Below are 55199 nucleotides of genomic sequence, written 5' to 3' on the forward strand. Positions count from 1 at the left end.
AGCTCCTACAGGGGATCACCGCCAGGCACAAATCCCGGCAACACCCAAAAAACCTGGAGCTGCCGCAGGGGGAATTATCTAGAACATCGGTCGTGCCGCCGCAATCGCCACCAACACCAACCCGACAATCAGATTGATCCCCACCAACCGACGAATCCTTCCCAGTACCGCAGCCCCCGCCGGCCAATCCTGGGCCGTCACCGCCGTGCGCAACTCCGGCAACATCAACGCCTGGATCCGGATGAACAGCGCCGTCATCACCACATACAGCCCCATCATCACCTGCACGTAACGCGGTGCGCTTTCAAAACCTGTGTATTGCAGATGAATCATGCCGACGCCGCTGATCGGCAATAGCACCACCGCGACCCAGACCCAGCGAAAGAAACCTTGAAACACTTCCAGCCACAGCTTCAGCCGGGCAGGGCCCTCCAGTGCCTTCAAGGCCGCGGGGCGCAAGACCATCCAGGCGAAAAACATGCCGCCGACCCACACCAGTGCGGCGAGGACATGCAGGCTATAAATGAGGCTAAAAGGTGTCATCGGGTTACTCCGTTCTGCGCGGGATTCATTAGCGGGGTATGATAGCGACCGAACCGAACTACTGAAAATTTATCCAGCGTTTTTTGCGCCCGACAATCCATGATCAGCACCGAACTCAAAACCACGATCCAGGGCGCCTATTCGCGTTTTCTCGAAGCCAAGAGCCTCAAGCCGCGCTACGGCCAACGCCTGATGATCGCCGAAATCGCCAAGGTCCTCGGTGACATCGACACCGACGACGAAGGCCGGCGCAGTGGCGACCCCGCGATTGTCGCGGTGGAAGCCGGCACCGGTACCGGCAAGACCGTAGCCTACAGCCTGGCGGCCATCCCCACTGCCAAGGCGGCGGGCAAGCGCCTGGTGATCGCCACGGCCACCGTCGCCCTGCAGGAGCAGATCGTCTACAAGGATCTGCCCGACCTCATGCGCAACAGCGGGCTGAATTTCAGCTTTGCGCTGGCCAAGGGGCGTGGACGCTACATGTGCCTGTCCAAGCTCGACATGTTGCTCCAGGAAGGTCACGCACAAACCGCCACCGCCCAGCTGTTCGAAGAAGAAGGCTTCAAGATCGAGGTCGATGAGGCCAGCCAGAAGCTGTTCACCAGCATGATCGAGAAACTTGCCGGCAATAAGTGGGACGGTGACCGCGACAGCTGGTCCACCGCCCTGGAGGACGCCGACTGGGCGCGCCTGACCACCGATCACAGCCAGTGCACCAACCGCCATTGCCCGAACTTCGGCCAGTGCGCCTTCTACAAGGCCCGCGAAGGCATGGGCAAGGTCGATGTGATCGTCACCAACCACGACATGGTCCTGGCCGACCTGGCGCTGGGCGGCGGTGCCGTGCTGCCCGATCCGCGCGACACCATCTACGTGTTCGACGAAGGCCATCACCTGCCGGACAAGGCCATCGGCCACTTTGCCCATTACACGCGCCTGCGCTCCACCGCCGACTGGCTGGAAACCACCGCGAAGAACCTCACCAAGCTGCTGGCCCAACACCCGTTGCCCGGTGATCTGGGCAAGCTGATCGAACAGGTGCCGGAGCTGGCGCGGGAGATCAAGACCCAGCAACAGTTCATGTTCACCGCCTGTGAGCAGATCGCCGATTTCAAGCCCGGCGAAGATGTCGAGGGCCGCGAACGCCCACGCCACCGTTTCGTCGGCGGGGTGATTCCCGAGCACATGCGCGAAATGGGCGTCGAGCTGAAGAAGGGCTACGCGCGCCTGACCGACCTGTTTACCCGCCTCACTGAATTGCTCAAGGAAGGCATGGACGGCGAGGTCAATATCGGCATCGCCAGCAACCAGGCCGAGGAGTGGTATCCGTTGTTCGGCAGCCTGTTGTCGCGCTCATCCGGCAACTGGGAATTGTGGGTCGCGTTCACCGCTGAAGACCCGGAAGACAACCCGCCCATGGCCCGCTGGCTGACCCTGGCGGAAAGCGGCTCGCTTTTCGATATCGAAGTCAACGCAAGCCCGATCCTGGCGGCGGAAATGCTCCGGCGCAACCTGTGGAACGTGGCCTATGGCGCGCTGGTGACGTCGGCCACCTTGACCGCCCTGGGCACCTTCGACCGCTTCCGCATGCGCGCCGGCCTGCCGAAAAAGGCCGTGACCGCCGTGGTGCCGAGCCCGTTCCATCACGCCGACGCCGGTGTATTGCGGGTGCCGAACCTGAACGCCGATCCGCGGGATGCGGCGGCCCATACCGCCGCGATCATCCGTGACCTGCCAGACCTGGTCGAAGGGTCTCGGGGCACGCTGGTGCTGTTTTCCTCGCGCAAGCAGATGCAGGACGTGTTCGACGGCCTGGACCGCGACTGGCGCAAGCAGGTGTTCATTCAAGGCAACCTGTCGAAACAGGAAACCCTGAACAAGCACAAGGCGCGGGTCGATGGCGGTGATTCCAGCGTTCTGTTCGGCCTGGCGAGTTTTGCCGAAGGGGTCGACTTGCCCGGTGCCTACTGCGAGCACGTAGTGATCGCCAAGATTCCGTTCTCGGTGCCGGATGATCCGGTCGAAGCGGCGCTGGCCGAATGGATCGAGGCCCGTGGCGGCAATCCGTTCATGGAGATTTCCGTGCCGGACGCCTCGCTGAAACTGGTCCAGGCCTGCGGGCGCCTGCTGCGCACCGAAGAAGACCGCGGCACCATCACCTTGCTCGATCGGCGCCTGGTCACCCAGCGTTATGGCAAGGCGATCCTCAATGCGTTGCCTCCCTTCCGCCGTGAAATTTCCTGATAAACCGGTGGGCAGTTTTGCCCGCCGCGTTGTCTATCTCTCTACCATCGCTTTTCCATTGGCCCGCCCGGGTCGCTAGGGAGAATTCCGTTCTCATGATTCGCTGTTCGCTACCTGCCGTTCTTGCCCTGATGTTCGCCACGCCCTTGCTGGCGGCGCCCGCCGGGCAGCAGACGCTGTTCAATTTTGTGCGCCCCGCCGACGTGGTCCAGGTGGCGACCCAGGACGCCAGCCTGCCGCAGTCCAACGCCGAACAGACGCCCGAAGGCGAAGTGCTGCGCCGGGTCACCTTCAACCCTGTTGCGCGGCCAACGCTGCGCCTGTCGCCGCAGACCGGTGCCTGGGACTGGTCGCAGTCGGGCGTCATGAGCTTGCGGATCCAGAGCGCCATGAATTGGGCCGTGACCCTGTACGTGACCATTCAGAGCAACGACGGCAAGACGTTGGTCAGTCGCGTCGATCTTCCAGCCGGCCCGGCGCAGACCCTGTTGGTGCCATTGCAGCCGACTTCGCCGCTGAGCCAGGGCCTGAAGGCGGGTCCGCCGATGCCGATGACCGTCGACGGCCAGCGCATTTTGCTGGCCAGCAGTGCCGGTGAACTGGACCGCAGCCAGGTGGTGTCGGTCAGCCTGTCCATGGATCAACCGAAAGTCGCCCAGAGCATCCTGCTGGAGCGCTTTGGCGTGCAGGATGGCGAAGGTGTGACCCAAGCGGTCTATGGCGGGCTGGTGGACGCTTATGGCCAATCGACCCGGGCCAAATGGCCAGAAAAGGTCAGTAGCGACGAACAACTGAAAAGCGCCGCCGCCAAGGAACAACAGCAGCTGAAAACCTGGCTGGGTGAGCGCGAAAAGTCCTCCCTGGACACGTTCGGCGGCTGGACCAACGGGCCGACGTTCAAGGCCAGCGGTTTTTTCCGCACCGAGAAACGCGATGGACGCTGGTACCTGGTGACGCCGCAGGGGCATCCGTTCTATTCGCTGGGGGTCAACACCGTTGCGGCGGACGTCAACCAGACGTATGTCGCCGGTCGGGAATGGATGTTCGAATCCCTGCCCAAGGCGGATGAACCGCTGGCCAATCACTTCGGGGAAGGCGACAACCGCGGTGGTAATGGTGTCGATAAGGGGCGGGGTTTCAGTTCTGGAAAATGGTATGACTTCTATGGCGCCAATCTGCAGCGTCTGTACGGCGACCCTTGTGCACTGGGCAGCAATACCAAGGCCGGCGTTGCTGAAGCGGCCAAGGCCGATGCGGTAGAAGCAACGGCCGAGAAGGCTGCCGAGCCTGCCGTCGCACCCTCAACGGCCGAATCCGGAGTCGCCGAAGCGGCCAAGGCCGGCGCCGCCGATGCGACGGTGGCAAAAGCGGCTGAGCCACCACCTGCCGAACCCTGCAAAACGACCTTTGATGAGCAGCGCTGGACCGGCCACACCCTGGAGCGCCTGCAAGCCTGGGGGTTCAACACCCTCGGCAACTGGAGCGCACCGGCACTGGGTGACGCGCAGCGCATGCCGTACACCTTGCCATTGTCGATCGTCGGCGATTACGCGAGCATCAGCACTGGCAACGACTGGTGGGGCGGGATGCCCGACCCATTCGACCCGCGTTTCGCCATGGCGACCGAGCGCGCGGTGGCCATTGCTGCCCGCGACCACCGCGACGATCCATGGCTGATCGGTTACTTCGCCGACAACGAACTGGCCTGGGCCGGTCCCGGCGATGACCCGAAAGCCCGTTATGCGCTGGCCTATGGCACCTTGAAAATGACCACCGACGTGCCGGCCAAGCGCGCGTTCCTCAAGCAGTTGCGTGACAAATACCGCAACCAGGCGGGCTTGTCGAAAGCCTGGGGTATCGATCTGCCAGCCTGGGAACTGATGGAGGACCCGGGCTTCGTGCCGCCGCTGCCAAGCGCCGAGCACCCGGAAATCGAGGCCGACTTCAAATACTTCCAGAAGGTCTTCGCCGACACCTACTTCAAGACCATTTCCGATTCGCTGGAGTGGCACGCGCCGAACCAGCTCCTGCTTGGTGGCCGGTTTGCCATCAGCACCCCGGAAGCCGTTGAGGCCTGTGCGCAGTACTGCGACGTATTGAGTTTCAACATGTACACCTTGCAACCCCAGGACGGTTACGACTTCGCCAGGCTGCGCAGTCTGGACAAACCGGTATTGGTCACCGAGTTCAACTTCGGCTCGACCGACCGCGGCCCGTTCTGGGGCGGCGTGACGCAACTGGCGAAGGAAGAAGACCGTGGCCCGGCCTACGCGAATTTCCTGAAACAGGCGCTGGGCGAGCCGTCGATTGTTGGCGTGCACTGGTTCCAGTACCTCGACCAACCCGTGACCGGTCGCCTGCTGGATGGCGAAAATGGTCACTTTGGCCTGGTGGGGATAACCGATCTGCCGTTCCAGGGCTTTGTCGACACCGTGCGCAAGAGCAATCTGGCGACGGTCGATCAATTGGCCAAAGAGGCCCAGAAGGCCGCCGCCGAGGTCGACAAGGCGAACCACGACGCCGAGGGCGGGCGCAAGGCCGAAGCCGGCAAAGGCTCGGGGAAGGGCGCTGGTGGGCATTCCGGCCAAGGTCATTAAACGCCGGGATCGCAACCCTGTAGGAGCTGCCGAAGGCTGCGATCTTTTGATTTTAACCTGGGGGTTGAATTGACCGCCCAGCCCGCCCCTGTTCCCAAAACCCTCAAGGGCTGGAACAATGCGGCCCACTTTATAGAACGTTTCCGGGGAGTTGCGGGTGCAGATTCAGGGTCATTACGAGCTTAAGTTCGAGGCAGTGCGTGAAGCGTTCGCGGCGCTGTTCGACGATCCTCAGGAACGTGGCGCCGCGTTGTGCATCCGGGTCGGCGGCGAAACCGTCGTCGACTTGTGGGCCGGCACCGCAGACAAGGACGGAGCCGAAGCCTGGCACAGCGACACCATCGCCAACCTCTTCTCCTGCACCAAGACCTTCACCGCCGTCACCGCCCTGCAACTGGTGGCCGAAGGCAAGCTGCAACTGGATGCCCCGGTGGCCCGCTACTGGCCTGAATTCGCCGCCGCCGGCAAAGAATCGGTGACCCTGCGCCAACTGCTTTGCCATCAGGCCGGTCTGCCGGCGTTGCGCGAGTTACTGGCCCCTGAAGCGCTTTACGACTGGCAAACCATGGTCGACGCCCTGGCCGCCGAAGCACCATGGTGGACGCCGGGTGAGGGCCACGGTTATGCGGCCATCACCTATGGCTGGCTGGTCGGCGAGCTGCTGCGCCGTGCTGACGGTCGTGGCCCCGGTGAATCCATCGTGGCGCGGGTTGCCAAGCCTTTGGGCCTGGATTTTCACGTCGGCCTGGCCGATGAAGAGTTTCATCGCGTGGCGCACATTGCCCGCGGCAAGGGCAATGTCGGCGATGCCGCGGCCCAGCGCCTGCTGCAAGTGACCCTGCGCGAGCCAACGGCCATGACCACCCGTGCTTTTACCAATCCACCTTCGGTGCTGACCAGTACCAACAAACCTGAGTGGCGGCGCATGCAACAGCCGGCGGCCAATGGCCACGGCAATGCCCGCAGCCTGGCCGGGTTTTACGCCGGTTTGCTCGATGGCAGCCTGCTGGAAGGCGAATTGCTCGACGAGCTGACCCGCGAGCACAGCCTCGGCGAAGACAAGACACTGTTGACCCGAACCCGTTTCGGCCTGGGCTGCATGCTCGACCAACCGGATGTGCCCAATGCGACCTTCGGCCTGGGCGCGCGAGCCTTCGGGCATCCGGGTGCGGGTGGCTCTGTTGGTTTCGCTGACCCGGAACATGATGTGGCATTCGGTTTTGTGACAAATACCCTGGGGCCGTACGTCTTGATGGATCCGCGCGCACAAAAGCTTGTGCGGGTACTGGCCACTTGTCTGTAAATCACGCTCAAGGGTTCCGGAGCTGGAACCCGACGGCCTTTTCAGTTTCCAAGCGTCTGTTTATGCGGGCTGACCCGGCCTGATTTTATTACTTCATTTTTGTGGATATCCAATGTCAACCAAACCCACCCTCGCCTTGGCACTGTGCTTCGCTATTACCGGTTGCGCGCAGACTCCTAAAAATGATGCAGACGGCGGCAGTTGGTGGCCGTTCGGGTCTTCCGACAAAGTCGCGGCCAAAGAGCCGGCCAAAGAACCGGCCCCAGCTCCCTTGAAGCCCACCGCAGCCGCTGCGGTGACCAAGACTGACAGTTCCAGCCCTTGGTACTGGCCGTTCGGCTCCGAGGAAGTGCTCGACAAGAAACCAGAGGTAAAACCTGAGGCCAAGCCGGTCGAAGTCGCCAAGGCCGAGGCCGATGCGGGCGGCAAGTGGTGGTGGCCGTTCGGCGGCAAGGATCAAAGCACTGCCAAAGCCGTGCCGATGCCTGATCCGAAAGTCACCCAAGCCTGGCTTGACGACTACGAACCGCGTCTGCGTACAGCGATCAAGGACAGCAACCTGCAACTCGAACGCCGTGAAAACGTCCTGGTGGTCACCGCGCCGGTAGAAGGCTCGTTCAACCCGGACCGCCCGGCCATGCTGCTGCCGGTAACCCTCGGCCCGTTCACTCGCGTTGCGAAAATCCTTGAAGCCGATCCGAAGACTGCCGTGCTGGTACTCGGCCACAGTGACACCTCGGGCGCAGCGCCGGCTAACGTGAAGCTGAGCCAGGAACGTGCGCAGTCGGTGGCTGCGATCTTCCGCCTCAGCGGTCTACAGCGCGATCGTCTGATGCTGCGTGGCATGGGTGGTGAAGCCCCGCGTGCCGCTAACGACAGCAATGAAGGCCGTGCCTTGAACCGCCGCGTGGAACTGTTGGTAACGCCGCAAAACACCATGGTCGCCTTGCTGAGCAAGTACAACATGCCGGCCCCGGCGCCTGTGCGCATGGTCGCGGCCCAGGACATCAAGCCGGTTGCCAAGCCTGTGACGCCAGCACCTGCCGATGCGAAGAAAGCGGCTGCACCGGTGGCGAAGAAAGCGCCGGCCAAGAAAGCCGCCGCGAAGAAGACCCCGGCTAAAACGGCAACGCCCGCGAAGAAGACGACACCGGCCAAAGCCGCAGCCGACACTAAAAAAGTCGCCGCCGCCGATACTACAAAGAAGTAATTCGTCAACCATAAGGAATGCGCCATGACCAAGGCCCTGGCTGATATGCGCCGCGACTACACCCGTGATGGCCTGACCGAGGCGCAAGCCCCGGCCGAGCCGTTCGCGCTGTTCCACCAATGGTTTGCCGACGCGGTGAAAACCGAGCAGGCACCGGTGGAGGCCAATGCCATGACCTTGGCCACTGTCGACCAGGAGGGGCGGCCGCATTGCCGCATCCTGCTGCTCAAGGGCCTGGACGCCCAGGGCTTCACCTTCTTCACCAACTACGACAGCGCCAAAGGCCAGCAACTGGTGGCGAATCCATTCGCGGCCATGACGTTTTTCTGGCCGACCCTGGAGCGTCAGGTGCGGATTGAAGGTCGGGTGGTGAAAGTCACGCCAGAAGAATCCGATGCGTACTATCAGGTGCGCCCGCTGGGCAGTCGCCTCGGTGCCTGGGCTTCGCCGCAGAGCCGGGTGATTGCCGATCGGGGTGAGCTGGAGTCGCTGCTCAAGGATACCGAGCAACGTTTCAGCGATAGCCAACCCCACTGCCCTGAACACTGGGGCGGTTATCGCCTGCTGCCAGAACGCATCGAGTTCTGGCAGGGCCGTCCGAGCCGTCTGCACGACCGGCTCAACTATCGCCTGCAGGGTGCCAACTGGATTCTTGAACGCCTGGCACCTTAAGCAGTCTACCGCTCGGGATAAGCTGCCGCTGCGGCCTCAAGCCACTGCGGCAGGTCTCGACGCCTGATTTTCTGAGCCCGGGCGCTCGCCAACCGTTCGAGCATGAACGCTTTTTTCTGCTCGTCCTTGCCGGCCAGCGCCAACGCCAGGTCCCGGTCCATCCAGCGTCTGATGCGCACGTACAGCCACCCATGGAAGTACAGCCCGGCGACGGTAGTGACGACAATGATAAAGTAATCCATCTGGATCCCTGCTCAGTGGCGCTGTTCTGCGATCAGGCCGCGACTGTGTGGTGAGTGCGTGGACAGGCCTGTACGAAGCCTGAATCGAAACATTTTTATCCGGGCAAGGCCGTGACAGGCGTCTGGCTGCGGAGTTTAATGGTTACTTGTCCTTTGGAGTTGATGCTATGCGTAAGTCTGTTCTGCTGGTTGCTTCCTTTTCCACCATGGCGATGTTGCTCACTGGCTGCCAATCGAGCTTGACCGGTGACTCCTATTCCCGTGACGAAGCGCGTCGCGTGCAGACGATTCGCATGGGTACCATCGAAGCCCTGCGACCGGTGAAAATCGAAGGTACCAAGACGCCAATCGGCGGCGCGGCTGGTGCAGTGGTGGGCGGTGTCGGTGGTAGCGCCATCGGTGGTGGCCGTGGCAGCATTGTCGCAGCGGTCATCGGTGCCGTCGCAGGCGGCCTGGTAGGCTCGGCAGCCGAAGAAGGCCTGACCCGCACCCAGGGCGTGGAAATCACCGTGCGCGAAGACGACGGCAGCATGCGCGCCTACGTGCAACAGGTTCAGGAAAACGAAGTGTTCCGCGTTGGCGAGCGCGTGCGCATTGCCACGGTTGATGGCACCAGCCGCGTTTCCCACTAAGCGGGAATACGGGTAAAAGAAAACCCCGACCAGGTGACTGGATCGGGGTTTTTCTTTAGCACATGAATTGTTCTCTACGCGGTTTGCAGCACCGGCTTGCGACTCGCCGCCGCCGTTACGGCATAGCCAATCAATGCCGCCAGGATCGAACCGGTCAGGATCCCCATGCGGTCCATGCCTGCGTAGTCACTGACGCCCGGCTCAAAGGCCAGCGAACCGACGAACAGGCTCATGGTGAAGCCGATGCCGCAGAGAATCGCCACGCCCAGCACCTGGCCCCAATTGGCCCCCTGGGGCAGGGCGGCGATGCCGGTTTTCACCGCCAGCCAGGTCAGGCCGTACACGCCGACGGTCTTGCCCAGCAGCAGGCCGATCGCGATGCCCATTGGCACGGCGTGGGTGAAGCTTTCGGCGGTCACGCCACTGAGGGACAGGCCGGCGTTGGCGAAGGCGAACAGCGGCAGGATGCCGTAGGCCACCCATGGGTGCAGCGCGTGCTCCAGTGAAAGCAGGGGAGAGGGTTCGGCGTTTTTCGTGCGCAAGGGGATGCAGAATGCCAGGGTCACGCCGGCCAGCGTGGCATGCACTCCGCTCTTGAGCACGCAGACCCAGAGGATCAGGCCAATGATCATGTAGGGGCCGAGCTTGACCACGCCGAGCCGGTTCATCCCGATCAGCGCCGCGATGCAGGCGGCGGCCAGTGCCAGGGACAGGGTCGACAGTTCGCCGGAATAGAAAATCGCGATGATGACGATCGCGCCGAGGTCGTCGATGATCGCCAGGGTCATCAGGAACAACTTCAGCGACACCGGCACGCGTTTGCCCAGCAGCGCCAGTACGCCCAGCGCGAAGGCGATGTCGGTGGCGGTCGGGATCGCCCAGCCGTCCAGGGCCGGTGGATTGTCACGGTTGAGGAACCAGTAGATCAGCGCCGGGACCACCATGCCGCCAATGGCGGCCGCGCCGGGCAGGACGATCTGCGACGGTTTGGACAGCTGCCCGTCGAGGACCTCGCGCTTGACCTCCAGCCCGATCAGCAGGAAGAACAGCGCCATGAGCCCGTCGTTGATCCACAGCAGCAGCGGCTTGGCGATTTTCAGCGCGCCGACCTGGGCGACCACGGGGGTTTCCAGCAAGCCGTTGTAGAGCCACGACAATGGGGAGTTGTTGATGATCAGTGCGAGGATAGCCGCGGCGATCAATAACAGACCGCTGGCAGCTTCCAGCTGAAAGAAACGCGTGAACGTGCTACGCAGAGGCAAAGTCGCTCTCCATCGATAAAGTCAAAAGGTGGCACACCCTAACCCGTACCGTTAGTTGTTAAAACAAAAGTTATATTCTTTTTTGTTATATGTCGTTACAACGCGATTCTTCGGGCAAGGACCTGAGCCTAGCAGTTGCCGGATGTATTGGAACTCAGCTGTACCTGTGTTTGATGTAGGATTTTTCCTAAGCTTGCAGGTTGAGGCTTGTGACGGGGCCGCCTATTGCCTGATCCATCGAGATAACCACCATGAGCGACAACCGACAGTGGTCCCGCGAAGCCATCCGGATCATCGAAGCCGACTTCCAGCGCAGCGCCGACACTCACCTGATCCCCTTGTCGCTGCCAGGTTTTGCCGGCATCGAGTTGTACTTCAAGGATGAGTCGAGCCATCCCACCGGCAGCCTGAAACACCGCCTGGCGCGGTCGCTGTTCCTGTATGCGCTGTGCAATGGCTGGCTCAAGCCCGGTGCGCCGGTGATCGAGGCGTCCAGCGGCTCGACGGCGATTTCCGAGGCATACTTCGCGCGTTTGCTGGGGGTGCCGTTCATTGCCGTGGTGCCGGCCAGTACGTCGAGGGAAAAGATCGCACAAATCGCGTTCTATGGCGGGCAGACGCATCTGGTCGCGGATCCGACGCAGATCTACGCCGAGTCCGAACGCCTGGCGCGCGAGCACGACGGCCACTTCATCGACCAGTTCACCTACGCCGAGCGTGCGACCGACTGGCGTGCGAACAACAACATCGCCGAATCGATTTTCCAGCAGATGCGTTTCGAAAAGCACCCGGAGCCGAGCTGGCTGGTGTCCAGCCCCGGGACTGGGGGGACGACGGCGACCCTGGGGCGTTACGTACGTTATCGGCAGCACGCCACCCGCGTGTTGTGTGCCGATGCCGAGCGCTCGGTGTTTTTCGATTACTACCAGACCGGCGATGCCAGCCTGCGCCTGGATCACGGTTCGCGGGTCGAAGGCATTGGTCGGCCCCGGGTGGAAGCGTCATTCCTGCCCAAGGTCATCGATGCGATGGTCAAGGTGCCGGACGCATTGTCACTGGCAGCCATGCATTACCTGGCTGAACGTCTGGGGCGGCATGTCGGTGGATCGAGCGGGACCAACCTGATTGGCGCGTTGATGGCGGCGCAGCAGATGGCGGCGGCGGGGGAGAAGGGGTCGATCGTGGCGATTCTGTGCGACAGCGGCGAGCGCTATGCCACGACCTATTACGATCAGGCGTGGCTCAAGGCCGAGGGGTTTGAGCTGAGCGGGTTGATCGATGCGGTGGCCGCGACGGTCGAGCGCGGCGAGCCGCTACCGGCGAGCGTGTTGCGCGCCAATATCTGACCCCCCTGCACCTGTAGGAGCTGGCTTGCCAGCGAATGCGGTTCGTCATTCAACAGAAACGTTGGCTGATCCACCGCCTTCGCGAGCAAGCCCGCTCCCACAGGGGGTTGGCGTCAGGCTTCGAGGCCGAGAATATCCCGCGCCACCGCTTCGGCGATGCGAATGCCATCGACACCCGCCGACAAAATCCCGCCCGCATAACCCGCGCCTTCACCCGCCGGGAACAAGCCTTTCACGTTCAGGCTCTGCATCGACTCGTTACGCGTAATGCGCAGCGGCGACGAAGTACGGGTCTCGATCCCGGTCAACACCGCGTCATGCAGCGAGTAACCGCGAATCTGTTTCTCGAACGCCGGCAAGGCTTCACGAATCGCTTCGATGGCGAAGGCCGGCAAGGCCAGCGCCAGGTCGCCCAGGGCAACGCCCGGTTTGTAGGAGGGTTCGACGCTGCCCAGCGCGGTGGACGGCTTGCCGGCGATGAAGTCGCCGACCAGTTGCGCCGGTGCCTCGTAGTTGCTGCCACCGAGCACAAAGGCGTGGGATTCCAGGCGTTCCTGCAACTCGATACCGGCCAGCGGGCCGCCCGGATAATCGACTTCCGGGGTAATCCCGACGACGATCCCGGAGTTGGCGTTGCGCTCGTTACGCGAGTACTGGCTCATGCCATTGGTGACCACGCGGTTCGGCTCGGAGGTCGCCGCCACCACCGTACCGCCCGGGCACATGCAGAAGCTGTAGACCGAACGGCCGTTCTTGGCGTGGTGCACCAGTTTGTAGTCGGCGGCGCCGAGTTTCGGGTGGCCGGCGTACTTGCCCAGGCGCGCGCGGTCGATCAGCGACTGCGGGTGCTCGATACGGAAACCGACCGAGAATGGCTTGGCTTCCATGTACACGCCGCGGCCGTGGAGCATGCGGAAGGTGTCCCGGGCACTGTGGCCCAGGGCCAGGATCACGTGTTTGGAGTGGATCTGCTCGCCGCCATCGAGTTCGACGCCGACCAGTTGGCCGTCTTCGATCAGCACGTCGGTCACCCGTTGCTGGAAGCGCACTTCGCCGCCCATGGCGCGAATCTGCTCACGCATGTTTTCCACAACGCCCGTCAGACGGAACGTACCGATGTGCGGTTTGCTGACGTAGAGGATTTCTTCCGGGGCGCCGGCCTTGACGAATTCATTGAGGACTTTACGGCCGATGAACTTCGGGTCCTTGATCTGGCTGTAGAGCTTGCCGTCGGAGAAGGTCCCCGCGCCGCCCTCGCCGAATTGCACGTTGGACTCGGGGTTGAGCACGCTTTTACGCCACAGGCCCCAGGTGTCCTTGGTGCGCTGGCGCACTTCGGTGCCGCGTTCGAGGATGATCGGCTTGAAGCCCATCTGCGCCAGCAGCAGCCCGGCGAAGATCCCGCACGGTCCGAAGCCGACGACGACAGGGCGCACGCTCAGGTCGGCCGGCGCCTGGCCAACCATTTTGTAGCTGACATCCGGTGCCACGTTGACGTTACGGTCATCGGCGAACTTGTTCAGTACCGAGGCCTCATCGCGAACATCGAGGTCGATGGTGTAGATGAAGCACAGCTCGGAGGACTTTTTGCGCGCATCGTAGCTGCGCTTGAACAAGGTGAAATCGACCAGGTCATCGCTGGAGATGCCCAGGCGCTGCAGGATGGCAGGGCGCAGGTCTTCATCGGGATGGTCGATCGGCAGCTTGAGTTCGGTGATTCGTAACATGGCAGGATCCGGTTCGCGGGGCGCACAACTGCGCCAGGGCGTTTGAAACCGGCGATTATAAGCCCCAAAGGCGCAGGCCCGTGAGGCTAAAACGATCAGTCGTCGCGCGAACCGCCGAAATACCCGCAACCGCGCTGTACCTTGCCATCGATGCGCAGTTCGGCACTCATGTGCTGCAGGCTGCCCGTCATGCCGTCGATGCAGCGTTGTGGCGCGACCCACAGTTCGATGTGCTGGTTGTTGGCTTCGGTGCTGAGGTTGAAGCGGCCTTCGCCCAATTGCTCTTCGACGTAGGGCACGGCCAACGGCGGCTGGCCGGCGCGTTCCACGACCATGCCTTTGCCGGTGACGCTCACGCTCCACTCGGGGGCATGGCCGGCGGCGCGCAGGATCAGCGGCTTGAAATTTGGATCGGCGCAGGCGGTGGCGGAGCGCTCGACGCGGTACAGCGTTTCCACGTCGAGCTGATCTTCGCCGTTACCGGGAACGATGCGCCCACGCACGTCGGCAAACAGCTTGCCCTGGGCATCGGCGAGGCTCGCGGCCTGTTGCAGGACGCTGGTGCTGCCCGTGTCATTGACCAGGTAACGGCGTTGCTCGCCGCACGGCTGGAACAGCAGTTTGCCGTCGGCGGCGCTCAACTGGCCCTGCAGGCGGGTCTGCCCGACGTGGGAGGCACTTTCACGCTGGCCGTCGAACAACTGGCAGGCCGCGAACAGGGGGAGCAGGGCAACAAGGACTAAGGAACGGGCAGCACGCATCTTGGGGTCTCCTGACAAGTGCCGCCACGTTACTCAGCCTGACCGTTCATCACAACCCTGCATTACGCCGGGCTTTTTGTAGGAGCTGGCGCAGCCTGCGATCTTTTGATGTTGTTTGAGGCGATTGAAAATCAAAAGCCAGATCAAAAGATCGCAGCCTGCGGCAGCTCCTACCCCACGTGAAAGGTCTGGCCCGTCTGCAAGCCTTCGACGCTTTTGGCGTAGGCCAATGCCACATCCTCGGCAGGAACCGGCTTGTAGCCACGGAAATACGGGGCATAGCTGCCCATGGCTTCGACCAGGACGGTCGGGCTGATCGAGTTCACGCGTAAGCCGCGTGGCAACTCGATGGCGGCAGCGCGGACGAAACTGTCCAGCGCACCGTTGACCAGCGCAGCGGATGCGCCACTACGGATCGGGTCGTGGCTGAGTACGCCGGTGGTGAGTGTGAAGGATGCACCTTCATTGGCGAACTCACGGCCAATCAGCACCAGGTTGACCTGGCCCATCAGCTTGTCCTTGAGGCCCAGGGCAAAACTCTCTTCGCTCATTTCGGCCAGCGGTGCGAAGGTCACGTTACCGGCGGCGCACACCAGTGCATCGAATTTGCCGGTCTGTTCGAACAGTCGGCGAATCGACGTGCTGTCACTGATGTCCACCTGAAAATCACCGCTGCTGCGGCCAATGCGGACGATCTCGTGGCGCTGGGACAGCTCCTTGTCGACGGCCGAACCGATGGTGCCGCTGGCGCCAATCAAAAGAATTTTCATACTGGCTGATCCTCGTTGGATTGAGTAAGGCTTCAGTTTAGAGTGGTTTTTTCCGGCGATAAGCGCACTAATGGGCAACCTTTGGTTTTCAAATGGAAACAATCCATGAGCGAAATGGATGACCTGGCCGCCTTCGCGGTATTGATCGAAGCGGGCAGTTTTACCCTGGCGGCGCAGCAATTGGGTTGCAGCAAGGGCCAGTTGTCCAAGCGCATCAGCCAGTTGGAAGCGCAGTTTTGCGTGGTCCTGCTGCAGCGCACCACGCGGCGCTTGAGCCTGACAGCGGCGGGCGCGGCGTTGTTGCCCCAGGCCCAGGCGCTGGTGGTGCAAGTCGAGCGTGCGCGCCAGGCCCTGGCACGCCTGAAGGACGACATGGCGGGCCCGGTGCGGATGACGGTTCCGGTGTCGCTTGGGGAAACTTTCTTCGATGGCTTGTTGCTGGAGTTCTCCGCCCAGTATCCCGAGGTGCAGATCGAACTGGAGCTCAACAACAATTACCGTGACCTGTCCCGGGACGGCTTCGATCTGGCGATCCGCTCCGATGTGGCGATCGATCAGCGCCTGGTGGCGCGGCCGTTATTGGCGTGGCGGGAATTGACCTGCGCCAGCCCGGCCTATCTGGAGCAATACGGTGAACCGCAGACGCCTCAGGCGCTGGCCGAGCACCGCTGCCTGCTCAATAGCCACTACAGTGGCCGGGAGGAGTGGCTGTATCACCAGCAACACGAGCTGTTGCGGGTACGGGTTTCCGGGCCGTTTGCCAGCAACCATTACAACTTGTTGAAAAAAGCCGCCCTGGCTGGCGCCGGCATTGCCCGTTTACCGTCCTACGCGTTGCCCGAGGAATTGGCTGACGGGCGCTTGCGCTGGCTCCTGCGTTATTTTCAGACCCGGAGCATGCCGATGTACCTGGTGCACCCGTATCAGGGTGGGTTGCCCAGGCGCACGCAGGTGCTGGCGGATTATTTGATTGGCTGGTTCAAGCGCAGCGGCGAGGCGCTGGACAGGCTTTGAATCTTCACACGGACCCTGTAGGAGCTGGCTTGCCAGCGAAAGGGCATAACATTCAACGACGATGTTGACTGATACACCGCTATCACTGGCAAGCCAGCTCCTACAGGGTTCTGTGTTGTTGGCGGGATTGTGGCGGGCATAAAAAAACGGCCCGCGAGGGCCGTTTTCTGGTTACCCCGAAGGCTTAGCCACCGAGGTACGCATCACGCACTTTCGGATCGGTCAGCAGCGCTTCACCGGTGCCTGTCATCACTACCCGGCCGTTCTCCAGAACGTAGGCGCGGTCAGCGATTTTCAGGGCCTGGTTGGCGTTCTGCTCGACCAGGAACACCGTCACACCGTCCTTGCGCAGCTGTTCGATGATGTCGAAGATCTGCTGGATGATGATCGGGGCCAGGCCTAGCGAAGGCTCGTCGAGCAGCAGCAGCTTGGGCTTGCTCATCAGTGCGCGGCCGATGGCGAGCATTTGCTGTTCGCCGCCGGACATGGTGCCGCCACGCTGGCTGAAACGCTCTTTCAGGCGTGGGAAAAGTCCGAGGACCTTGTCCATCTGTTCCTGATAGTCGCCCTTGGCGGTGAAGAAACCACCCATGGAGAGGTTTTCTTCCACGGTCAGGCGGGAAAACACCCGACGACCTTCCGGCACCACGGCAATGCTCTTGCGCATGATCTGCGAAGAATCCTGGCCGACCAGTTCCTCACCCATGTAGCGGATGCTGCCGCTGTGGGCCCGAGGCGAACCGCACAGGGTCATCAGGAGTGTGGACTTGCCGGCACCGTTGGCGCCAATCAGGGTCACGATCTCGCCCTGGCGGACTTCGACGTTGACGCTGTGCAGGGCCTGGATCTTGCCGTAGAAGGTGGAAACGTTTTCGAACTGCAGCATTTACGCTTCCCCCAGGTAGGCTTTGATCACTTCAGGATTGTCGCGGATCTGTTCCGGCGTACCGTTGGCCAGGGGGGTGCCCTGGTTGATCACGACGATGTGGTCGGAAATGCTCATGACCAGTTTCATGTCGTGTTCGATCAGCAGCACAGTGACGTTGTGCTCCTCACGCAACATGCCTATCAGCGCCTTCAGGTCTTCGGTTTCCTTCGGGTTCAGGCCGGCGGCCGGTTCGTCGAGCATGAGGATCCGCGGACGGGTCATCATGCAGCGGGCGATTTCCAGGCGCCGTTGCTGACCGTAGGCCAGGGTACCGGCCGGACGGTTGGCGAACTCCTTGAGGTTGACCTTTTCCAGCCAGTACTCGGCGAACTCCATGGCCTCGCGTTCGCTCTTGCGGAACCCCGGGGTCTTGAACAGGCCGGACAGGAAGTTGGTGTTCAGGTGGCGATGCTGGGCGATCAAGAGGTTCTCGACCGCGGTCATGTCCTTGAACAACCGCACGTTCTGGAAGGTACGCACCACGCCCTTGAGGGCGATCTTGTGGCCCGGCAGGCCCTCGATCGGCTCGCCATCGAGCAGGATGCTGCCGCCGCTTGGCTTGTAGAAGCCGGTCAGGCAGTTGAACACGGTGGTCTTGCCGGCGCCGTTGGGGCCGATCAAGGCAACCACTTGTTTCTCTTTCACGCTCAAGGCAACGCCGTTGACCGCCAGCAAGCCGCCGAAGCGCATGCTCAGGTTTTCTACTTTAAGGATCTCGCGGCTCATTTGCGCAGCTCCATGTGAGGACGTTGCATGGGCAGCAGACCCTGAGGGCGCCAGATCATCATCAGTACCATCAAGGCACCGAACATCAACATGCGGTACTCACTGAACTCACGCATCATTTCCGGCAGCAGGATCATCACCACCGCCGCCAGGATCACACCCAGCTGCGAGCCCATGCCACCCAGCACCACGATGGCGAGGATGATCGCCGACTCGATGAAGGTGAACGACTCCGGTGTCACCAGGCCTTGGCGGGCAGCGAAGAAGCTACCGGCGAAACCGGCGAAGCTGGCACCCAGGGTGAACGCCGAGAGCTTGATGATGGTCGGGTTCAGACCCAGTGCACGGCAGGCGATTTCGTCTTCACGCAATGCTTCCCACGCGCGGCCAAGCGGCATGCGCAGCAAGCGGTTGATGACGAACAGCGCACCCAGGGCCAGCAACAGCGCAACCAGGTAGAGGAAGATCACCTTGTTGATCGAGTTGTATGCCAGGCCGAAATACTCGTGGAAGGTTTGCATGCCTTCCGCGGCTTTACGTTCGAAGGTCAGGCCGAAGAACGTCGGTTTCTCGATGTTGCTGATGCCGTTCGGACCGCCCGTGAGGCCGGTCAGGTTACGCAGGAACAGACGGATGATTTCACCGAAGCCCAGGGTCACGATCGCCAGGTAGTCACCGCGCAGACGCAGTACCGGGAAGCCGAGCAGGAAGCCGAAGGTGGCGGCCATCAGGCCGGCAATCGGCAGGCAGATCCAGAAGCTCAGGCCGTAGTAGTGCGACAGCAGCGCATAGCTGTAGGCGCCCACGGCGTAGAAGCCGACGTAACCGAGGTCGAGCAGGCCAGCCAGGCCAACCACGATGTTCAGGCCCAGGCCGAGCATCACGTAGATCAGCACCAGCGTCGCGATATCCACCGCGCCGCGAGAACCGAAGAACGGCCAGACCAGGGCGCCGGCGATCAAGGCAATGATGATCCAGCGCTGGGTGGTCGGCAGGGTCAGGAAGTTACTGGCCTTGGCCGGGATCAGCGGCATGCTTGGCGAGGAGCGCCAGGCCGAGCTGATCTGCTGGTCGAACAGCACGCGCAGGAACATCAGCACCGAACACACGGCGATGGTGATCAAGGTGGCGTCGCTGGTGCCATGAACTTCGAGGTTGATGCCGACGATGGTCAGCTTCAGGCCGAGTACCGGGTAGGCCACGGCCCATACCAGCAAGGCACTGAACAGTGCCTGTTTAAGATTCCTAGTCATACCTTCTCAACCTCCGGACGGCCCAGCAGGCCGGTTGGCCGGAACAACAACACCAAAACCAAGAGACCGAAAGCCACGACGTCCTTGTACTGGTCGCCGAAGACATCGGCGCCGAAGGCTTCCGCCACACCCAGTACCAGCCCGCCGAGCATGGCGCCCGGAATGCTGCCGATACCGCCCAGTACCGCCGCGGTGAAGGCCTTGAGGCCGACCAGGAAACCGGCGTTGGGGTTGATCACGCCGTATTGCATGCTCAGCAGCACGGCCGCGATGGCCGCCAGCGCAGCACCGATGACGAAGGTCAGGGCGATGATGTTGTTGGTGTTGATACCCAGCAGGTTGGCCATCTTGATGTCTTCGGCGCAGGCACGGCAGGCGCGACCCAGGCGAGAGCGGGAGATGAACAGCGTCAGGCCGAGCATGGCGACCAGGGTCACCACGAACACCACGATTTGCATGTAGGAAATCAGCACTTCATGTGCACCACCTGGCCCGAAGGTGAAGTTGCCCGGAATCAGGTTGGGGATGGATTTGTCCTTGGAGTCTTGCGCCAGCAGAACCGTGTTCTGCAGGAAGATCGACATGCCGATGGCGGAAATCAGCGGGATCAGACGGTTGCTGCCGCGCAACGGGCGGTAGGCGATCCGTTCGATGCTGTAGCCGTAGGCACTGGTGACGACGATGGTCGCCAGGAAAGCGGCGGTCATCAACAGCGGAACACTGTCGAGTCCCAGCATGGCCAGCCCGGCGATGGCGATGAACGCCACGTAGGAGCCGATCATGTACACCTCGCCGTGGGCGAAGTTGATCATTCCAATGATGCCGTAAACCATCGTATAGCCGATGGCGATCAGGGCATACGTGCTGCCAATGGTCAGGCCATTAACCAGCTGTTGGAAGAAGTGATAGATGTCAGGCATTACAGCGCTCCTAAAAACCTGATACGCATTTCACTGGTGGAGTCATTTTCCCGCCCGGGCCCCGTGGATCTGCATCCACTTCGAATCCGGGGTTTGCCAGCGAACCGCTGATGACGGTTTTGAGATTTTCAGGTGGGGAGACTGGCGGATCACGCCAGCGCGGCCCAGGTACGTTCGTAAAACAAAGCCCACGGCACGCCGTGGGCTTTATTGGCAGTCAGTCAGGCAAGACCTTACTGAGGCTTGGCTTCAGTTTTTGGTTTGCCGAAGTGCCACTCGTAGACCACGAATTTGAAGTCTTTCAGGTCACCTTTCTCGTCGAAGGCCAGGTCGCCAGTTGGAGTCTTGAAGGTACCCGCGTGGATGGCTTCAGCCACTTTGGTCGCGTCTTCGGACTTGGCGGCCTTGATGCCGTCGGCGATCACGGTCACAGCCGAGTAGGCCGGGAACACGAACGGACCGCTCGGGTCTTCTTTCTTGGCCTTGAACGCATCAGCCAGGGCAACGTTGGCCGGATCCTGGTCGAAGGATTTCGGCAGGGTCACCAGCAGGCCTTCGGAAGCGTCCTTGGCGATCTGCGAGATGGAGTCGTTACCCACGCCTTCCGGACCCATGAACTTGGCTTTCAGGCCTTTTTCCTGGGCTTGACGCAGGATCAGGCCCAGCTCCGGGTGGTAGCCGCCGTAGTAGACGAAGTCGACGTTGGCTTGCTTGAGCTTGGCGATGATCGAGGAGAAGTCCTTGTCGCCGGCGTTGACGCCTTCGAACACGGCAACCTTGGTGCCTTTCTTCTCGAGGGTCTGTTTAACGGCGGTGGCGATGCCTTCACCGTATTGCTGTTTGTCGTGCAGGACGGCAACGATTTTCGGTTTGACGAAATCGGCGATGTAGTTACCGGCGGCAGGGCCTTGGGCGCTGTCCAGGCCGATGGTGCGGAACACCATTTTGTAACCACGAGCGGTGATGTCCGGGCTGGTGGCAGCCGGGGTGATCATGATCACGCCTTCGTCTTCGTAGATGTCCGAAGCCGGTTGGGTGGAGCTGGAGCACAGGTGACCGACCACGAACTTGACGCCGTCGTTGACGACTTTGTTCGCGACCGCTACCGCTTGTTTTGGATCACAGGCGTCATCGTATTCGACGGCTTCGAGCTTCTTGCCGTCTACGCCGCCTTTGGCGTTGATCTGTTCAATGGCCATTTTGGCGCCGCTGAACTGCATGTCGCCGTATTGGGCTACAGGACCGGTCTTGGGGCCGGCGATGCCGATCTTGATGGTGTCAGCTGCGAACGAATGGCTGGCAACCCCGGCCAGAACCATAGCGGCAAACAGTTTGGAAATCTGCTTAGTAGCCTTAGTCATAGTGCTCCACTCTTACTGTTGTAATTTTTATAGTCCTGGCGCCGTTGGCAGCAGAACCGGGTCAGATATCTACGACATCCCCCGGAAAAGCCCCCCGGCAACTGTACCGGTACAGTGTAGAGCGCCGATTGTCAGCCTGGGAAGCTGGCGCCAGGGGGCAAAACTTGGGGGTGTCGCTTTTTTGAAAGAAAAAGTCAGAATTGCGGCGGGGTTTTGACGGGCTTATAGCCAGATTCCGTGCATTCCTTGGCTTTCCTGCGCTTTTCATTCGGTCACTCAAATTGCATCTGGGTTTTTCTGCCTGACCACCGACGTTATCATTGCGTCGATTTCTTTTCCGGACCGGACCCATGACTGAAGAACCTAGCACCCTCTATGCCAAACTGCTCGGAGAAACCGCATCTATTTCCTGGAAGGAACTGGAGCCGTTCTTCGCCAAGGGTGCCCTATTGTGGGTCGACCCGAGCCTCGATTTGATCGCCGCAGCCGAAGCTGTAGCCACTGATGAAGGCGAGAAAGTGGCTGCCTGGCTGGCCGAAGACAAGGTCGCCAAGCTGTCTGAAACGCGGGCGCTGGATCTTTTCGAACGGGATCCGCAGCTGTGGGCTGTGGTGGTTTCGCCGTGGATCCTGATCCAGGAAAGAGCGCAGGCCTGAGTGCGTGCACCATGGTGGTGCCATCGCTGAGCCAAGGAAAGTGTGTAGCCGAGTAGCGTGATGGCAGGTTGCCGTAGAGAAAGGCCACGCTTCACGGTGACGTAAACGTAACGGGAACAGTTAGTAAGACAGCTGAACGGCTGACCAATTGTTTCTGGATGTTGAAAGGCCGTTGAATTCGAGATCGTTTTCGCTGACAAGCCAGCTCCTGCAGGAATTGATGTCGAACACCTATTTCGTGAACGACACCGAATCTGTAGGAGCTGGCTTGCCAGCGATCGGAGCGACTCGGTATCACGCCTCGATCAGTAACTCTTGCCTGTGTGGTTATTCAACGAAATCACCTTGGTCTTGCCAATCCGGTGACGATAGATCTCACGCAGGTACTTGATCGCTTTCTTCACGCAATCGCGTGACAGCCGGATGTCGTTGATCGAGACGAACTTGTCCTTGTCGTTGATCAGCTCGCGATACTTCTTCTCGTACATCGGCTTGATCGCGTACCAGTTGGTATCGAGGATTTTCGCCGGGTTCTCGAACTCGTTGAGCAGGTCGTCGATCAGGTCTTCATCGAAGTGCTCGTTGATGATGAAGTCCAGGACCGAGTTGTCCAGGGTGTCGTCGAAGCGGTACGGCGTACGGGCAAAGCAGCGCTTGATGAACGCCACGATCAAGGTCAGGAAATCGTCCGACAGGCACGGGCTCTTGGCGATCAGGGTGGTCAGCGACAGGTTGGCCGAGGCGCCGATCACCAACGCATAGCGCTTGAGCGTGGTGTTGGGGAACAGACTGTTGAGGTGGGTCTTCAAGCGGTTCAGGTCCATGTAGGACAGCTTGTAGTCCTTGGGCAGGGAAACGATCGACACCACCGATGAGCAGTTCTTGAAGAAGTGCAGATCGTGCAGGGCGGCCGCGTCATACCCCGAATTCTTGTACTGCTCCAGCGCCGCGCGATAGCGCTTGGACTCGATGGGCAGCAGGCTGATGCCTTCGATGGCCTGGGTGACCTTGTTGAAGTGCGGCAGGTCGATGGAGCGGAAGAACAGGTCGTCGATGTTCAGGCGCTGCGGTTCTTTGTCGAAGACCTTGAACTTGTCGCTGCTCGGCGGCGGGGTTTCCGGCACCACGGATTCGGCATAGGCAATGGCCACCGGGCCGGCGAGACTCATGAACAGGTCGTTGGCGTCCAGGCGAATGGTTTCGCCGATGTCGATGCCGGCACGGCGGAAATAGTTCTGGTCGTAGTCGGTGGTGACCGCCTGAGCCGTCAGAATGTTGAAGATCTGCTGCGAGATGTACTGGTTGGCATGCTTTTCCATCGCGTTGACGTCGATGTTCTGGATGTTGCCGTCATCGCTTTCTTCGGCATAACGCATGATGTCGTTGGAGATCAGCATCATCGCGTTCCATGGGCGGATACGACCCATGACGCTGGCTTCACTGCTGTCTTCGTTGGCGAAGTTGTAGGAGAAGTCCCATTCTTCCGACAGGTACTTGCACAGCAGGCGGCCGGCGTTGATGTGCAGCGCCTCGGACATTTCACTGCGGTGATCGGATATGTTTGGCAGTACGCAGATGCCGCTGGTGAAGATCGGTTCGAAGACGAAGGAATGACCGCTTTTGCTGTCGTGCTCGTCCATCGGCCGGGTGTCGAACGTCTTGTTCATGTACGAGTGTTGCTGGGCCAGGCCGAATTCCGAAGCCATGCCCGAACCGGTACCGCCACCGGCACTGAAGATCGAGAAATACAGGCGCGACTGGTTGGCCTTGATGCCACAGCTGTCGATCAGGTACGAGTGGATCATCTTCCAGTCGGGGCTGGAGAAACGCTGGGTGTCCTTGTTCAGGATGATCTTGGCCAGGTACTGGCCGAGAATCGGCGCGTTACCGGCACCACCGGCATGGACTTCCGACAGGTCCATGATTTTCATTTTGCTGTAGTCGCGCAGGAAACCGCTCTTTTCGCCTTTGCGCGAGAAGCGGATACGCCCGGCGATGTCCTTGTCCAGGTCGCCCAGCATCACCAGCGGTTCGACCAGGAACACCGGTTTGGTGGCCTTGTTCGACCCCAGGCGCAAATTGTTGCGAATCCACTGTGCCGGGCTATAGCCTTTTTCCGCATAGCGCTTGTCCGGCGACAGGCGATCTTCGTTGTTGAATTCGTTGAGGTAGAACTTGCGGGCGTTGTAGACCAGTTCCGCGACATCCAGCGCGATGTTCGAACCGCAGCGGCCCAGGCCAATCAGGCACACCGACGGGAATTCCTGATCGTTGTGCTGTTCGTTGTCACCTTCCAGATGCGCTGGGCGCGGGAACACCATGTCGCGCAGGCCGTCGAGGTTGTCGAGGATGCGATCGGTGTTGGTTTCGGTGAAGTACAGGTATTGCTGGGTCGCCAGCGGGCGCGACGGCGTCAATGGCTTCGACGGTGCGGGGCTGTTCGCCGCCGGGCTCAGCGTCAGGTCGGAAAGCGCAGGGGCTGGATTGTTTTTAGAAGTCATCGTTCGCCATGTACCTGGGCTGGTGGGTCGGGCAACCTGTTGTCGTCGACCATCACGGAATGAGAACTCGCGTCTTTTATCAGCGCGAATTGTCCCGGGCGGCGCAGCCAGTTGGCGCGTCGCCCGGCGGAATCCTTTCCTGAGTCTTGATAAATCGGCCAGTATTCGCTGTTCTTTAATCAAAAGGAGGCAAAATGATGTCAACGCTACCGTCCCTGGGTTTTGCCGGAATCGGCCTGATGGGCTTGCCGATGTGCCAGCGTTTGCTCGCCGCGGGTTACCCGCTGACGGTGTGGAACCGCAATCCGGCCAAGTGCGCAGCGCTGGTCGAGGCCGGGGCACGCCAGGTCGCCACACCTGCCGAGTTGTGCCAGCACGCCGAGGTGGTGATGTTGTGCCTGGCGGATACCTCAGTGGTCCGCGAGGTGGTTTTCGGCGAGTCGGGCATTGCCGAGGGGGCGAAAAAGGGTCAGCTGCTGGTGGATTTTTCCAGTCTGGAGCCCACGGCGACCCGGGAAATGGCGACAGAACTCGGCAAGACCGGCATGGGTTGGCTGGATGCGCCGGTGTCCGGTGGGGTGGTGGGGGCCGAAGCCGGCAGCCTGGCGATCATGGTCGGCGGCAGCGCGGCAGACCTTGAGCGGGTCAAACCGGTTTTGCAGAGGCTCGGCCAGCGGGTGACGCACATGGGCGCGGTGGGAGCAGGGCAGGTGACCAAGGCCTGCAACCAGATGATCGTTGCCTGCAATGCGCTGGTCATCGCCGAAGTGGTGGCCCTGGCGGAGCGCTCCGGGGTCGATGCCAGCCTGATCGCCGAGGCACTGGCCGGCGGGTTTGCCGATTCGAGGCCCTTGCAGTTCCTTGCACCGCAAATGACACAGAGCCGTTTCGAACCGGTCAAATGGCACGTGCGGACCTTGCTCAAGGATCTGGATTCAGCGGTGAAGTTTTCCGCGAACAAGGTTCGGCGACGCCGATCAGCGGCCTGGCCGCGCAATTGATGCGCCTGCATGGGGCCCAGGGTTTCCTCGAGAAAGACCCCTCTACATTAGTGCAGATGTACCGTGCACAAGACTCAGGGGCGTGACGCTGTACGATTGCTTGCGCTGGTTGATTTCGTTCAGCACGGGCCGCAGTTCCGCCAGCGGTACCGGGCGACTGAGCAGGTAACCCTGGACGAAGTCGCAGCCGTGGCGCTCGAGAAACTGGTACTGCTCGAAGGTTTCGACGCCTTCGGTGACCACCTCCAGATGCAGGGTGTGGGCCATGACGATAATGGCCTGGACGATCTCCATGTCCTGGGTGGCGATTGGAATGTCCTGGATGAATGATCGGTCGATCTTCAGCGTGTTCAGCGGCAAGCGCTTGAGGTAAGCCAGGGATGAGTAACCGGTGCCGAAGTCATCGATCGACAGCGACACGCCGAGGGCGCGTACCTGGCGCAGAGACACCAGCGTATCGGCGATGCTGCCCATCAGCGCATTCTCGGTGACCTCCAGTTCCAGTCGGTGGGGCTCGACCCCGGCGTTGCGCAACGCGAGTGAGATTTCGTCGCTCAGTTCTTCGCGCGCCAGGGTCAGGGGCGAGCAATTGATGGCGATCTTCAGGTTCGCGCAACCCTGGTGCGACAGCTCGCCCAAGTCCTCGCAGGCCTTGCGCAGCACCCAGTTGTCCAGTTCGGTGATCAGGCCATTGGCCTCTGCGATGCCAATGAAGCGGTCCGGCGCAAGAAATCCATGGACCGGGTGCTGCCAGCGGATCAAGGCTTCGAGTTTGCTGACCTGGCCGGTTTTCAGGTCATAGATCGGTTGGTAATAGAGCATCAGGCCGGTGTCTTCGCGCAGGGCGTGGCGCAGTTCTTCTTCCAGTTGCAGTTCCAGCATGGCGCGCGCCTTGAGGTTGGCACTGAAGAAATTCAGCCCATTGCGGCCACTGTCCTTGGATTGATACAGCGCCAGGTCGGCGTTTTTCAGCAGTTCTTCGCAGGTCTTGCCGTCCTCGGGGAACACGCTGATGCCGATGCTGGTGGTCATGACCATGCGCCGCCCGGACAGCTCGATGGGTTCCTTCAGTTTCTGCATGATGCGCTGGGCCATCTGGCGCGCTTCATCACGGTCATGCAGGTCGATGAGGATGCAGAATTCGTCGCCACCAAAGCGTGCCACCACATCTTCATGGGTGCGCACCGAGCTCTTGATGTGCCGGGCGAGCACCTTGAGCAGTTCATCGCCGGCATCGTGGCCGAGGCTGTCGTTGATGCGCTTGAAATGATCGATGTCGAGGAACAGGACGGCGAGCATGCCGCCTGCCTGGGTGCGCTCCAGGAGCTTCTCGGCGAACAGCTGGTTGAACCCGCGACGGTTGACCAGGTTGGTCAGGGCGTCGTAGTGCGCCACCTGTTGCAGGGACATGCGCGCCTGGTCCAGTTGGCTGAGCAGCGAGTTGACCCGCAGCAGGTCGCGGTCCTTGTGCTGCAGCTTCTTGTCCGCCAGCGCCGCGCTGATGCAACTGCCGATGATCAGCAGGGTCATGACGGCGACCGTCAGGCCCAGTTGCAGATGGTTGTTTTCACCCGGCTGGGGCAGCAGGCTACCGTTTGGCAGGACCAGGGAGAAGGCGGCCATGCCGGTGAAATGCAGGGTGAAGATGCCTGCTCCCAGCACCAGGCTGCCGCCGCATTTGAGCAACTGATTGAACAATCCCTCACCCGTGCGCAGATAGCTGGCCAGCAGCAACGCCGCCAGACTGGCGCCGATGGCGATCATGATCGAAAGGATGAACAGCCCGGGATGGTAATAAGCCGTCGCTTGCGTACGCATGGCGGCCATGCCCACGTAATGCATGGTGGCGATGCCCAGGCCGATGATGATCGACGCCTTGCAGCATTGCCGGAAATTCAGTGCAGGCAGGCTGAGGGTGTGCATCGCCAGCCATGACGCACACAGGGCGATCAACAGGGACACAAGGGTGATGGGCAAATGGTACTGCACGTCGATCGGCGCCTGGAACGCCAGCATGCCAATGAAGTGCATGGCCCAGATTCCGCCGGCCAGGCATCCGGCGCCGATCCAGCGCCAAAGGCGTTGGGACGCTGGTTTTTGCGCCTGGGCAACCCGTTCGGCCATATCCAGTGTGGCAAAACTGCCAGCGCAGGCGACCAGAAAAGCCAGCAGCACCAGGAAAGGGTCATGTGCGCAATGGAGTATGACCTGTCCGCTGTCTGCCAGCTCTGTGGTGAAATGCAGACCAAGCCACTCCATAGCGTGCCCCGTGGTTGTCTCCCTGCCGGCAATCAACGCTGGCGAATGTGTTGGAGTATAGAAGCCGTGCATCGAACGCAAGGAATAGTGGCACATTGTCTCCCAATGATTTTGGAATGGGCTTTAGTGCATTTGGAAATAAAATGTCGCATGGGCCGCGTCGGTGCCCATGGGCGGGTATCAGCTTTACGAATAATTACAGACAGTGCCGGCCAGCCTGACTAGATTGCAGGTTCCGGGTGGCAGGCAAGCCCCCATAACAATAAAAAAGAGACGGACCCATGCAGAACTCGACCCAAGCGGCGAATGCCTGGCGCATTCTGTTCCTGCTGTTCCTGGCCAACCTGTTCAACTTCTTCGACCGCACCATCCCCGCCATCATCATCGAACCGATCCGCATGGAGTGGCACCTCAGCGACTTTCAACTGGGGATCATCGGTACGGCATTCACCATCGTCTACGCGATCGCCGGCCTGCCGCTGGGGCGAATGGCCGATACCGGCTCGCGCAGCAAGTTGATGGGCTGGGGCCTGGCGGCATGGAGCGGCCTGACCGCAGTCAACGGCATGGTCGGCAGCTTCTGGAGTTTCCTGATCGTGCGCATGGGCGTCGGCATCGGCGAAGCCAGTTACGCGCCAGCCGCCAATTCGTTGATCGGCGACCTGTTTCCGGCGCATCGCCGGGCGCGGGCCATGGGCATATTCATGCTCGGGCTGCCGTTGGGTCTGCTACTGGCGTTCTTCACTATCGGCGCGATGGTCAAGGCCTTCGACAGCTGGCGCGCCCCGTTCTTCATTGCCGCGGTACCGGGGCTGATCCTGGCGATCTTCATGTTTTTCATCAAGGAACCGAAACGTGGCGCGGCCGAAAGCGTGCAGGTGTCCCAGGAGAAGATCGACCGGCCGATCCGCCGGGTGCTGGCGGTGCCGACCTTCCTGTGGCTGGTGATGGCGGGACTCTGTTTCAACTTCGCGACTTATGCCTGCAACTCGTTCCTGGTGCCGATGCTGCAGCGGTATTTCCTGATGCCGTTGCAGGAGGCCGCGGTGGCGACGGGGGTGATCGTCGGTGTAACCGGGTTGTTCGGCCTGACATTGGGCGGCTGGGTGGCGGACAAGATCCATCAGCGGGTTGCCAACGGTCGTCTGCTGTTCGCCGCATTCAGCCTGATCATTTCAACCCTGTGCACGGCGTGGGCGCTGCATTCGGGGCGGATCGAGATCGGCGTGTTCGTGGCCGTCTTCAGCCTGGGCTGGTTGTTTGCCTATAACTTCTATACCTGCGTTTACACGGCGATCCAGGACGTGGTCGAGCCGCGGCTGCGGGCCACCGCCATGGCCTTGTTCTTTGCCGGGCTGTACCTGTTGGGCGGTGGGTTGGGGCCAGTGGTGGTCGGCGCCTTGTCCGATCACTTTGCCCACACGGCGATGCTCGCGGCGGGTGCCGGGCAGATGACCGAGGCGTTCAAGGCGGTGGGCCTGCATGACGCGATGTACCTGATCCCGGTAGCGCTGTTCTTCACCATGGTGTTCCTGGTGTTGGCTTCGCGGTGTTTTGTGCGCGATGCCAAGCGGATGAAGGATGGGTTGGGTAGCGTAGTCGAGCCTGAGGGGGCCGCGGCGACTGCTTAATCGCTTTCGCGAGCAAGCCCGCTCCCACAGGGGGATTGCATTCCAGATGTGGGAGCGGGCTTGCTCGCGAAGAGGTAATAAGTAGCACTACAAAACTCAAGCAAACAAAAAAGGCCCGCATCGCTGCGGGCCTTTTTGTTCAAGCGGTGAAGCAGGGGACTTAACCCGCCACCAACACCCGGATCGCTTCCAGTCGCAGCGCAGCCTTGTCGAGCATGGCCAGGCCTTGTTCGCGTTGCTTGCGCAGCGCAACCAGTTCGCTGTCACGTACGGTCGGGTTGACCGCTTGCAACGCGGTCAGGCGTGCCAGTTCCTCGTCGGTGTCGGCGGCCAGGCGACGTTGCGCCTCTGCCACGCGTTCGGCGTGACGTGGGTAGATCTTGTCTTCGCCGGCGTTGATGCGAGGCGTCAGCTGATCGCGCTGGGCCTGGATGAACTTGTTGGCGCTGGCGCGCGGTACGCTTTCGAGTTGATCGTTCAAGGTCTCGAACGACACCCGGGCCGACAGGTCATTGCCATTGGTGTCGAGCAGGCAGCGCAGGGCGGCCGGCGGCAGGTAGCGGCCCAGTTGCAGCGAACGCGGGGCAACCACTTCGCTGACGTAGAGCAGTTCCAGCAACACGGTGCCGGGTTTCAGCGCCTTGTTCTTGATCAGCGCCACGGCGGTGTTGCCCATGGAGCCGGACAACACCAGGTCCATGCCACCCTGGACCATCGGGTGTTCCCAGGTGATGAACTGCATGTCTTCGCGAGACAGCGCCTGGTTGCGGTCGTAGGTGATGGTCACGCCTTCGTCGTCGCCCAGCGGGAAGCTGGCGTCGAGCATTTTTTCGCTCGGCTTGAGGATCAGGGCGTTTTCCGAATGGTCTTCGCTGTCGATACCGAATGCATCGAACAGGGTTTCCATGTAGATCGGCAGGGCGAACTGGTCGTCCTGCTCGAGAATGGCCTCGACCAGCGCTTCACCTTCGCCGGCACCGCCGGAATTGAGCTCCAGCAAGCGGTCGCGGCCGGTGTGCAGCTCGGCTTCCAGGCGCTCGCGCTCGGTGCGGGCTTCGTCGATCAGCGCTTGCCATTCGCCATCGTCGGCTTCTTCGAGCAACGGCAGCAGGCGCGGGCCGAACTGATGTTGCAGGGCGTTGCCGGTCGGGCAGGTGTTGAGGAAAGCGTTCAGGGCTTCGTGGTACCACTGGAACAGGCGCTCTTGCGGGCTGGTTTCCAGGTACGGCACGTGCAGTTCGATGGTGTGCTTCTGGCCGATCCGGTCCAGACGACCGATACGTTGTTCCAGCAGGTCCGGGTGGGACGGCAGATCGAACAGCACCAGGTGGTGGGAGAACTGGAAGTTGCGGCCTTCACTGCCGATTTCCGAGCAGATCAGCACTTGCGCGCCAAACTCTTCGTCGGCGAAGTAGGCGGCGGCGCGGTCACGCTCGAGGATGTTCATACCCTCGTGGAACACCGTGGCCGGAATGCCTGAACGCACGCGCAGGGCGTCTTCCAGGTCCATGGCGGTTTCGGCGTGGGCGCAGATCACCAGCACCTTGGTGCGCTTGAGCATTTTAAGCTGGTCGATCAGCCACTCGACGCGCGGGTCGAATTTCCACCAGCGCTCTTCTTCGTTGGCGTCCGGCTGGGCCTGGAAGCTGACTTCCGGGTACAGCTCGGCGTGATCGCCCAGCGGCAGTTCGAGGTATTCGTCCGGGCACGGTAGCGGGTAAGGATGCAGTTTGCGCTCCGGGAACCCCTGGACCGCGGCCCGGGTATTGCGGAACAGCACGCGGCCGGTGCCGTGGCGGTCCAGCAGTTCGCGCACCAGGCGGGCGCTGGCTTCGGTGTCGCCATCGTTGACGGCGGTCAGCAAGGCTTCGCCTTCGTTGCCGAGGAAGCCGTGAATGGTTTCATGGGCTTGCGGCGACAGGCGACCTTTTTCCAGCAGCTCCTGAACGGCCTCGGCCACCGGGCGATAGTTTTCGCTCTCGGCGCGGAAGGCAGCCAGGTCATGGAAGCGGTTCGGGTCGAGCAGGCGCAGACGCGCGAAGTGACTGTCCTGGCCCAGCTGTTCCGGGGTGGCGGTCAACAGCAAGACGCCCGGGATGGTTTCAGCCAGCTGCTCGACCAGCGAGTATTCCGGGCTGACCTGGTCTTCGTGCCACACCAGGTGGTGGGCTTCGTCGACCACCAGCAGGTCCCAGCCGGCCGCGAACAGCGCATCCTGGGCTTTCTCGTCATCCACCAGCCATTCCAGGGCCACCAGCGCGAGCTGGGTGTCTTCGAACGGGTTGGAGGCATCGCTTTCGATGAAGCGTTCTTCGTCGAACAGCGCGACCTGCAGGTTGAAGCGTCGGCGCATTTCTACCAGCCACTGGTGCTGGAGGTTTTCCGGCACCAGGATCAGCACGCGATTGGCGCGGCCCGAAAGCAGTTGGCGATGGATCACCAGACCGGCTTCGATGGTTTTGCCCAGGCCCACTTCGTCGGCCAGCAGAACCCGAGGCGCAATGCGGTCGGCCACTTCGCGGGCGATGTGCAGCTGGTGCGCGATCGGTTGCGCACGCACGCCACCCAGACCCCACAGCGACGACTGCAGTTGGCGGCTGGTGTGTTCGAGAGTGTGATAACGCAGGGCGAACCAGGCCAGGGGGTCGATCTGCCCGGCGAACAGACGGTCGCTGGCGAGACGGAACTGGATGAAGTTCGACAGTTGGGTTTCCGGCAGGGTGACCACTTCGTTCTGCGCGTCGAGGCCGTGATAGACCAGCAGGCCATCGACGTCGTCGACTTCGCGTACGGTCAGTTTCCAGCCTTCGAAGTGAGTGATGGTGTCACCCGGCGAAAACCGCACACGGGTGAGGGGCGCATTCCGTAGCGCGTACTGGCGAGTGTCGCCAGTGGCCGGGTAGAGCACGGTCAGCAAGCGGCCGTCCTGTGCCAGAACGGTGCCCAAACCCAGCTCCGCTTCGCTGTCACTGATCCAGCGTTGCCCCGGTTGATACTGCTGCGCCATGCTGCCTGACTCCCACCTTGAAAAAGCGGGCTATCTTAACGGAATCAGGTCTCCAGACCAAAGGATTACCTGTGTGGGAACTGCCTTGGGCTGCGATCTTTTGATCTTGCCAGGCTGAAGAAATCGTAGCCTGCGAACGTTCCCACCGTGCCAATCGACTCACAGTTTGCGACCGATGGCTCAAGTCGCCGTCACAGCGGCCGACAGCCTGCTGACAGGAGACTGATAATATGCTGCCACCGATGCTCCCCTTGAGTGCCGTGCCGATCACTTCCCAGCACGACCCGGTTCGCCCGCGCCCGGACATCGCGCCCGTCGTGCCGGTGCAGGAAAGCGCCAGCGACAGCACCATCGACCTGCAAAACCGCGATCCGGAAGAGGCCGCGCTGCTGCTGCGCGAAGAACAGCGGCGCAAGCAGGAGCAGCAACGCCGCCGCCGTGAAGCCGACGAGGACCCCGAAGCGCACCTGGCGATCCCGGGTGACGAACTCAATGCCGACAACACCGTGCCGGTGGCTCCGTTGATGGAAGACCAGCCTCGTCAGGGCCTGTGGGTCGATATCGAGATTTGAGCCCGTGACTGGTCAGCGCCGTCGCCAGACCGCATTATTGGCACATTCCTGCCAAGCGATGCACTGACACCATGAGCCAAGACGACAAGCTGATCGACCTGAATGCCGAACGCGCCAAGCGTGTCCATGACCTTAACGACAAGCGCCTGAACGAAGTGCGCCAGGCGTTCGAGCAGGCCATGCCATTGGGCAAGGCGAAGAAAAAGCCGAAGAACAAACCGAAAAAGCGTTGAGTCTTCCTGCATCGATTGATGCAGGTCAGTTTTCCCCCGCCTTCCAGGCCCGGTCCTGGGCAACATTGATCCCGGTCAATATTTTCTCCTGCCCGATTGGTTACCTTGGCCCCATCGCAACAGGGCAACTGCAGGAGACGCGTCATGTTTTTCGATAACGTGGTGATCGCCGGAGTGCTGACCGTCAGCCTCATGGTTGTATTTTTTGCAGGGTTCGGATTTTTTATCTGGAAAGACTCGCACAAGCGCAAAGAGCCGTAGGTCTTTCTGGATGCAATGAGCACGCAAGGCATTTTGGGCAACTTCGGTTGCCCTTTTTTTTGCCCTGAACAATCTACTGGCATGCACCAATCCCCTGTAGGAGCGAGCTTGCTCGCGATGGAGTGTCAGTCGACACCTTCGTAGCTGACACACCTTCGCGAGCAAGCTCGCTCCTACAGTGATGTGCGGTGTTGCTAAAATTCGGCAATAAAAAAGGCGCGGTCCTCACGGAGCGCGCCTTTTTTCGTTCGGTTGCCTGTCAGCTGCCGAGTGCCTTCGACGCCAGCCAGAACAAGCCGGCCGACAGCGCCACGGTGGCTGGCAGGGTCAGGACCCAGGCCAGCAGGATGGTCTTGACGGTGCCGCCTTGCAGGCCGCTTTTGTTGGCGACCATGGTACCGGCAACGCCCGAGGACAGGACGTGGGTGGTGGACACCGGCAGGCTGAAGATGTTGGCCATGCCGATCAGGCTCGCGGTGGTGATCTGCGCCGACATGCCCTGGGAATAGGTCATGCCTTGCTTGCCGATCTTCTCGCCGATGGTCAGTACCACGCGTTTCCAGCCGACCATGGTGCCCAGGCCCAGGGCCAGGGCGACCGCCAGGATCACCCAGAACGGAGCGTATTCAGTGGTCGTGGTCAGGTCTTTGCGCAGCTTGTCCAGGTCAGCCTTTTCCCGCGGGGCCAAGGTTGGCAGTTTGCTGACTTTCTTCGCCGTGTCGTCCAGGCAGAGCAGGTAGCGACGCACTTCGATGCGGCTTTCCGGCGGCAGCGAGTGGTAGTCGGCTACACCCTTGAGGGTGCCAAGCAGGGCATTGATGGTCGGTTCGGTCTGTTGCGGGTTGCAGCGGAATTTCTCCGGCAGATCGCCTTCGACGCTTTTGCCCAGGGCCAGGAATTCGCCCAGGGTTTCGGCGTTGCGCTGGTAGAACTGGTTCAGGTGCAAGGTGGCGTCGCGGGTACGTTCGATCTGGTAGGTGGTGCTGTTCAGATCAAGTACGAACTGCGCCGGCACGATGCCGATCAGCACCAGCATGATCAGGCCGATACCTTTCTGACCATCGTTGGAACCGTGCACGAAGCTCACGGCCATGGCCGAGATCACCAGCACCAGGCGGTTCCAGAATGGCGGGTGTTTCTTGTCGTCGATCTTGCGACGCTGCTCAGGCGTCTTGTGCATCTTCGACAGCGGGCGCCACCATTTCAGACCGATCAGAATCAGCGCAGCGATCAGGAAGCCTGCCATTGGCGAGAACACCAGCGACATACCGATATCAATCGCCTTCTGCCAGTTCACGCCATCGGCCAACGCAATATCGTTGATCAGGGCGTTGGCCAGGCCTACGCCGAGGATCGAACCGATCAGCGTATGGGAGCTGGAGGCAGGGATACCGAAGTACCAGGTGCCCAGGTTCCAGGCGATGGCTGCGGCGAGCAACGAGAACACCATGGCCAGTCCGTGACCGGTGTTCACATTGATCAGCAGCTCCACCGGCAGCAGGTGGACAATGGCATACGCCACGCCAACGCCGCCCAGCAAAACGCCGAGGAAGTTGAACACACCGGAAAAGAACACCGCCAGATGAGGCGGCATGGCTTTGGTGTAGATAACAGTGGCTACCGCGTTAGCGGTGTCATGAAATCCGTTGATGAACTCGAAGGCGAGGACAAAAGTCAGGGCGAGCAGGAGGCTCACAAGCACCCAAGCATCCAGTCCGCTGAATAAATCGATCATGAAGGTTTTCTGACCCGGTCATAAGGGGGCGCGATTATGCCAGAAAAGACTGGAAATCGATGCACTTGCTGCTCATCGGTAACATTCTTCAACGAATTATTTTGCTTTGGGGCCTGAATTTCCTGCGCTTTTGCGGGTCTTGCAAGTACTTGAATTTCTTTGGAAAGCCCGCAGGCACAGGGGTTCGCCACGCCTGGAGGGACCTTGCGCGCGCTTGTATGAAATTTCTGAAAATAGTGTCAGATACGAGCCTTCAGCCTTATCAGGTCGGCAAGGCGGCCGCTGCCCGCTCGTGGCGGGCGCAAAAAGGCAACATCAGTACATCCCGCTTTTAACGGATGCAATGCAGACCCCGGCAGGTATTAAAAGCCCAGGACGTCACGGCTCCTCGGCTTTCAGTTCCTTTTCCATTTTTTCCAGTTCCTGCTTGAAAACCTGATCCTGAACGGTGGCGCGTTTGCGCCATGGTTTGCGTTCCGGTTCGGGCTGGGCGGCGTAGGTGGTGACTTCCCCGCCGTAAACTTCCTTGTAACGTTGTTCCTGGCGCTCAAGTTCCGCGCGCAGTTCGTCTTTTGTCACGGTGCTACCTGATTGAGTTGAGGTGAATTCTGGTGAAACGCGCTGCACTCGATGTATTGACCGCACTCGTCAAAAGCAAAAAGCCCTTACAGGCATCATTTTTGCGACAGTGTGCTCATTACTTCCATGTTGCAGGCGGCCACGGCACCAGAGATATATAGCTGACGTAGCATCAGTTCCTGTTTCAGCGAGCGCGTTGGCGCCATGCGGATGCAGTCGGCGTCATGGGCTTGCTGAGGAGAGCGGCGATGGAACATCGCGCCACCGGTAGCGGGATCGGCTAATAAAAAACCGATTGGCTACTGAATTACATTATAGCGAGCGATTGACAGAACACTATCACGATAGAGTTAAAAGTGGATCTTGATGTGTGATTGTTTTCTACCCATAACCCGTTAGTGGCAACTTGGGCACTGGATGATGCCATTGTACGGCGATGCCTTTTTGGCGCCATTAAGTCGCACAACTTAAGACCATTACATTGCGCCTTGAAGTCGGCAGATGCGCCCGCGCAAAAAAACATGGATTGCGATTATCGATCGATGGTTCGATAATCGCCCAATCTTGTCGACCCGGGCTTGTGTACCCTACAGCCAGTCGCCTGTAATGGATCGACGATCCGTCTGGGAAAAGGACCTAGTATGAACGATCAACTGCGCAACTCCTTCGCTTCGGTGGCACCGCCGATCGTTGCTTCCCCCGCCAAGCGGATCCAGGCCCTGACCGGCGACCCGGACTTCATGACCTCGCTGGCGCGTGGACTGGCCGTGGTGCAGGCGTTCCAGGAGCGCAAGCGGCACCTGACCATTGCCCAGATCAGCCACCGGACGGAAATTCCCCGCGCCGCCGTGCGCCGTTGCCTGCATACGTTGATCAAGCTCGGTTACGCCACCACCGATGGCCGCACCTATTCGCTGCTGCCCAAAGTGCTGACCTTGGGCCACGCCTATGTGTCCTCGACGCCGCTGGCGGTTTCTGCACAGCCGTACCTGGACCGCATGAGCGAGCAACTCCACGAGGCCTGCAACATGGCCACGCTTGAAGGCGATGACATCTTGTACATCGCCCGCTCGGCAACCACCCAACGCCTGATATCGGTCGACCTGTCGGTGGGTGGGCGCTTGCCGGCCTATTGCACGTCGATGGGCAGGATCCTGCTCGCCGCCCTCGATGACACGTCATTGCACGAGTATCTCGACCACGCCGACCTGCAAGCCAAGACCAGTCGAACCCTCCATACCCCCGAGGCATTGCTCGAATGCCTGCAGGAGGTGCGACAACAAGGGTGGTGCATCGTCGACCAGGAACTGGAGCAGGGGCTGCGTTCGATCGCGGTGCCGGTGTACGACGCTTCCGGCCAGGTGGTCGCGGCGCTCAACGTCAGTACCCACGCCGGGCGGGTCAGCCGCAGCGAGCTTGAACAACGTTTCCTGCCGGGCCTTTTGAGTGCCAGCCGCGACCTCAGCACCCAGCTGTTTACCTAAGCTGTTCGATAATCGCACAGACTCGCGTCTGGCGAATTGACGCTCTTTCCCTTGGCTCATTAATGTCGCGGCAGCGTCATCCGGCGCTGTCGATCTCGATCCGGCACCGGACGACGACCCCATAATAATGAGAAGAGGCACCCCATGCGCACATTCCCCGACTGTCGCCGTTCTCCCCGGTTTTTGTGCCGGAACCCGATCGCCTGATCCTGACACCCCCTTTACCGTGACAGCCCTGTTAAAGGCTGGCACCTGTTCGACTGCGTTTTGCGTGGAAAAAAATAATGAACCAGCCCCAGTCTGCTGTAGGTAACTGCCTCGACGTGCAGTCCTTCATCAATGCCCAACCCATTTCGCGTTATCAGTGGCGCGTGGTGATCCTGTGTTTCCTGATTGTCTTCCTCGATGGCCTCGATACCGCGGCCATGGGCTTCATCGCGCCCGCGCTGTCCCAGGATTGGGGCATCGACCGGGCCAGCCTCGGCCCGGTGATGAGTGCGGCGCTGATCGGCATGGTCTTCGGCGCACTGGGTTCCGGTCCGCTGGCTGACCGCTTTGGGCGCAAGGTCGTTCTGGTCGGGGCGGTGCTGCTGTTCGGTGCCTTCAGCCTGGCTTCGGCCTACAGTACCAACGTCGACCAGTTGCTGGTGTTGCGTTTCCTGACCGGTCTCGGCTTGGGCGCGGGCATGCCGAACGCAACCACGCTGCTGTCGGAATACACCCCGGAGCGCAAGAAGTCCCTGCTGGTGACCAGCATGTTCTGCGGCTTCAACCTGGGCATGGCCGGGGGTGGATTCATTTCGGCGAAGCTGATTCCGGCCTTCGGCTGGCACAGTCTGCTGCTGATCGGCGGGATCCTGCCGTTGATCCTCGCTGTCGTATTGCTGGTCTGGCTGCCGGAGTCGGCGCGTTTCCTCGTGGTGCGTAATCGCGGCACCGACAAGGTACGCAAGACCCTGGCACCCATCGACCCGACGGTGGTGGGCCAGGCCTCGAGCTTCAGCGTGCCGGAACAGAAAACCGTGAAGGCGCGCAACGTGTTTGCGGTGATCTTCTCCGGCACCTACAGCGTCGGCACCTTGCTGTTGTGGCTGACCTACTTCATGGGCCTGGTGATCGTCTACCTGCTGACCAGTTGGCTGCCGACGCTGATGCGTGACAGTGGCGCGAGCATGGAGCAGGCCGCGTTCATCGGCGCGTTGTTCCAGTTCGGCGGGGTGTTGAGCGCGGTGGGCGTAGGATGGGCGATGGACCGCTTCAATCCGCACAAGGTCATCGGCATTTTCTACCTGCTGGCCGGGGTATTTGCCTACGCGGTAGGGCAGAGCCTGGGCAACATCACAATCCTGGCGACCCTGGTGCTGGTGGCCGGTATGTGTGTCAACGGCGCGCAATCGGCGATGCCGTCGCTGGCCGCGCGGTTTTATCCGACTCAAGGGCGAGCCACCGGGGTTTCGTGGATGCTCGGGATTGGCCGCTTCGGCGCGATCCTCGGTGCATGGATGGGCGCGACGCTGCTGGGGCTGGGCTGGAATTTCGAGCAGGTGCTGACGGCATTGGTGATTCCGGCGGCATTGGCAACGGCGGCGGTGCTGATCAAGGGGTTGGTCAGTCATGCAGATGCCACCTGATCATGCCTTTGTAGGAGCTGCCGCAGGCTGCGATCTTTTGCAGGCGACAAAACGATAGCCAGACAACAATGTGTTCGATAAACGAACACTCAGTCGATTATCGAATTGTTTGGCCTGTGCCATGGGCTTAATCTTTAACCATTGCGGCGCTGCGCATCGGCGCCTTTTTTACTACGTCGAAATAACAAACGGGAGCTCGCTCTGCGTGATCTCGAAGCCCGGAGAAGCATGATGCGTGAAGTTTATATCTGCGACGCGATTCGCACCCCCATCGGCCGTTTCGGCGGCGGCCTGTCGGCAGTTCGCGCCGACGACCTGGCCGCGGTGCCGATCAAGGCGCTGATGGAGCGCAACCCTTCGGTGGACTGGACGGCGGTGGACGAAGTGTTCCTCGGCTGCGCCAACCAGGCCGGTGAGGACAACCGCAACGTGGCGCGTATGGCGCTGCTGCTGGCGGGGCTGCCGGAAACCATTCCGGGCGTGACCCTCAATCGCCTGTGCGCTTCGGGCATGGACGCCATCGGCACCGCGTTCCGCGCCATCGCCAGTGGCGAAATGGAGCTGGCGATTGCCGGTGGCGTCGAGTCGATGTCCCGCGCGCCATTCGTGATGGGCAAGGCTGATGCCGCGTTCTCGCGCAACATGAAGCTGGAAGACACCACCATCGGCTGGCGCTTCATCAACCCGTTGATGAAAGCCCAGTACGGTGTGGATGCGATGCCGCAAACCGCCGACAACGTCGCCGACGATTACCAGGTGTCCCGCGCCGATCAGGACGCGTTCGCCTTGCGCAGCCAGCAACGCACCGCCGCCGCGCAAGCCGCGGGCTTCTTCGCCGAAGAAATCGTCGAAGTACGCATTGCCCACAAGAAGGGTGAAATCGTGGTCAGCCAGGACGAACATCCGCGCGCCGACACCACCCTCGAAGCCCTGACCAAACTCAAGCCGGTCAACGGCCCGGACAAAACCGTCACCGCCGGCAACGCTTCGGGCGTCAACGACGGTGCCGCCGCCTTGATCCTGGCTTCGGCCGAAGCGGTGAAAAAACACGGCCTGACCGCCCGCGCCAAAGTGCTGGGCATGGCCAGCGCCGGTGTTGCGCCACGGGTGATGGGCATCGGTCCGGTGCCCGCCGTGCGTAAACTGATTGAACGCCTGGGTGTGGCCGTCAGCGATTTCGACGTGATCGAACTCAACGAAGCCTTCGCCAGCCAGGGCCTGGCGGTACTGCGTGAACTGGGAATCGCCGACGACGCGGCCCAGGTCAACCCGAACGGTGGCGCCATTGCCTTGGGCCATCCGCTGGGCATGAGCGGTGCGCGCCTGGTACTGACCGCATTGCATCAGTTGGAAAAAACCGGTGGCAGGAAAGGCCTGGCGACCATGTGCGTCGGTGTCGGCCAGGGTCTGGCCCTGGCGATCGAGCGCGTCTGACGCGCTCTGCCACTAACAAGAAATCGAGGAATGCTTCATGACTGACAAGCCTGGTTACCGTCGCCCGCAGGAAGGCACTCAGCCTGAGTACCTGCATCCGACCTACCAATCCACCAACCTGCGCTCGCCGTCCAAGCCATTGGTGTTTTTGCCGCATTCGTTGTCGGAAATCACCGGTCCGACCATTGGTGCCGAGCGCGTCAATGAGAAGGATAACGACCTGACCGCCCAGCATGAAGGCGAACCACAGGGCGAACGCATCATCATTCACGGCCGTGTGCTGGATGAGAACGGCCTGCCGGTGCCGGGGATCCTGGTGGAGATCTGGCAGGCCAACGCCGCCGGTCGCTACAACCATGCCCGTGACCTGCACGACGCGCCGTTGGACCCGAACTTCACCGGCACCGGCCGCACCGTGACCGACGCCGATGGCTGGTACCAGTTCCAGACCATCAAGCCCGGCGCGTATCCGTGGGGTAACCACCACAACGCCTGGCGCCCGGCGCACATCCATTTCTCGCTGTTCGGACCGAGCATCCTGACGCGCCTGGTCACCCAGATGTATTTCCCGGGCGACCCGCTGCTGGCGTACGACCCGATCTACAACTGCGTGCCCGATACCCGCGCCAAAGAGCGTTTGATCGCCTCGTTCGATCTGGAAAAAACCATCCCTTCCTATGCCCTCGGTTATCGCTGGGACATCGTCTTGCGCGGCCGCGACGCCACGCCGATGGAGAAATAAGATGACGCTGAATGCGACCACGTCCCACACCGTCGGGCCGTACTACCACATCGGACTGACCTGGCTGAACCGCGAAGACCTGACCGTCGAGCAAACCCTGGGCGAGCGCGTGGCGATCACCGGGCAGGTGGTCGATGGCAACGGCGATGTCGTCAACGACGCGATGCTGGAAGTCTGGCAGGCCAACGCCGCCGGCAAATACGACCACCCCGAAGACGACCAGGACAAACCCCTGGACCCGAACTTCGAGGGCTTTGGCCGGGTGCCGGTGGATGCCGAAGGGCGTTTCCGGTTCACCACCATCAAGCCGGGTACGGTCGAAGGCCTCAAGGGCACGACCCAGGCACCGCATCTGGTGGTGCTGGTGTTTGCCCGTGGCCTGGTGAAGCACTTGCTGACGCGGATCTACTTCGATGGCGAGCCGGCTAACGTCGCCGATCCGTTGCTCGAATGCGTGCCGGCAGAACGTCGCGGCACCTTGCTGGCGAAGCAGGATGCGTCGGGTGTGTACCAGTGGAACGTTGTTCTGCAGGGCACCGACGCCGAGACGGTGTTCTTCGATTATTAAGTGAACACCGCATCCCCTGTAGGAGCTGGCTTGCCAGCGATGGTCGTTAACGATGACGCGTATCCATTGGTTTACCGTGTCGCTCTTGCGTCCATCGCTGGCAAGCCAGCTCCTACAGGGGGTTGATGCATTTGTGGAACGGGACTGTTGCAAAGTATGTCTAGACTCTCACAGTCCCCATTGAGTAAAAAACAATGACATCGATCACCGCTACAGAACCTCTGTACACCGGCGAAGAACGCAACAAGCGGATCTTCGCCATTGTCGGCGCTTCGTCCGGCAACCTCGTCGAATGGTTCGACTTCTATGTCTATGCCTTCTGTGCGATCTACTTCGCGCCTGCCTTTTTTCCCTCCGACAACCCCACCGTGCAGTTGGTCAACACCGCGGGCGTATTTGCCGCCGGGTTCCTGATGCGCCCGATTGGCGGCTGGATCTTCGGCCGGGTCGCGGACAAGCACGGGCGCAAGAATTCGATGCTGATATCGATTCTGATGATGTGCTTCGGCTCGCTGCTCATCGCCTGCCTGCCGACCTACAAGGACATCGGTGTCTGGGCGCCGATCATGCTGTTGTTCGCGCGCTTGCTCCAGGGCCTGTCGGTGGGTGGCGAATATGGCACCACCGCCACCTACATGAGCGAAGTCGCCCTCAAGGGCCAGCGCGGTTTTTTCGCCTCGTTCCAGTACGTCACGCTGATCGGCGGGCAGTTGCTGGCGGTGTCGCTGGTGGTGGTCCTGCAGCAGTTCCTCAGTGAGGATGAATTGCGTGCCTACGGCTGGCGGATTCCGTTCGTGGTCGGTGCGATGGCGGCGCTGGTTTCGCTTTATCTGCGCCGTTCGCTGAAAGAAACCACCAGCAAGGAAATGCGCGAAAACAAGGACGCCGGCAGCATCCGCGCGCTGTTCCGCGACCATAAAGCCGCGTTCATCACGGTGCTCGGTTACACCGCCGGTGGCTCGCTGATTTTCTACACCTTCACCACGTACATGCAGAAATACCTGGTGAACACCGCCGGCATGCACGCCAAGACCGCCAGTTACATCATGACCGGCGCACTGTTCCTTTATATGTGCATGCAGCCGTTCTTCGGCATGCTCGCCGACAAGATCGGCCGACGTAACTCGATGCTGTGGTTCGGCGCCTTGGGTACTTTGTGCACCGTGCCGATCCTGCTGAGCCTGAAAAGCGTCAGCAGTCCGTTCCTGGCCTTTGTGCTGATTACCGTGGCACTGGCGATCGTCAGTTTCTACACCTCGATCAGCGGCCTGGTAAAAGCCGAAATGTTCCCGCCCGAAGTGCGCGCACTGGGCGTCGGCCTGGCGTACGCGGTGGCGAATGCGATCTTCGGCGGTTCGGCGGAGTATGTTGCCTTGAGCCTTAAAGCGGTCGGGATGGAAAACTCCTTCTACTGGTACGTGACGGTGATGATGGCAATCGCGTTCCTGTTCAGCCTGCGCCTGCCCAAGCAAGCCAAGTATCTGCATCACGACCTTTGATCCATACCCGCGGGCCCGAGCGGCCCGCGCCTGCAGGGATTGTTTATGAACGAGCGACCGGGCAATCAATTGTTCGATGCCTATTTCACTGCCCGCGACATGCGTGAAGTGTTCTGCGATCAGGGCCGGGTCCAGGCCATGCTCGATTTCGAAGCGGCCCTGGCCCGTGCCGAAGCGCGGGTTGGCCTGATTCCGCACACGGCGGTGGCGCCGATCGAAGCGGCCTGCCAGGCCGGGCATTACGATTTTGCGGCCCTGGGCGAGGCGATTGCCACGGCAGGTAATTCTGCGATTCCGTTGGTCAAGGCGCTGGGCAAACAGATCGCGGCGAGCGATGCCGAAGCCGAGCGCTACGTGCATCTGGGCGCTACCAGTCAGGATGTGATGGACAGCGGCCTGGTGCTGCAATTGCGCCGGGCGCTGGAATTGATCGACAGCGATCTGGCGCAACTGGGCCAGACTCTCGCTACCCAGGCCCAGCGTTATGTGGCCACGCCACTGGCCGGGCGTACCTGGTTGCAGCACGCGACACCCGTCACCCTCGGCATGAAAATCGCCGGTTGGCTGGGAGCAGTTACCCGCAGTCGCCAGCGTCTGCTGGAACTCAAGCCCCGTCTGCTGGTGCTGCAATTTGGTGGCGCTTCCGGGACCCTCGCGGCCTTGGGTGATCAGGCGATGCCGGTTGCCCAGGCGTTGGCCGAAGAGCTGCAACTGACGCTGCCCGACCAGCCCTGGCACACCCAGCGCGATCGCCTGGTGGAGTTCGGCTCGGTACTCGGCTTGATCGCCGGCAGCCTGGGCAAACTCGGTCGCGACATCAGCCTGTTGATGCAGACCGAAGCCGCTGAGGTGTTCGAGCCTTCGGCACCGGGCAAGGGCGGGTCCTCGACTATGCCGCATAAACGCAATCCTGTCGGTGCGGCGGTGTTGATTGGTGCGGCAACTCGCGTTCCGGGCCTGCTGTCGACCCTGTTCAGCGCCATGCCGCAAGAGCACGAGCGCAGCCTGGGCCTTTGGCACGCCGAATGGGAAACCCTGCCGGAGATCTGCTGCCTGGTGTCCGGCAGCCTCAAGCAAGCACTGCTGGTCACCGGTGGGCTGGAAGTGGACGCCGCCCGCATGGCGCGCAACCTCGACCTGACCCAGGGCCTGGTGCTCGCCGAAGCGGTGAGCATCGTCCTTGCGCAACGGGTTGGCCGCGACACTGCGCATCACCTGTTGGAGCAATGCTGCAAACGTGCCGTGGCCGAGCAACGTCATCTGCGCGCGGTACTCGGCGACGAACCGCAAGTGACCGCCGAGCTGTCGGCGGCTGAACTCGATCATCTGCTGGACCCCGCCCACTACCTCGGTCAGGCCCGTACCTGGGTCGAGCGAGCGGTGGCTGAACATTCTGCATTGACTGCGTGAAGGAGACTGCTGTGGCTTTCGTACAACTCGCCGATGGCGAACTGCACTACCAAATTCAAGGGCCGCAACTCGACGGACCGGTCGATGCGCCGGTGCTGGTGCTGTCCAACTCGCTGGGTACTGACCTGCACATGTGGGACGCGCAAATTGCCGCGTTCAGCGAGCATTTTCGCGTGCTGCGTTTCGACACCCGCGGCCATGGCAAGTCCTTGGTGACGCCGGGACTGTACAGCATCGAGCAACTGGGCCGCGACGTACTGGCGCTGCTGGATGCGCTGCACATCGAGCGCGCGCATTTCTGTGGACTGTCCATGGGCGGGCTGATCGGCCAGTGGCTGGGCATCAATGCCGGCGAACGCCTGAACAAGCTGGTGGTGTGTAACACCGCGGCGAAAATCGGCGATCCGTCGGTGTGGAACCCACGCATCGAAACCGTGCTGCGCGATGGCCAGGCGGCGATGGTCGCCCTGCGCGATGCGTCGATTGCGCGCTGGTTCACCCCGGACTTCTCAGCGGCCAACCCGGCCGCGGCCAAGCAGATCACCGACATGCTGGCGGCCACTTCGCCTGAAGGTTACGCGGCCAACTGCGCAGCGGTGCGTGATGCCGACTTCCGCGATCAATTGTCTTCGATCAAGGCACCGCTGTTGGTGGTTGCCGGGACTGAAGATGCAGTGACGCCGCCCTCCGGTGGACACTTCATCCAGGAGCACGTGCAGGGCGCCGAGTACGCCGAGTTCTACGCCGCGCACTTGTCCAACGTCCAGGCCGGCGCTGCGTTCAGCGAGCGGGTACTGGCGTTCTTGTTGGCTCATTGAAGGGGATTGTTGTGGACGAGAAGCAACGTTACGACGAGGGCATGAATGTCCGTCGCGCGGTACTGGGCGACGCCCATGTCGACCGCAGCCTGACCACCCTGACCGAGTTCAACTCGGAGTTCCAGGAAATGATCACCCGCCACGCCTGGGGTGACATCTGGACCCGTCCGGGCCTGCCGCGTCACACCCGCAGCCTGATCACCATCGCCATGCTGATCGGCATGAACCGCGAGGGTGAACTCAAACTGCACCTGCGCGCCGCCGCCAACAACGGCGTGAGCCGTGGCGAGATCAAGGAAGTGATCATGCAGAGCGCGATCTACTGCGGCATTCCCGCCGCCAACGCGACGTTCCACCTGGCCGAGTCGGTGTGGGATGAGTTGGGGACTGAATCGCGGGATTAAATGTGTCGCAGGTCTTGAAGATACCGAAGATCTAGTGTGGGAGCGGGCTTGCTCGCGAATGCGGTGTTTCAGTCGACATCATTGCTGGCTGACCGTCCGCTTTCGCGAGCAAGCCCGCTCCCACATTTGTTTTGTGTTTACAACAGGCTGATCGGATAGCTGACGATCACGCGGTTTTCATCGAACTCATTGTTGCTGTAGTCGCGACGCATGGTCGAGTTGCGCCATTTCACGTTCAGGTCTTTCAGCGCACCGCTTTGCACGGTGTAGCCCAGTTCACTTTCACGCCCCCATTCCTTGCCATCGGTGATCGTCCCCGTGTGCACGTTGTCGCCGCTGATGTAGCGGTTCATCAGGGTCAACCCCGGCACGCCAAGGGCGACGAAGTTGTAGTCGTGGCGCACCTGCCAGGATTTTTCCCGGGCGTTGTCGTAGCTGGAGTTGTAGCTGTCGTTGGCCAGGGTTCCGCCGCTGGTGCCGTTGACGCGCATCCACGGGCTGTCGCCGGTGAGTTTCTGCAGGCCGACGTAAAAGGTGTTGCCACCGTACTTGGCCGATAGCAGCCCGTACATCGTCTTGTTGTCCAACTCGCCGGCCCGGGCGCTGCCGTCATCCTTGCCGTAGAAGAAGCCGAGATTGGCACCCAGGGTCCAGGCGCCGAGCGGTTGGCTGTGGGTCAGGTTGATGAATTGCTGGCTGTAGATGTCCTTGAGTTCGGCGTTCCACACAGCGATCTGGGTGCGTTTGTCGTTGAACAGGTACTCGCCGCCCTGGAAGTTGAAGCGGTCGGAGGTGAATGCGGCTTTGCCGGTCATCGACATGTCGCTCATGCTGCTGTCGTCGCGCGGGCTGTTCTGGCGGAACTGGCCGCCGTACAGCGTCAGGCCGTCGAATTCCTTCGAGGTGATCTGACCGCCACGGAAGGTCTGCGGCAGCGAGCGGCCGTCGTCCGAACGCAGGATCGGCAGCACCGGCATCCATTCGCCCACCTTCGCTTCGGTCTGCGACAGCTTGGCCTTGAACGCCACGTTGGTGCGCCCGAAGTTGTCGGCCGGGCGGCCGTCACTGTCCAGCGGCAGCAACTGCGTGCCACCGGTGCCTTTGCCGCCATCGAGTTTCACCGAGTACAGGCCCAGCACATCCATGCCGAAGCCGACGATTCCCTGGGTATACCCGGACTTGGCGTCAAGAATGAAGCTTTGTGTCCACTCTTCGGCCTTGCCCTGGGTCTTGGTCGGGTTGGTGAAGTTGCGGTTGATGTAGAAGTTGCGCAGGTTCAGGTTGACCTTGGCTCCTTCGACAAACCCCGACTCTTCGGCCTGGGCGGGCAGGGCTGCGCTCGCCAGGGCGACGGCGATCAGGCTGGGAACGAAGTAATGCGCGGGAGAAGGCATGGGCTCGGGTCTCTCTAATTCTTGGGGATGAAACAGGGTGATGCCGCAACCTGGGGTTGCAGACGTGCATGCGAGATCGGGACAAGCGGGGCGGATCAGCCGGAGAGGGTAGGGCGCGGGGGCATCGTATCGAACCTGTTGTTATTGGTTTTGTGGATCGAATGGTGATGTGAATGTACTAGGTGGTTCAATCTGTGAAAGCAGGTTTTGGGCGATTATCGAACGTAAGATTGGCGGTGAGATTTGTGTTGTTCTTGCGGGCCTCATCGCTGGCAAGCCAGCTCCTACAGGGAACCGAGTTTCGCCGAAGGAAAGCGGTCGAATGTGGGAGCCAGCCTGCTGGCGATGGGGCCATGACATACAAACCCCCAACAAAAAGCCCACCAAAAGGTGGGCTTCATGTTTTTTCACAGCACCATCAGAACAACTTCAACTTCGGCGCTTCTTCCTTCAACGGCTCGTTCTTCGCCGTCTGTTCGTTCCAGCCACCACCCAGGGCCTTGTACAGGTTGACCTGGCTGACCAGCTGCGCCAGGCGGTCGGTGATCAGTGCCTGTTGGGCACTGAACAGCTGACGCTGGGCATCGAGGAAGGTCAGGTTGCTGTCGACACCGATGCGGTAACGACGCTCGGCCAGGCGGTAGTAGTCCTGGTTGGCATTGACGAAGTCCTGCTGTGCCTGCAACTGCTGCACGTAGGTCTGGCGCGCGGCCAGGCCATCGGCGACTTCCTGGAAGGCCGTCTGGATGGACTTCTCGTAGTTCGCCACGCCAATGTCTTTCTGGATTTTCGAGTAATCCAGGCTGGCGCGCAGGCTGCCGGCGTTGAAGATCGGCAGGTTGATCTGCGGCTGGAACAGCCAGGTGCCCGAGCCACCCTTGAACAGGCCGGACAGGTCCGGGCTCAGGGTGCCGGCGTTGGCCGTCAGGCTGATGCTCGGGAAAAACGCCGCCCGCGCCGCGCCAATGTTGGCGTTGGCGGCCTTGAGGTTGTACTCGGCTTGCAGGATGTCCGGACGACGCTGCAGCAGGTCCGACGGCAGGCCGGGCGGTACTTCGGCCAACAGATCGTCCGCCAGCGGTTTGGCCGCCTGCAGGTTGGCCGGGATGCCGGTGCCGAGCAGCAATACCAGGCTGTTTTCATCCTGGGCGACCTGGCGGGTGTACTTGGCCAGTTGCGCCCGGGCGTTTTCCACCGAGGTGCGCGACTGCGCCAGGTCCAGGGCCGAAGCGACCCCCACTTCGTTGCTGCGGGCGGTGAGCTTGTAGCTCTCCTCGAACGCGGCGAGGGTGTCCTGGGTCAGCTTGAGCAGTTCCTTGTCGGCCTGCCAGGTCAGGTAGGCGTTGGCCACACTGGCCACCAGGCTGATCTGCGTGCTGCGGCGGCCTTCTTCGGTGGCGAAGTACTGCTGCAGCGCTTCTTCGTTCAGGCTGCGAATCCGCCCGAACATGTCGAGCTCGTAGGCACTGATGCCGACCGTGGCCGAGTAGGAACTGCTGATGCCCGCTTCACCGGTCTGCGAAGCGTCAGCCGGCAGGCGCTGACGGCTGCCGCTACCGTTGGCCGAAACCGCCGGGAACAGATCGGCGCGCGAGATGCGGTATTGAGCCGCAAAGGCATCGATGTTCAGGGCCGCGACCCGCAGGTCGCGGTTGTTTTCCAGGGATACCTGAATCAGCTGCTGCAGCGCCGGGTCATGGAAAAACTGCCTCCAGCCCTGCTCGGCAGCGGCCTGCGTCGGTGCCTGGGCCGGCGAGTATGCCGGGCCCTGCGGGTATTGACCTGCCACCGGAGCGTCCGGCCGCTGATAGTCAGGTATCAGCGAGCAGCCACTTAGCACGAAGGCGGCGACTGCCAGGGAGAGTAGCGACTTGCTCATTGGCCAGCCTCTTTAGGAGTTTCAGTAGCGTCTTCCCGGTCGACGTTTTTACGCTGACCCATGGCCGACACGGTGACGAAGAACAGTGGGACCCAGAAGATCGCCAGAACGGTTGCCGTGATCATACCGCCAATCACGCCGGTGCCGATGGCATGCTGGCTACCGGAACCTGCGCCCGTGGAGATCGCCAGGGGTACCACACCGAGCACGAAGGCGAGGGAGGTCATGATGATCGGTCGCAGACGCATGCGGCAGGCTTCGATGGCCGCCTCACGCAGGCTGCGCCCTTGTTCGTGCAGTTCCTTGGCGAATTCGACGATCAGGATGGCGTTTTTCGCCGCCAGGCCGATGGTCGTCAACAGGCCCACCTGGAAGTACACGTCGTTGGACAAACCACGCAGGCTGGTGGCCATCAGCGCACCGATGATCCCCAGCGGAACGACCAGCATCACCGCGATCGGAATCGACCAGCTCTCATACAGCGCCGCCAGGCACAGGAACACCATCAGCAGCGACAGGGCGTACAGCGCCGGCGCTTGCGAGCCGGACAGCCGTTCCTCGTAGGACAGGCCGGTCCAGGAAATACCGACACCCTTCGGCAGTTTGGCGGCAAGGGCTTCGACTTCGGCCATGGCTTCACCGGTTGAATAACCCGGAGCCGGGGCGCCGAGAATTTCCATCGCCTCTACGCCGTTGTAGCGGGCCAGTTTCGGCGATCCGTAGATCCACTCACCCTTGGCGAACGCCGAGAACGGAACCATGGTGCCGACGCTGTTGCGCACGTACCACTTGTTCAGGTCTTCGGGGCTCATGCGTGAACCCGGCTGGCCTTGCACGTAAACCTTCTTCACCCGACCACGGTCGATGAAGTCGTTGACGTAGCTACTGCCCAGGGCGATCGACAGGGTGTTGTTGATGTCGGCGATGGTAATGCCCAGGGCACTGGCCTTCTCGTCGTCGATTTCCAGTTGGAATTGCGGTTCGTCGTTCAGGCCGTTAGGACGCACCTGGGTCAGGATCTTGCTTTGCGCCGCCATGCCGAGGAACTGGTTACGCGCTTCCATCAGCTTGTCGTGACCGATACCGGCGCGGTCCTGCAGGAACACGTCGAAACCGGTGGCGTTACCCAATTCCAGTACCGCAGGCGGGGCGAAGGCAAACACCATGGCGTCACGGAAGGTGAAGAAGTGCTGTTGGGCACGGGCCGCGACCTTGAACACGCTGTTGTCAGCGTTTCGATCTTCCCATGGGCGCAGCATGATGAACGCCATGCCCGAGCTCTGGCCGCGGCCGGCGAAGTTGAAGCCGGTCACGGTAAACACCGAGTTAACCGCATCGCCTTCACCGCCATCCTTGCCCGGACGCAGCAGGAATTCACGCATTTCGTCCACGACCACCTGGGTGCGCTGGGCGGTCGAACCGGCTGGGGTCTGTACCTGGGCGAACAGTACGCCCTGGTCCTCTTCCGGCAGGAACGCCGTTGGAATGCGGGTGAACAGCCAGATCATGCCGACGACGATGATCAGGTAGGCCAGCAGGTACGGCGCCTTGTGCGTGAGCATGTTGCCCACGCCACGCTCGTAGCTACTGACACCACGGTCGAAGTTGCGGTTGAACCAGCCGAAGAAGCCGCGTTTCGGGGTGTGATGCTCGCCTTTCGAAATCGGCTTGAGCATGGTGGCGCAGAGCGCCGGGGTGAAGATCAGGGCAACCAGTACCGACAGGGCCATGGCCGAGACGATGGTGATCGAGAACTGCTTGTAGATCACACCGGTGGAACCGCTGAAGAACGCCATCGGCAGCAATACCGCCGAGAGCACCAGGGCGATACCGACCAATGCTCCCTGGATCTGCCCCATGGACTTCTTGGTCGCTTCCTTGGGCGACAGGCCTTCTTCGCTCATCACCCGTTCGACGTTTTCCACCACGACGATGGCGTCGTCCACCAGCAAGCCGATGGCCAGCACCATGCCGAACATGGTCAGGGTGTTGATGCTGAAACCGGCCGCCGCGAGGATGCCGAATGTCCCGAGCAATACCACCGGAACCGTCATCGTGGTGATGATGGTGGCACGGAAGTTCTGCAGGAACAGGAACATCACCAGGAACACCAGCGCAACCGCTTCGACCAGGGTGTGTACCACGCCCTTGATCGATTCGGTCACCACCGGCGTGGTGTCGTACGGGAACACCACTTCCATCCCTTCAGGGAAGAACGGCTTGAGGCTGTCGATGGTCGTGCGCAGGGCCTTGGCGGTATCCAGGGCGTTGGCACCAGTGGCCAGCTTCACGGCCAGACCGGACGCCGGGGCGCCGTTGAACTGGGCGTTGATGCTGTAGTTCTCGCCACCCAGGCCGACTTCGGCGACATCTTTCAGGCGAACCTGGGAACCGTCCTTGTTGACCTTGAGCAGGATCTTGTTGAATTGCTCGGCGGTCTGCAGGCGCGTCTTGCCGATGATCGTCGCGTTCAACTGGGTGCCGGGCAGGGCGGGCAGGCCGCCGAGCTGGCCGGAGGACACCTGGACGTTCTGCGCGGCGATGGCGGTCTTGACGTCGACCGGGGTCAGATTGAAGTTGTTCAACTTGGCCGGGTCGAGCCAGATACGCATGGCGTACTGCGAACCGAACACCTGGAAGTCGCCGACGCCGGCGGTCCGCGAGATCGGGTCCTGCATGTTCGACACGATGTAGTTGGACAGGTCGTCCTTGGTCATGCTGCCGTCACGGGACACCACGCCGATTACCAGCAGGAAGTTCTTCACTGCCTTGGTCACGCGGATACCTTGTTGCTGCACTTCCTGCGGCAACAGCGGGGTGGCCAGGTTCAGCTTGTTCTGGACCTGGACCTGCGCGGTATCGGAGTTGGTGCCTTGCTCGAAGGTCGCGGTAATGGTCATGGTGCCGTCGGAGTTACTTTCCGAAGACACATAACGCAGGTTGTCGATACCGTTGAGCTGTTGCTCGATCACCTGGACCACGGTGTCCTGCACGGTTTGCGCGGAAGCGCCCGGGTAGGTCACGGAAATGGCGATGGCCGGCGGTGCAATGCTCGGGTACTGGTTGATCGGCAGCTTGAGGATCGATAGTGCCCCGACCAGCATGATCACCAGGGCTATTACCCAGGCGAAAATCGGACGGTCGATGAAAAATCTGGACATGAGTTACTCCCCTTTGCCGCTGGCAGCCTGCTCAGCTGGCTTGGCGGGGGCCGGGTTCTTGGCGCCTACGTTAGTGGCGTCAGTGGCCTTGACTTCGATGCCTGGCTTGACGAATTGCAGGCCTTCGGTGATCAGGCGATCGCCGGCTTTCAGGCCGTCTTCGATCAACCATTGGTTACCGACGGTGCGGCTGGCCTTGAGCTGACGCAGTTCAACCTTGTTGTCAGGGCCGACGACCAGTGCGGTCGGACTGCCCTTGAGGTCGCGGGTCACGCCTTGTTGCGGGGCCAGGATCGCCGCGCTGTTCACACCAGCCTGCAACTGTGCGTGCACGAACATCCCCGGCAGCAGGGTGTGATCAGGGTTCGGGAACACGGCACGCAGGGTCACGGAACCGGTGGTCTGGTCGACCGAGACTTCGGAGAACTCCAGTTTACCGTCCAGTTTGTACTCGCTGCCGTCCTCGAGGGTCAGCTTGACCTTGGCGGCGTTGTCACCGGCCTTCTGCAGGCGACCGCTTTCCAGTTCGCGCCGAAGTTGCAGCAGTTCGACCGAGGATTGCGTCACATCGACGTAGATCGGGTCAAGTTGCTGGATCACCGCCATCGCTTCGGTCTGCGCGTTGCTGACCAGCGCGCCCTCGGTCACCGTGGAACGACCGATGCGGCCGGTCAGCGGCGCGTAAACCTTGGTGTAGCGCACGTTGATCTGTGCCGATTGCAACGAAGCTTCCGATTGCAGGCGGTTGGCCACGGCCGTGTCGTATTCCTGGCGGCTTACGGCCTGTTCGTTGACCAGTTGCTGGTAGCGATCGGAAATCGACTTGGTCGAACGCAGGTTGGCTTCGGCGCTTTTCAGGGTCGCCTCATAGACCGATGGATCGATCTGATAGAGATGCTGGCCGGCCTTGACGTCACTGCCTTCCTTGAACAGGCGCTTGAGAATGATGCCGTTGACCTGTGGACGAACCTCGGCAATGCGGAACGCGCTGGTGCGCCCCGGCAATTCCGAGGTGAGCGTAAACGTTTGCGCTTGCAGGGTAACGACGCCGACCTGAGGCGGTGGTGCGGCCGGTGGAGCTTCTTCCTTTTTGCATCCGCTGAGCAGCGATGCCAGGGCGACGGCGGCGACCAGAGCGGTAACAGCTGGCTTGAATTGCATGAAAATCCTCGGGTCAGGCGCGAAAAAAAACGCACAAGAAAAGATGGAAGGTTAAAAAGTGGGGTCCGGGTGGATAAGTAGCATGCTAAGGAATATACTTACATTCACGGCTGTTTGTAAAGGCCCTGGCCGTGTATCCAGGTCGTTACAAACGTCCTGGAAAGGTTCAAATCGTAAGCCCGGGGACGATACCCAAGAGCTCTCGCCCCGCTTTTATTCAGCTGATATCCAGACATCGCTGAAGCATCCTGATTGAGGTTGTACTGCCATGGTCCGTCGTACCAAAGAGGAAGCCCAAGAAACCCGCAGCCAGATACTCGAAGCGGCCGAGAAAGCCTTTTTCGAGCGGGGTGTGGCGCGAACGACCCTGGCGGACATCGCGACCCTGGCCGGCGTCACCCGCGGGGCGATCTACTGGCATTTCAGCAACAAGGCGGACCTGGTACAGGCCATGCTCGACACCCTGCATGAGCCTCTGGATGAAATGGCCAAGGCCAGCGAAAGCCCGGACGAACCCGACCCCCTGGGCTGCATGCGCAAGCTGTTGATTCATTTGTTTCATCAAATTGCACTGGACCCGAAAACCCGACGCATCAACGAAATTCTGTTTCATAAGTGCGAGTTCACCGATGAAATGTGCGACTTGCGCCAGCAGCGTGTGGCGGCCAGCCTGGACTGCAATGTACGGATCGGCCTGGCCCTGAGTAACGCCGTGAATCGCGGGCAACTGCCGGAAAACCTCGACACGGCTCGCGCGGCCATCAGCCTGCATGCCTACATCGATGGCATCCTGTACCAGTGGCTGCTGGCCCCCGACAGCTTTCAATTGCACAGCGAGGCTGAGCGTTGGGTCGATACCGGGCTGGACCTGTTGCGCTTCAGCCCCAGCTTGCGCAAATGAAGCAAGATGCGTAATTGACTGCAGCCGTGTCAATCGATGCAGCGCCAGATGAACCTTTCTTCACGCGACTTGCGGTATGGGGTGCTTTTATATACGGATGCTCGACCGGTTCACAGTCAATGAACTACGTATTTTGTAGGAAATTTGTGTTGTCGCCGGGAGGGAGCTTGATTCGCAGGCTGATCGATGGAAAGCGGGAACTGCGTCAACGAAGTACAGGGCAAGCGCCTGCTATCAAGCGCTTGCGTGTTCTGTTCAGGTGCTGTTAACCCACCCTGATCACGACGATGTAGCTATAAGGGCTCTTTGGTATTCTTCTGGTGATGCTGGAGGTGCACTTCAATTTTTCCTTACCAATAGATCGAACAGTATGTTTAAGGTGGGGAGTGAGTCCAGTAGTGGAAAGGCTCACACTCAGCGATGTCGTGAATTGGAATGCAAGTTTGCCACTTTCATAAGAGAAGTCATGATTGACTTTGATTTCACGAAATTTTCTGGTACCTATTCTAGGTGGCTCACTGCGCAGTATGAATGACAAGTAGTCCCAGGGTTCAAGGTCATATTTCTCGTTGGGGTGAATGCCGTTATCCCAGCTTGATGTGGTGAGGCTGAACGTTTTTGCGGTGGCATTGAAGATGTAGAAGATAACGCTGTTGGGAGACTGAACGTTACTGATGGAGCGCCAGGCCTGTTCCTCGTCACGCTTACCTTCGCGGATGAATTCGTCGAATTCCTCCACGGTTTTCTGTTTGTCTATGGCGTTATCT

45 protein-coding genes and 1 pseudogene are annotated in these 55199 nt (G+C 61.0%); 25 read left to right on the plus strand and 21 right to left on the minus strand.

Translation table 11 applies throughout. From position 1 onward, the window contains the following. Positions 1-78: 78 nt before the first annotated feature. Entirely contained in the window at positions 79-543 is a 465-nt protein-coding gene (locus SOP95_RS25965; protein WP_323608777.1) for a CopD family protein, read from the minus strand. 99 nt (positions 544-642) lie between these two features. Here SOP95_RS25965 and dinG point away from each other — a divergent pair, with 99 nt between their 5' ends. The 5 genes from dinG to pdxH all read left to right on the plus strand — a co-directional run bounded on the left by dinG (position 643) and on the right by pdxH (position 8569). After that, the gene (gene dinG / locus SOP95_RS25970) at positions 643-2787 is read left to right on the plus strand and encodes an ATP-dependent DNA helicase DinG (protein ID WP_274073408.1); all 2145 of its coding nucleotides are present in this window, start codon (positions 643-645) and stop codon (positions 2785-2787) included. A 95-nt stretch (positions 2788-2882) separates the two neighbouring features. Continuing rightward, positions 2883-5384 carry a beta-agarase gene (locus SOP95_RS25975; RefSeq protein ID WP_323608779.1) on the plus strand — a complete coding sequence of 834 codons (2502 nt, stop codon included), beginning with the start codon at positions 2883-2885 and terminating at the stop codon, positions 5382-5384. Positions 5385-5541: 157 nt separating this feature from the next. After that, complete coding sequence (locus SOP95_RS25980) at positions 5542-6687, plus strand: serine hydrolase domain-containing protein (RefSeq protein WP_323608780.1); 1146 nt, start codon at positions 5542-5544, stop codon at positions 6685-6687. A gap of 112 nt (positions 6688-6799) precedes the next feature. After that, positions 6800-7897, plus strand: a complete 1098-nt coding sequence (locus tag SOP95_RS25985) for an OmpA family protein (RefSeq protein ID WP_323608781.1) — start codon at positions 6800-6802, stop codon at positions 7895-7897. Positions 7898-7921: 24 nt separating this feature from the next. Further along, entirely contained in the window at positions 7922-8569 is a 648-nt protein-coding gene (pdxH, locus tag SOP95_RS25990; RefSeq protein WP_323608782.1) for a pyridoxamine 5'-phosphate oxidase, read from the plus strand. Between the two features lie 5 nt (positions 8570-8574). On the opposite strand, the gene SOP95_RS25995 is transcribed toward pdxH, so the two are convergent. Continuing rightward, positions 8575-8811, minus strand: a complete 237-nt coding sequence (locus SOP95_RS25995) for a hypothetical protein (RefSeq protein WP_274073413.1) — start codon at positions 8809-8811, stop codon at positions 8575-8577. Between the two features lie 167 nt (positions 8812-8978). On the opposite strand from SOP95_RS25995, the gene SOP95_RS26000 reads away from it, so the two are divergent. Further along, positions 8979-9443 (plus strand): glycine zipper 2TM domain-containing protein, encoded by a 465-nt coding sequence (locus tag SOP95_RS26000; RefSeq protein WP_274073414.1) that lies wholly within the window; start codon positions 8979-8981, stop codon positions 9441-9443. Positions 9444-9517: 74 nt separating this feature from the next. On the opposite strand, the gene nhaA is transcribed toward SOP95_RS26000, so the two are convergent. Then, positions 9518-10705 (minus strand): Na+/H+ antiporter NhaA, encoded by a 1188-nt coding sequence (nhaA, locus tag SOP95_RS26005; RefSeq protein ID WP_274073415.1) that lies wholly within the window; start codon positions 10703-10705, stop codon positions 9518-9520. 251 nt (positions 10706-10956) lie between these two features. Here nhaA and SOP95_RS26010 point away from each other — a divergent pair, with 251 nt between their 5' ends. Beyond that, positions 10957-12051 carry a PLP-dependent cysteine synthase family protein gene (locus SOP95_RS26010; protein WP_323608784.1) on the plus strand — a complete coding sequence of 365 codons (1095 nt, stop codon included), beginning with the start codon at positions 10957-10959 and terminating at the stop codon, positions 12049-12051. A gap of 113 nt (positions 12052-12164) precedes the next feature. Here the strand turns inward: SOP95_RS26010 and SOP95_RS26015 are convergent, their stop codons facing one another. The 3 genes from SOP95_RS26015 to SOP95_RS26025 form a co-directional block, all read right to left on the minus strand. Continuing rightward, entirely contained in the window at positions 12165-13778 is a 1614-nt protein-coding gene (locus SOP95_RS26015; RefSeq protein WP_274073417.1) for an NAD(P)/FAD-dependent oxidoreductase, read from the minus strand. A 95-nt stretch (positions 13779-13873) separates the two neighbouring features. Then, positions 13874-14539, minus strand: a complete 666-nt coding sequence (locus SOP95_RS26020; RefSeq protein WP_323608786.1) for a COG3650 family protein — start codon at positions 14537-14539, stop codon at positions 13874-13876. 170 nt (positions 14540-14709) lie between these two features. Next, a complete protein-coding gene (locus SOP95_RS26025; protein WP_274073419.1) occupies positions 14710-15309 on the minus strand; it encodes a short chain dehydrogenase in 600 nt (199 codons plus the stop codon). A gap of 105 nt (positions 15310-15414) precedes the next feature. On the opposite strand from SOP95_RS26025, the gene SOP95_RS26030 reads away from it, so the two are divergent. Continuing rightward, positions 15415-16323, plus strand: coding sequence for a LysR family transcriptional regulator (locus tag SOP95_RS26030; RefSeq protein ID WP_323608788.1), 909 nt, complete (start codon positions 15415-15417; stop codon positions 16321-16323). Positions 16324-16507: 184 nt separating this feature from the next. Here the strand turns inward: SOP95_RS26030 and SOP95_RS26035 are convergent, their stop codons facing one another. From SOP95_RS26035 to SOP95_RS26055, 5 genes are all read right to left on the minus strand, one after another. Next, entirely contained in the window at positions 16508-17209 is a 702-nt protein-coding gene (locus SOP95_RS26035; RefSeq protein WP_020798122.1) for an ABC transporter ATP-binding protein, read from the minus strand. Continuing rightward, complete coding sequence (gene livG / locus SOP95_RS26040) at positions 17210-17977, minus strand: high-affinity branched-chain amino acid ABC transporter ATP-binding protein LivG (RefSeq protein WP_274073421.1); 768 nt, start codon at positions 17975-17977, stop codon at positions 17210-17212. Beyond that, positions 17974-19230, minus strand: coding sequence for a high-affinity branched-chain amino acid ABC transporter permease LivM (locus SOP95_RS26045; RefSeq protein WP_274073422.1), 1257 nt, complete (start codon positions 19228-19230; stop codon positions 17974-17976). The genes livG and SOP95_RS26045 overlap by 4 nt, the downstream gene beginning before the upstream one ends. Continuing rightward, on the minus strand, positions 19227-20150 hold the full coding sequence (livH, locus tag SOP95_RS26050; RefSeq protein WP_274073423.1) for a high-affinity branched-chain amino acid ABC transporter permease LivH: 924 nt from the start codon (positions 20148-20150) through the stop codon (positions 19227-19229). The genes SOP95_RS26045 and livH overlap by 4 nt, the downstream gene beginning before the upstream one ends. Before the next feature lie 233 nt (positions 20151-20383). After that, entirely contained in the window at positions 20384-21511 is a 1128-nt protein-coding gene (locus SOP95_RS26055) for a branched-chain amino acid ABC transporter substrate-binding protein (protein WP_274073424.1), read from the minus strand. A gap of 350 nt (positions 21512-21861) precedes the next feature. Here SOP95_RS26055 and SOP95_RS26060 point away from each other — a divergent pair, with 350 nt between their 5' ends. Beyond that, positions 21862-22167, plus strand: a complete 306-nt coding sequence (locus SOP95_RS26060) for a DUF2288 domain-containing protein (protein WP_274073425.1) — start codon at positions 21862-21864, stop codon at positions 22165-22167. Between the two features lie 305 nt (positions 22168-22472). Here the strand turns inward: SOP95_RS26060 and SOP95_RS26065 are convergent, their stop codons facing one another. Then, entirely contained in the window at positions 22473-24668 is a 2196-nt protein-coding gene (locus SOP95_RS26065) for a hypothetical protein (protein ID WP_274073426.1), read from the minus strand. Positions 24669-24862: 194 nt separating this feature from the next. Here SOP95_RS26065 and SOP95_RS26070 point away from each other — a divergent pair. Next, a pseudogene (locus tag SOP95_RS26070) lies at positions 24863-25755 on the plus strand (NAD(P)-dependent oxidoreductase). Here SOP95_RS26070 and SOP95_RS26075 read toward each other — a convergent pair. After that, positions 25712-27928, minus strand: coding sequence for a putative bifunctional diguanylate cyclase/phosphodiesterase (locus SOP95_RS26075; RefSeq protein WP_323608791.1), 2217 nt, complete (start codon positions 27926-27928; stop codon positions 25712-25714). The pseudogene SOP95_RS26070 and the gene SOP95_RS26075 sit on opposite strands and share 44 nt — an antisense overlap. Positions 27929-28209: 281 nt before the next feature. Between SOP95_RS26075 and SOP95_RS26080 the strand changes: the two genes are divergently transcribed. Next, positions 28210-29559, plus strand: a complete 1350-nt coding sequence (locus tag SOP95_RS26080; RefSeq protein ID WP_323608792.1) for a spinster family MFS transporter — start codon at positions 28210-28212, stop codon at positions 29557-29559. A gap of 160 nt (positions 29560-29719) precedes the next feature. Here SOP95_RS26080 and rapA read toward each other — a convergent pair whose 3' ends face one another. Beyond that, entirely contained in the window at positions 29720-32566 is a 2847-nt protein-coding gene (gene rapA, locus SOP95_RS26085; protein WP_274073430.1) for an RNA polymerase-associated protein RapA, read from the minus strand. Positions 32567-32796: 230 nt separating this feature from the next. Between rapA and SOP95_RS26090 the strand changes: the two genes are divergently transcribed. From SOP95_RS26090 to ccoM, 3 genes are all read left to right on the plus strand, one after another. Further along, positions 32797-33138 carry an aspartate-semialdehyde dehydrogenase gene (locus SOP95_RS26090; protein ID WP_274073431.1) on the plus strand — a complete coding sequence of 114 codons (342 nt, stop codon included), beginning with the start codon at positions 32797-32799 and terminating at the stop codon, positions 33136-33138. 71 nt (positions 33139-33209) lie between these two features. After that, positions 33210-33371 (plus strand): hypothetical protein, encoded by a 162-nt coding sequence (locus SOP95_RS26095; RefSeq protein ID WP_008016476.1) that lies wholly within the window; start codon positions 33210-33212, stop codon positions 33369-33371. A 144-nt stretch (positions 33372-33515) separates the two neighbouring features. Then, the gene (gene ccoM, locus SOP95_RS26100) at positions 33516-33632 is read left to right on the plus strand and encodes a cytochrome c oxidase subunit CcoM (RefSeq protein WP_323608795.1); all 117 of its coding nucleotides are present in this window, start codon (positions 33516-33518) and stop codon (positions 33630-33632) included. 259 nt (positions 33633-33891) lie between these two features. Here ccoM and SOP95_RS26105 read toward each other — a convergent pair whose 3' ends face one another. Then, positions 33892-35367 carry an inorganic phosphate transporter gene (locus SOP95_RS26105; RefSeq protein ID WP_274073432.1) on the minus strand — a complete coding sequence of 492 codons (1476 nt, stop codon included), beginning with the start codon at positions 35365-35367 and terminating at the stop codon, positions 33892-33894. Between the two features lie 59 nt (positions 35368-35426). On the opposite strand from SOP95_RS26105, the gene SOP95_RS26110 reads away from it, so the two are divergent. Then, a complete protein-coding gene (locus SOP95_RS26110; protein WP_323608796.1) occupies positions 35427-35702 on the plus strand; it encodes a hypothetical protein in 276 nt (91 codons plus the stop codon). A gap of 43 nt (positions 35703-35745) precedes the next feature. Here the strand turns inward: SOP95_RS26110 and SOP95_RS26115 are convergent, their stop codons facing one another. Then, the gene (locus SOP95_RS26115; protein ID WP_008056863.1) at positions 35746-35946 is read right to left on the minus strand and encodes a hypothetical protein; all 201 of its coding nucleotides are present in this window, start codon (positions 35944-35946) and stop codon (positions 35746-35748) included. Between the two features lie 641 nt (positions 35947-36587). Here SOP95_RS26115 and pcaR point away from each other — a divergent pair. The 9 genes from pcaR to pcaC all read left to right on the plus strand — a co-directional run bounded on the left by pcaR (position 36588) and on the right by pcaC (position 45936). Next, positions 36588-37430: a pca regulon transcriptional regulator PcaR gene (gene pcaR, locus SOP95_RS26120; protein WP_274073433.1), complete on the plus strand. Its 843-nt coding sequence runs from the start codon at positions 36588-36590 to the stop codon at positions 37428-37430. 284 nt (positions 37431-37714) lie between these two features. Continuing rightward, a complete protein-coding gene (locus SOP95_RS26125; RefSeq protein WP_274073434.1) occupies positions 37715-39061 on the plus strand; it encodes an MFS transporter in 1347 nt (448 codons plus the stop codon). 228 nt (positions 39062-39289) lie between these two features. Further along, complete coding sequence (pcaF, locus tag SOP95_RS26130; protein WP_323608798.1) at positions 39290-40495, plus strand: 3-oxoadipyl-CoA thiolase; 1206 nt, start codon at positions 39290-39292, stop codon at positions 40493-40495. A gap of 37 nt (positions 40496-40532) precedes the next feature. Beyond that, complete coding sequence (gene pcaH, locus SOP95_RS26135) at positions 40533-41237, plus strand: protocatechuate 3,4-dioxygenase subunit beta (protein WP_274073436.1); 705 nt, start codon at positions 40533-40535, stop codon at positions 41235-41237. 1 nt (position 41238) lies between these two features. Continuing rightward, positions 41239-41805, plus strand: coding sequence for a protocatechuate 3,4-dioxygenase subunit alpha (pcaG, locus tag SOP95_RS26140; protein ID WP_323608799.1), 567 nt, complete (start codon positions 41239-41241; stop codon positions 41803-41805). Positions 41806-41999: 194 nt separating this feature from the next. Next, positions 42000-43304 (plus strand): MFS family transporter, encoded by a 1305-nt coding sequence (locus SOP95_RS26145; RefSeq protein WP_323608801.1) that lies wholly within the window; start codon positions 42000-42002, stop codon positions 43302-43304. A 45-nt stretch (positions 43305-43349) separates the two neighbouring features. Continuing rightward, positions 43350-44714 carry a 3-carboxy-cis,cis-muconate cycloisomerase gene (locus tag SOP95_RS26150; RefSeq protein WP_323608802.1) on the plus strand — a complete coding sequence of 455 codons (1365 nt, stop codon included), beginning with the start codon at positions 43350-43352 and terminating at the stop codon, positions 44712-44714. A gap of 11 nt (positions 44715-44725) precedes the next feature. Next, the gene (gene pcaD, locus SOP95_RS26155) at positions 44726-45532 is read left to right on the plus strand and encodes a 3-oxoadipate enol-lactonase (protein ID WP_323608804.1); all 807 of its coding nucleotides are present in this window, start codon (positions 44726-44728) and stop codon (positions 45530-45532) included. An 11-nt stretch (positions 45533-45543) separates the two neighbouring features. Next, positions 45544-45936, plus strand: a complete 393-nt coding sequence (pcaC, locus tag SOP95_RS26160; RefSeq protein WP_323608805.1) for a 4-carboxymuconolactone decarboxylase — start codon at positions 45544-45546, stop codon at positions 45934-45936. Positions 45937-46073: 137 nt separating this feature from the next. On the opposite strand, the gene SOP95_RS26165 is transcribed toward pcaC, so the two are convergent. From SOP95_RS26165 to SOP95_RS26180, 4 genes are all read right to left on the minus strand, one after another. Continuing rightward, the gene (locus tag SOP95_RS26165) at positions 46074-47330 is read right to left on the minus strand and encodes an OprD family porin (RefSeq protein WP_323608806.1); all 1257 of its coding nucleotides are present in this window, start codon (positions 47328-47330) and stop codon (positions 46074-46076) included. Between the two features lie 418 nt (positions 47331-47748). Beyond that, on the minus strand, positions 47749-49209 hold the full coding sequence (gene emhC, locus SOP95_RS26170) for an efflux RND transporter outer membrane subunit EmhC (protein WP_323608808.1): 1461 nt from the start codon (positions 49207-49209) through the stop codon (positions 47749-47751). Beyond that, positions 49206-52370, minus strand: coding sequence for an efflux RND transporter permease subunit EmhB (gene emhB / locus SOP95_RS26175; protein ID WP_323608809.1), 3165 nt, complete (start codon positions 52368-52370; stop codon positions 49206-49208). Before emhB ends, emhC begins: the two co-directional genes overlap by 4 nt. A gap of 3 nt (positions 52371-52373) precedes the next feature. Continuing rightward, the gene (locus tag SOP95_RS26180) at positions 52374-53531 is read right to left on the minus strand and encodes an efflux RND transporter periplasmic adaptor subunit (RefSeq protein ID WP_323608810.1); all 1158 of its coding nucleotides are present in this window, start codon (positions 53529-53531) and stop codon (positions 52374-52376) included. A gap of 268 nt (positions 53532-53799) precedes the next feature. On the opposite strand from SOP95_RS26180, the gene emhR reads away from it, so the two are divergent. Then, positions 53800-54432, plus strand: a complete 633-nt coding sequence (gene emhR, locus SOP95_RS26185; protein WP_274073446.1) for an efflux system transcriptional repressor EmhR — start codon at positions 53800-53802, stop codon at positions 54430-54432. Positions 54433-54697: 265 nt separating this feature from the next. Here emhR and SOP95_RS26190 read toward each other — a convergent pair. Next, on the minus strand, positions 54698-55199 hold a 502-nt coding region (locus SOP95_RS26190), incomplete at its 5' end, for a hypothetical protein (RefSeq protein WP_323608811.1).

The sequence above is a fragment of the Pseudomonas sp. YuFO8 genome, from assembly GCF_035065025.1.
In the GTDB taxonomy this organism is placed as follows: domain Bacteria; phylum Pseudomonadota; class Gammaproteobacteria; order Pseudomonadales; family Pseudomonadaceae; genus Aquipseudomonas; species Aquipseudomonas putida_AE.

What these genes read in the sequence shown, in the direction of transcription:
- SOP95_RS26020 (WP_323608786.1), bottom strand. Translation starts at nt 14,539, where the DNA reads ATGCGTGCTGCCCGTTCCTTAGTCCTTGTTGCCCTGCTCCCCCTGTTC.
- SOP95_RS26110 (WP_323608796.1), top strand. Translation starts at nt 35,427, where the DNA reads ATGCACTTGCTGCTCATCGGTAACATTCTTCAACGAATTATTTTGCTT.
- SOP95_RS26150 (WP_323608802.1), top strand. Translation starts at nt 43,350, where the DNA reads ATGAACGAGCGACCGGGCAATCAATTGTTCGATGCCTATTTCACTGCC.
- SOP95_RS26165 (WP_323608806.1), bottom strand. Translation starts at nt 47,330, where the DNA reads ATGCCTTCTCCCGCGCATTACTTCGTTCCCAGCCTGATCGCCGTCGCC.
- SOP95_RS25965 (WP_323608777.1), bottom strand. Translation starts at nt 543, where the DNA reads ATGACACCTTTTAGCCTCATTTATAGCCTGCATGTCCTCGCCGCACTG.
- SOP95_RS25995 (WP_274073413.1), bottom strand. Translation starts at nt 8,811, where the DNA reads ATGGATTACTTTATCATTGTCGTCACTACCGTCGCCGGGCTGTACTTC.
- SOP95_RS26000 (WP_274073414.1), top strand. Translation starts at nt 8,979, where the DNA reads ATGCGTAAGTCTGTTCTGCTGGTTGCTTCCTTTTCCACCATGGCGATG.
- SOP95_RS26080 (WP_323608792.1), top strand. Translation starts at nt 28,210, where the DNA reads ATGCAGAACTCGACCCAAGCGGCGAATGCCTGGCGCATTCTGTTCCTG.
- SOP95_RS25975 (WP_323608779.1), top strand. Translation starts at nt 2,883, where the DNA reads ATGATTCGCTGTTCGCTACCTGCCGTTCTTGCCCTGATGTTCGCCACG.
- SOP95_RS26105 (WP_274073432.1), bottom strand. Translation starts at nt 35,367, where the DNA reads ATGATCGATTTATTCAGCGGACTGGATGCTTGGGTGCTTGTGAGCCTC.
- SOP95_RS26035 (WP_020798122.1), bottom strand. Translation starts at nt 17,209, where the DNA reads ATGCTGCAGTTCGAAAACGTTTCCACCTTCTACGGCAAGATCCAGGCC.
- SOP95_RS26180 (WP_323608810.1), bottom strand. Translation starts at nt 53,531, where the DNA reads ATGCAATTCAAGCCAGCTGTTACCGCTCTGGTCGCCGCCGTCGCCCTG.
- SOP95_RS26010 (WP_323608784.1), top strand. Translation starts at nt 10,957, where the DNA reads ATGAGCGACAACCGACAGTGGTCCCGCGAAGCCATCCGGATCATCGAA.
- SOP95_RS26065 (WP_274073426.1), bottom strand. Translation starts at nt 24,668, where the DNA reads ATGACTTCTAAAAACAATCCAGCCCCTGCGCTTTCCGACCTGACGCTG.
- SOP95_RS26075 (WP_323608791.1), bottom strand. Translation starts at nt 27,928, where the DNA reads ATGGAGTGGCTTGGTCTGCATTTCACCACAGAGCTGGCAGACAGCGGA.
- SOP95_RS26125 (WP_274073434.1), top strand. Translation starts at nt 37,715, where the DNA reads ATGAACCAGCCCCAGTCTGCTGTAGGTAACTGCCTCGACGTGCAGTCC.
- dinG (WP_274073408.1), top strand. Translation starts at nt 643, where the DNA reads ATGATCAGCACCGAACTCAAAACCACGATCCAGGGCGCCTATTCGCGT.
- pcaG (WP_323608799.1), top strand. Translation starts at nt 41,239, where the DNA reads ATGACGCTGAATGCGACCACGTCCCACACCGTCGGGCCGTACTACCAC.
- SOP95_RS26025 (WP_274073419.1), bottom strand. Translation starts at nt 15,309, where the DNA reads ATGAAAATTCTTTTGATTGGCGCCAGCGGCACCATCGGTTCGGCCGTC.
- SOP95_RS26060 (WP_274073425.1), top strand. Translation starts at nt 21,862, where the DNA reads ATGACTGAAGAACCTAGCACCCTCTATGCCAAACTGCTCGGAGAAACC.
- emhC (WP_323608808.1), bottom strand. Translation starts at nt 49,209, where the DNA reads ATGAGCAAGTCGCTACTCTCCCTGGCAGTCGCCGCCTTCGTGCTAAGT.
- pcaH (WP_274073436.1), top strand. Translation starts at nt 40,533, where the DNA reads ATGACTGACAAGCCTGGTTACCGTCGCCCGCAGGAAGGCACTCAGCCT.
- rapA (WP_274073430.1), bottom strand. Translation starts at nt 32,566, where the DNA reads ATGGCGCAGCAGTATCAACCGGGGCAACGCTGGATCAGTGACAGCGAA.
- SOP95_RS26095 (WP_008016476.1), top strand. Translation starts at nt 33,210, where the DNA reads ATGAGCCAAGACGACAAGCTGATCGACCTGAATGCCGAACGCGCCAAG.
- ccoM (WP_323608795.1), top strand. Translation starts at nt 33,516, where the DNA reads ATGTTTTTCGATAACGTGGTGATCGCCGGAGTGCTGACCGTCAGCCTC.
- SOP95_RS26090 (WP_274073431.1), top strand. Translation starts at nt 32,797, where the DNA reads ATGCTGCCACCGATGCTCCCCTTGAGTGCCGTGCCGATCACTTCCCAG.
- livH (WP_274073423.1), bottom strand. Translation starts at nt 20,150, where the DNA reads ATGCCTGACATCTATCACTTCTTCCAACAGCTGGTTAATGGCCTGACC.
- SOP95_RS26045 (WP_274073422.1), bottom strand. Translation starts at nt 19,230, where the DNA reads ATGACTAGGAATCTTAAACAGGCACTGTTCAGTGCCTTGCTGGTATGG.
- SOP95_RS26145 (WP_323608801.1), top strand. Translation starts at nt 42,000, where the DNA reads ATGACATCGATCACCGCTACAGAACCTCTGTACACCGGCGAAGAACGC.
- SOP95_RS26015 (WP_274073417.1), bottom strand. Translation starts at nt 13,778, where the DNA reads ATGTTACGAATCACCGAACTCAAGCTGCCGATCGACCATCCCGATGAA.
- SOP95_RS25985 (WP_323608781.1), top strand. Translation starts at nt 6,800, where the DNA reads ATGTCAACCAAACCCACCCTCGCCTTGGCACTGTGCTTCGCTATTACC.
- emhB (WP_323608809.1), bottom strand. Translation starts at nt 52,370, where the DNA reads ATGTCCAGATTTTTCATCGACCGTCCGATTTTCGCCTGGGTAATAGCC.
- pdxH (WP_323608782.1), top strand. Translation starts at nt 7,922, where the DNA reads ATGACCAAGGCCCTGGCTGATATGCGCCGCGACTACACCCGTGATGGC.
- SOP95_RS26030 (WP_323608788.1), top strand. Translation starts at nt 15,415, where the DNA reads ATGAGCGAAATGGATGACCTGGCCGCCTTCGCGGTATTGATCGAAGCG.
- pcaR (WP_274073433.1), top strand. Translation starts at nt 36,588, where the DNA reads ATGAACGATCAACTGCGCAACTCCTTCGCTTCGGTGGCACCGCCGATC.
- pcaF (WP_323608798.1), top strand. Translation starts at nt 39,290, where the DNA reads ATGATGCGTGAAGTTTATATCTGCGACGCGATTCGCACCCCCATCGGC.
- emhR (WP_274073446.1), top strand. Translation starts at nt 53,800, where the DNA reads ATGGTCCGTCGTACCAAAGAGGAAGCCCAAGAAACCCGCAGCCAGATA.
- livG (WP_274073421.1), bottom strand. Translation starts at nt 17,977, where the DNA reads ATGAGCCGCGAGATCCTTAAAGTAGAAAACCTGAGCATGCGCTTCGGC.
- SOP95_RS26055 (WP_274073424.1), bottom strand. Translation starts at nt 21,511, where the DNA reads ATGACTAAGGCTACTAAGCAGATTTCCAAACTGTTTGCCGCTATGGTT.